Below are 50,445 nucleotides of genomic sequence, written 5' to 3'. Positions count from 1 at the left end.
AGGAAACTACACTGCATACATTACTTATCGTGGTGATGATAACTTCAATGCATCTGCAATGCAGACTAACTTGACAATCACTAAGCTAACCACTACAATTACTATTTCAACAAATAGCACAATTGTAATAGGTCATCCGGTTGAATTCACAATAACTACTTCAGCCAACATGACTGAGGTTGTTTATGTTGAAGTTAACGGTACAAATCATACAACATTTATTAAAGAAGGTAAAGGAACATTCACTGTTTACGGATTGGAAGCTGGAAACTATACTGCTAAGGTTTACTTCCCAGGAAACACTCAGTACAATGCGGTTGACAACAGTACTGAATTCAATGTAACCGGCAAGTCACCGGTATCAATAGCTGTTTCAGTCAACAACATCACTCTTGGTGAGAATGCAATGGTATTCGTAACTGTTAATGCCACATCAGGTTCAGTGACACTTAACATTGCAGGAAGACCTCAAACCAAGGCAGTTGACGCTAACGGTAAAGTCAACTTCACAGTAACAGGCTTAATCGCACGTGACTACTTCGTGACTGCAACATACCTTGGAACTGACGAGTACCTGTCAAATGCGACTAACACTACATTCACAGTCTTCAAGAAGAAATCCGAATTATCAATCAATGTGACAAACATTTTCGTTGGTGAAAACGAAACTATAACAATCAATGTAACTAAAGGTGCAACCGGTGTTGTCCTTATTGACATTGCTGGTCTGCAAGTATATGCAATATTAAACAATGCAACAAGCATAGCTATTGCATTATTCGATGACTTAGGAATAGGAACATACAATGTTACCGCTACCTATATGGGTGATGATAATTATAATGGCAGTTCAAACAATGCATCATTCAATGTGACCAAGCTCAAGACAAGCATCATTATAACTGGATCCAACATTACAGTTGGCCAAGTTGAGACATTCAACATTACAACTTCAGCAAATATCACTGAAGTTATCACTATTGAAATCGACGGTGTCAACTACACTACATTCATACAAAACGGTAAAGGAACCTACACTTACTATGGATTAGAAGAGGGAACTCACACAGTATATGTATACTTTGCTGGAAACAGCAAGTATGATGCTGAGCAAAACTCCACTGTAGTTGAGGTAACTGGTCAAAAACCTTCCGCAGTCACTGTGAACGTGACTAGCATCACTGTAGGTGAAAATGCAACAATCTATGTTAACGTGACTGAAGGAGCAACAGGTTATGTGATGATTACAATCGCTGGTGAATCTCACTTGGTAGAGTTGAACAACAGCAAAGCTAACATTACAGTAGAAAACTTGACTGCACGCCACTATCATGTAACAGCATACTATCTTGGTGATGACTACTACTTAGGAAATGAAAGCACTGCCGAATTTGACGTTAACAAGAAAGCAACACTCATCAACGTAACTGCAGTTGACATTACAGTTGATAAGAATGAAACAATCACAATCAAGATTACAAACGGAACCACTGGTGTGGTATTGATTGACATTAACGGAACTGATTACTATGCAAACATAGTAAACGGCACTGCAAAACTTGTCGTCAATAACTTGGCTGTTGGCGAGTACAATGTAACAGTCGAATATGAGGGTGACGCTAACTATGCAGCATCCGTCAATTCAACCAGGTTCAATGTAACCAAACTCAACTCTAATATAAATCTGATAGTTGTAACTCCTTCACCTGTCGCTGAAGGTGGAGCAATCATGATTAACGTAACCGGACCTGCTGATGCGACTGGAATTGCAATCGTCAGTGTCAAGGACAATGACTTGAACACTGTGCAAAACTACACTGTCTACATTAACAACGGTAAAGGTTCATTAGTACTGATTGATCAACCTGTTGGCCATTACAGTGTTGTAGCTAACTATCAGGAAAACTACAAGTACCTGGCTAACGTTTCAAACACTGGAACATTTGAGGTTTACGCTACCGGATCCAGCTTGAACGTCAAGACAGAGAATATCAAAGTCGGGGATAATGAAACTATTATCGTGACTGTTGAAGGCGAGTATGATGAAAATGTAACCTTGGTGATTGGTGACTTGACATATGAAAGCCCATTAGTCTACAATTCAACCAGCAACAACAGTGTCGCTACATTCAAACTGGATTACAAGTTCCCAGCAGGCACATACACTGCACATGTTTCATTCATATCAGAGGATGCTGGCAGAATTGTAACTCATGAAGGAAAGGATTCATTCATAGTCTCAAAAATCAACTCTACAGTTGGAATCAACAGTATCTCAGATATTAAAGTAAGTGAAAATGTAACAGTCACATTCACACTTGCTCCTAGTGATGCAACAGGCACTATTGATGTTTATGTGAATGGTGAAAGACACATTGTCAATGCTGACAACTTAACATTAACATTGACTGGCCTTGCTGCAGGACACTACTTCGTGCAAGCGATGTATGGTGGAGACAACAAGTACTTGCCATCTTCTGCTAATGCAACATTTGAGGTATACAAGAATAATATCTCAATCACTTTGGATGTTGTAAGCATTAGGGTGAATGAAACAGAATACATTAATGTAACCCTTGAAAGCGATGCTAGGGGATATGTTTTAATCAACATCAATGGAACTCAATACTATGCTCAAATCAAGGATGGTAAAGCAAGTGTAAATGTTACTGGATTGGAAATTGGTGAATACACTGTAAATGCTACATTCATTGGTGATGACAAGTACTACAGCAATTCAACAGTTGAAAAATTCACTGTAACAAAGCTCGCCACTACTATTGAGATTACAGGTTATGACATCTATGAAGGTCAAGATGTAGTGTTCACAATCACTACTTCCGCCAACATTACAGAAGTTGTCAAAATCGAAGTGGCCGGTAAGAACTACACTGCATTCGTTGAAAACGGCAAAGGTAACTACACTGTATCAGGATTGAAAGTCGGAAACTACAATGTGACCGCTTACTTCCCAGGTAACACTAAATACGATGCGGTAAACGACACTACCAATATTACAGTCAAAGGCAAGACCAAGACTTCAATCAACGTGACAGTTGAGGACATTACTGTCGGCGATGAAATCACTGTTGTAATCAATGCAACAAAAGGAATCAATGACACAGTATATGTAACCATTGCTGGTGTGGCTTACACTCACACATTAGTTGATGGTCAAGGCAGCTTCAAAGTCCCTAACCTGATTGCTCGTGACTATGTGGTGTCAGTATTCTTCATGGGCAACACTGAATTTGAATTATGCAACAATACTTCAAACTTCACAGTGCATAAGAAGGACACTTCCATAAAACTGAATGTCACTGACATCTATGTTGATGAAACTGAAATGATTAAGGTTGAAGTGAATAAAAACGCTACAGGCAACGTATTGATAACTATTGGTGAAGTTCGTGTTTATGCAAATCTAACTGATAGTGTTGCAATCGTAAACATTACCGGTTTAGCTGTCGGCGAGTACAATGTAACTGTAGTCTATGTTGGAGATGCAATCTATAATGGTAATTCAACCAATGCAACATTCAACGTGTTACATGCGATGATGAATATGTGATTGGTCAGCCAATAGTCTTCACAATCAAGACCTCAGTCAACATTACTGAAGTTGTAACAATCACTATTGGTGAAACCGTTTATCACACTTTCGTTGAAAACGGTACAGGCACATTCACAGTCACTGGATTGGCTCCAAATGAATACATTGCACTTGTGAACTTCACTGGAAACTTCTACTATGATCCAGTTGGAAACTCAACCACATTTAAAGTGATTGATAAACTGCAATCCACTGTAAATGTTAAAGCAGAAAATATCACAATTGGTAATAATGCAATTATTGAAGTTGAAGTTACTCCGGGTGCTACTGGTAATGTGACTATTGTGATTCTTGGTCGTGAATTCACTCAAGCGGTTGATTCTACAACTGGAAAAGCTACATTCACTATTTCCAAGGATAACTTGACTGCTCGTGACTACCATGTAACTGCAATCTATCAAGGTGACGCTTACTATTACACCAGTCAGAATGCAACTGACTTCGCAGTCAATAAGATTAATACTACTATCGCTGCTAGTGTGACTAACTCCACTGTGGGCAGTGTTGAATATATTAACGTGACAGTCAGTGCTCAAAACGGAACAGTGCTATTGAACATTAACGGTTCACACTACTACGGTGAAGTGATTAATGGTGTTGCTAAATTCAACGTGACCGGTTTGCTGGTCGGCAATTACACTGCTGAAATCAGGTATGTTGAAAACGACATCTATAACGCTAACTACACTGAAGCCAAATTCACAATCAGCAAAAAGTCAACAACAATCATAATCACAGGTCATGACATTACTGAAGGTCAAACTGAAACATTGACAATCACAACTTCAGCTAATATCACTGCTTTAGTTAAAATCGAGATTGATGGTGTCAACTACACTACCTTCATCTCAGAAGGTAAAGGAACATTCACCATCAGCAATTTAACCTCCGGATTAAAAACAGCTAAAGTATACTACCTTGGTGATGATGAATACTTGGCAATAGACAATAAAACCACTTTCAATGTTGACCATAAGTTGGATTCCGAAGTCAACATTACCGTGGAAAACATTACAATCGGTGATGATGAACACATTATAATCAATGTAACCAAAGGAGCTGATTTCAGGTACTGAATATGTAAGGCCAATCGACGCTAACGGTCAAGTGTTATTCACAAAACCTGCCGGTGAATTGATGGCTAGGGATTACAGTGTAACTGTAATCTATGATGGAGACACTTACTATAAAGGCAGCAAAAACACTGCTAACTTCACAGTAAGCAAGAAACCTTCAACTGTTGATTTGGATGTTCACAACATCACTGTAGGAGATACTGAAGTCATTAACGTCAATGTAACTCCTGGCGCTACTGGCATGGTGCTGATTAATGTAAGCGGAACATACTACTATGCTGACTTGAATGAAGGTAAGGCAACATTCAATGTGGCGGGTCTTAAGACAGGCGAAAACACTGCTATCGTAACTTATGCTGGTGATGATAATTATAACAGAAGCGTTGCCTCTAAAGTATTTGTAGTGCATCCTAAGATCACTCTTGAAGCAGGCGCAAACAACGGCACTGAAACTCCAATAACTGTTAAAGTGTCAGACAATGCGACTGGTAATGTGACTGTTGTCGTGAACGGAACTCCATACACCGCTAAGGTTGAAAACGGCACTGCTACAGTCTATGTGACAGATGCTCAGCCTGGTGAACAGAACGTTACCGTAATATATGATGACGGTAAAAACCCAGTTACTCAAAACCAGACTGTTGACATTCCTAAAGTGACAGGATATCCTGTGAATGTTACTGCGCCTGATGTGAAAGTCGGTGAAAACGGCACAATCACAGTCAAACTTCCTGATGATGCTACAGGTAATGTGACAGTTAGGGTGGGCAATCAGACTATACCTGCTAAGGTTGAAAATGGTACTGCTGTTGTGAACGTTAATGATCTTCCTGTAGGTTCATATGATGTTGATGTGACTTACAGTGGTGATGACAAGTATGCTGGAACAAATACCAAGTCACATATCAACGTTGCTATTGACATTCCTACAATCAATGCCGTTGAACAACTTGTGAGAGGCTGGAACAGTATATATGATTACGAAGCGGTATTCCTTGACAAGTTCGGTAATGCATTGGAAGGAGTTAACGTGACATTCACTATCAACGGCAAATCCTACACTGTATTGACTGAAAAACACGGTGTGGCAAAACTAACCACTTCCCACTTGGATGTTGGTGAATACAATGTCACTTCATACAACCCAGTGACTGGTGAAACAGTAACCAAAGGACTTAAGGTTGTTCCTAGACTGATCCATAACAAGGACATTACCATGGACTTCATGGATGGAACTTACTACACTGTTCTTGTCATAGGCGATGACGGCAATCCTGTTGGAGAGGGTGAAATCATTGACATTTACGTCAACACAATCCACTATGTAAGTAAGACCAACAAGAATGGTCTCGCTAAGTTGAAGATTAACCTGAACCCTAAAAAGTATAAGGTGATGGCTGAGTATAAGAACTACAAGGTTTACAATAAACTGCAAGTTAAACAAACTCTTAAACTTGTCAAAAAGATTGTTTCAGTCAAGAAAGGCAAAATGATAGTTCTTAAGGCTAAACTCAAATGGACTAACGGCAAGGCCATTAAGGGCAAGAAGATTGTCTTCAAGTTCAAGGGCAAAAAGTACTCCGCTAAAACCAACAAGAAGGGTATTGCTAAGGTAACTATCAAGAAGAAATCAGTGCTTAAGAAACTCAAGAAGGGTAAAAAGTACTCTTTCGTTGCTTCTTACCATAAGAACAAGGTGAAAGGTAAAGTGAAAATCAAAAAATAGTGTTTCTCATTAACACTATTTTTCCTTTTTATTTTTTAAACAATTAAATTTAAATAATCTATTTTTATTCTATACTTTGACTATTTTTCATTAATTTAATTGATCGTGATTTCAATTATTCTTGCACTTGTCATTGGTATCCTCATGTTCGCCATAATGCATATGCCAGTAATGATGAACTGATTCATTTTTTGCAATTTTTCGATTAATTTATTAATGGTTAAATCTTCATATATTATAGTGTAAAGATTTGAGGTTTTGATATGACTATTACTCATAAGCATGTTGATGAAATTTTTGAATACGACGGAAGCCAAATCAACCCGTCATGGGCATTCCAGGAATTTGGCATATACGGATCATCAATAGTCACATGGATAGGTCCGGTCAACATCACCCCCGACAACCTGAAGGACTTCGCTGATGTGGGACTTGAAATCAAATCCAATTACATGGTCAATTTCATATGCGAATTCTTCGACCAGCAGCCTACAAACATGAGGGTTGCATATCTTCGCCAAAGGCTCCTTGTGATGATTTTCAGGGAAATCCTCACTGAAAAGGAAATCTCTACAAGAAGGGAGGGCGACGATATTTTTGTCGACGGCAGGAAACTGTCAATATCCATCGCTTCAGTGTCCTTGAGCTCCGCTAAGATACACTTTGCGCTCAACCTTGAGGATAAGGGAACTCCGGATGATGTGGACACCATCGGACTCTATGACATTAAGGTGGATGGCCGGCAGGTATTCAATGAAGATAATCTATTAGAATTAATAAACGATACAGTTTCCAGATTCACTGATGAGCTGGAAACAATCGAAAACGACATAAGCAAAACCAAGGTGTTAGGATGAAAATTTTAATTAACGGTATTCAATCAAATTTAAGATTCTCCTCCGCTCACGTAATCCCTGGACATGAATTGTGCGGATTCATACATGGGCACTCCTATTTCGTTGACGTTGAAATAGAAGGTGAAAGGGCAGGAAAATTCGATTTCATAGTGGACTTCAAGGACGTTAAAAGCTACACTAGAGCAATCTGTGACGAACTGGACCACAGGCTGTTGATTCCAGTGTATAATGATCTAATCGAATTCAAGGATTTCGACAAAGAGAAAGATTCCATATTCGATTTGCAAAAGCAAAAATCAGTATACTTCAAAATCGACGGCAAGGGATACACAATACCTTCTGTCGACTGCGTATTTCTGCCTCTGCCGTACTCTTCCGCAGAGGAACTGTCCATGTTTTTCGCCAAGACATTGGCCAAGAAACTATCTGAAACATATGACAACATTAAATATGTTGTAGTGTGCGTGAACGAGGGAATAGGGCAAGGTGCGGAATATAGGGAAGACTTATGATGAAAGCTCCAATAATTGAAATTTTTTCAAGTTTTCAGGGCGAGGGCCTTTTGATAGGTGAAAGGCAAATATTCGTCAGGTTCGCAGGATGCAACCTGAACTGCAACTATTGCGACACCAATGACAGTAAATCCGAGAAATCCGGAGTGCTGATGACTCCTGATGAGGTTGTAAGTGAAATAGAGAAACTCATCACTCCCGATTGCAAAAGCATATCATTTACTGGAGGTGAGCCGAGCCTATATCCTCAATTCATTTCTGAGGTGGCTAAAAATTTTAATCTTAAAATAATGCTTGAGACAAACGGTACTTTTCCGGAGAATATTAACTCCATTGATAAATTGGACATCGTTTCTCTGGATATAAAGTTGCCTGAGCATTTTGATGGTGATTTTGATAATTCCATTTTTTTAAATGAGATTAAATCATTAAATTTATTAATAAAAAAATCAATAAATGTATATTGTAAAGTAGTTATATTGCCATCAACAAAAATAAAGTCATTTAAAGGGGTAGTTGAAAAATTATCACAAAATATTTCAAACAAAAGCAACCTTAAAATAATTATCCAACCTTCTAGTCCGTTAGGAGAATGGAAAGACATTAATTTTAAATTATTTGAGTTTTCCGAAGTTGTTGGGCAATATTTTGAAGTTTCCACCATTCCTCAAATCCATAAGATTTTGGATATTGAGTGAATTTTTGTTTTGATATTGATTGATTTTTATTTTGATGATAGCAATTGTAAATGAGGTGTGTAAATGAAAGATAAAACATCTATTAACAGAAAATCAAATACTGGAGCAGTTGAACGTGAAACCAAAGTTCATGATAGGGAAGGAGACATAATGGCTATTGCTACTAGGGATGTAGTTTCAATTCCTCCTTCAAAAAGTATCAAGGACACTGCAAAAGTAATGATGGAACATGAATTTAGAAGATTACCAATCACAGATCCTGGTTCTGGCAAATTATTAGGTATTGTGACTGTAATGGATATATTGGATTTCTTTGGTGGAGGAAAAAAATTCAATATCATAGAAAAAAAATACCAAGATAATTTCCTTGCAGCTATCAACGAACCAGTAAAAGAAATCATGACTCGTGATCTGATTTCAGTTTCAAACAAAGCTTCCATTGGAGATACAATTGAAGCAATGTTATCCAACCAGTTAGGTGCTATACCAATCATCGATGCTGATGAAAAACTCGCAGGTATCGTAACCGAAAGGGATATTGCCTTATCATTGGCTGGCGTTGCAGGAAAAGACATTGTACAGGATTACATGACTACCAAAGTGTTCAACACAACTCCTGGAACTTCCTTGGGAGACGCATGTAAAATCATGGTTAGGAACGGTTTAAGGAGAATTCCAATTGTCGGCGGTGAAGCTGACATATCCAAAGCTGCCAAAAAACTTTTAGGTATCCTGACTTCCACTGATGTCATAAGATTCTTCAATGCAAAAGAGCTTTTTGACCATTTGAATTCCAATTTGGCAACCGATGTGCTGGACCAGACTAAAATTTCAGACATCATGGTTGAAGAGCCAATTACAGTTGAACCTACCATGACTATCGGAGAGTTATGCGAACTCTTTTCCGAAAACAATATTGGTGGAGTCCCAGTTATTAAAAATGATAAAGTAATTGGAATTATTACTGAAAGAGACATATTGAACGCAGTTAAAAGATATTAAAACATTTTTAGGAGATGATAATATGCAAATTAAGAATTTGATGTCTGAGGATATAATTACCATAGACAAAGATCAAAATCTTTCTGATGCTTTGAAATTGTTGCGCAAACATAACGTTTCACGTTTGCCTGTAACCAATAATAAGGAATTGGTCGGCATTATTTCCGAAAGGGACATTGCCGCTAAACTCGGTTCCTCAAAATATGAAAGTATGCCTGCATCAAGACTTCATATTTCATCTGTAATGGTTAAAGACGTATTTACAGTTCCTGAAACTATGCAATTGGATGAAGTAGCAAAATTAATGTTGGAAAATGGTATCGGTTCCGTTCCTGTCATGAATGATGACGGAAAGATGGTCGGAATTGTATCCAAGGCCGATTTTGTTACCCTTGCTGTAGGAATTGCTTTTGATAAGATTACTGTTAAAGAGATAATGACAAAGGATTTGACAGTGGTCTCACCAACTGAAAGACTTGTTCACGCAAGAAGGCTCATGATTGAAGATCATGTGGGCAGATTGCCGGTTGTTGAAGACGATGAATTGGTGGGTATGCTCACTTCTAAAGACCTGATGAGGGCTTTCATAGACTTTAGAAAAAAGGTGCCTGAAAAATACCAGAAATCTCAAATCAAGGAGGTTTTGGTTGAATATATCATGTCTTCAAATCCGACTGTCACTTCAAGGGATGCAACCATCTCTGAGGTGGCGAATGTAATGATTGAAACCGGATATAATGGCTTACCTGTTGTTGAAGGCAATGATTTAGTTGGTATCATAACACAAACTGATATTTTAAGGCTGATTGAAAAATTAGAATCTTAAATATCAACTTTTTTTTATTTTTTTTGGGTGATTAGCATTACATTAATATCATTTTTAGGACCAAAAGGAACATTCACTCATGAAGCGGCCGGTATGATTGGAGAAGAGCTGATTCCATACTGTACAATTCCTGCAGTGATGGAAAGCGTGGCAAATGATGAAACCGAATATGGTGTCGTTCCAATCGAAAACTCAATTGAGGGACCTGTTGGCGTGACATTGGATTCCCTTGCCCATAAATTCGACTTGAAAATATTCAAGGAAATAATCATTCCGATCAATCAGAATCTTATTGTCAATCCGGGATGTGTGATGGATGACATTGAGGATGTCTATTCCCATCAGCAGGCTATTGCACAATGTCAGGAATTCATAAGCCGAAATGGAATCCAGCCCCATTATGCCATAAGCACGGCAAATGCCGCCAAGAATATCATTGGGGACAAGTCCAAGGCGGCGATAGGTAACGCAAAGGCTGCGGAATTATATGGTTTGGAAATTCTCAAGCCCAACATTCAGGACATGGACAATAACGAAACAAGGTTCATTGTCGTTTCTAACAGTGACCATGAGCCGACAGGCAGTGACAAGACCTCAATCATTTTTTCCATATATGAGGACCGTCCGGGTGAACTCTATAATATTTTGGGGATTTTCCAAAAGAATAACATAAACTTGACCAAAATTGAATCCCGGCCTTCAAAAAAGGGTTTGGGAAGATATCTGTTTTTCATTGACTTTTATGGTCATAAAGATGATGCAATTATTAAAGATATCCTTGATGAGATTGATGAAAACACTTATTTTTTAAAAGTTTTAGGTTCCTATCCTGAATTTTAGGTAACATTTAAATTAATGTTTGAATATAATTTAAAGTATAATAATTTCAGGGAGGGTAGGAATGTCAGAAGATAGAGATAAACTTCTTCAAGTTATGAATAGTTTGGAAGCAGATTATAAGTCTGGCAAGATTTCTGCTGGAAAATACAAATATTTCCGTTCTAAATATGAAGATAAATTAAATTCTATTGATGCAATGGAAGCGACTAAGCGTATTAGATCCATGCAGGGTAAGTCAACTGCTAAAACTAAAAAAAGAAGTAAAAAACCTACCAATTATAAGAAAAAGCAAGAACAAGATTTAGTTCAAAAGTATATTATAAATCCTAAAAAGGATGATGCAAAATATAATAAAAAGAAAAAGTCCTCAATGAGCAGCGGTACTTTTACAGCAATAACCTTATTGGTGCTTGTAATTGCATTCGGTGCAGGTGTAGCTTACGGTATCTTTAATTTGGATTCCGAATCAGTTGCCAATTCCGGTGTTGTTGCTACTGTTGAAGATACAGCATTCCCTGAAATTGTTGCTGTTGTAAATAATACTACACACACTAATTTTACTGACACTTCAAATTATACTCAGGCCGACAGCAAGACAACTGACAATAATGATGACAATCAGGTTGAAACTACAACCACAACTACGACTACAACCACAACTACAACTACTGATGACTCGTCGGACAGTTCCCAATCCAGTTCTCAATCCAGTTCCAGTTCATCAAGTGATAGTAGTAGTAGCAGTGATTCCTCGAGCAGTGATTCCTCAAGTTCGTCGGATAGTGGAAGTGATTCATCGGGCAGGGATTCCTCAAGTTCAAGTGAGGGGACATCTGGGTAATGATTAAGGTGATTTTATGAAAGGTAAAATTTTAAAAGGAAGTATTATAGCAATTATTCTCATCATGTTTTTGGTTTCAAGTGTCAGTGCTGAAAATAAGGCAAATGATGAAAAAGTTCTAACTTTATCAAAAGGCGGATTGGTTATAAAATATCCTTCAGATTGGGGGGTTTCACAGGCCAAGTCAAATTATTCAATAATGTCAATTTCAAAACTGGATTCAATAGATTCTGCAGGAGTCGGTCAGGTCAACATTAACTTTGAGAAAAAGCCGATTGAAGGGGATTTCCACACATTTGTAAATTCCACCTACAACTCCATGCAGTATGATTCTTCATTCAAGCTGGTTTCTTCCGGTGAATCTATAATCGGCGATAGGCAGGCAGTTGAATACATCTACACTTCAAATCAGAATGGTGTGGAACGTGAACACAAGGCTGTTTGGTTTGAAAAAGGCGGTCAGGCCTATGTTTTATTATATAGTGCTCCAATAAACCAGTTCGAACAAAATTTATACGTATTCGATTATATCCTATCAGATATTCAAATCACTTAAGGTGTTTAAATGATTGTTTTATGTGTTACCGGTAGCATTGCAGCTACCGAATCCATCAAATTGGCACGTGAGCTTAGAAGAAACGGTGTGGAAGTTAAATGTTTCATGAGCGATTCCGCATGTGAAATCATTCATCCGAATGCGATGGAATTCGCTACAGGCCATGATGTCGTAACCAAACTGACAGGCAAAATAGAGCATGTCAAATATTCACAGGAAGATTTGATACTTGTCGCTCCGGCCACAGCAAACACCATTTCCAAATTTGCTCATAAGATTGCAGACAATCCCATTTCAACATTGCTGATTACTGCCCAGGGCCATGACACTCCGATTATCTTTGTTCCGTCTATGCATGATTCAATGTATCGTGCAGTCAAGGAAAACATCGATAAAATAAAGGATGAAGGTTCAGCATCTTTCATCAAGCCTAGAATGGATGAGGGCAAAGCTAAATTCCCTTCAAAAGAGGATATAGTTCTTGAATCTTTAAGGACCATTAATTTAAATAAATGATTGGCATGATTAAAGGCAAAAAGATTTTGATAAGTCTTGGAGGGACTTATGAACCTATTGATTCAGTAAGGGGCATTACTAATAAATCTTCCGGCAAGATGGGTTTGGCTCTTGCAAAGGAAGCATATATCAGGGGTGCTGAGTTAACATTGGTTGTCGCCAATGTCAGCGTCGAGATCCCTTATGTTTTTGATGTCATTCGCGTTGAGACAAGCAGTGAAATGAATGAGGCTATTTTAAGGTTGGTTCCTGATTGTGACATTTTCATATCTGCCGCTGCGGTTTCAGATTTTGAATTCAGAAAAAAATCAGATAAGAAAATTGATTCTTCCAGTTCTCTTTTTTTAAATTTAAAGCCAACAACTAAAATCATTCGCCAGATTAAGGACATCAATCCTGATATTTTCCTTGTCGGTTTCAAGGCGGAGTTCAATATTTCAAAAGATGAGATTATTAGCTGTGCCCGCAAACAGATTGCCGATGCCGGAACGGATCTGGTTATAGCCAATGACATTTCAAAGGAGAATTGTCAGTTCGGATCCGATGACAATGAGGTCCTGATTGTTGACGATGAGGTTTTGACAGTTCCTCTGGCTTCAAAAAGGGAGATTGCAAAAAGCATTTTTGACGTGATTTCCAAAAAAATATAAGTTCATCTATCTATCTAGACACACTATTCTATTTTTCAATCTTAACTTCATTTATTTTATAATCATGTTTATTTATTTTAATAGTTTCATGATTTCAATTATTTTAATTAATTGATAAATAGATTATTTTGATAGTTTTTTCACGACTATTTTTCCATAGCATTGAAATTTTCAGCATGTGGCGAACTGCTTCATATATGTTTCAATTCACAATTGCATTTTAAAATCAATTTTGTTTTTGCCGTATTATGTCATATATGATGTAAAATTAATTTTATAGATTGTGTTTTAATCAATCAATTTTTTGATTTGTGCTATAAATCTATATGAAAATTTAGCTTTAATGGAGTAATACTTTTTTAATTAAAAACAGTAAATTAATCTTTTAAAAAAAGTTTTTTTAAAATTAGTTTTAAATAAAAATAAGTTCATGCCTTTAGGTATGAGTTAAATGGAGTGATTAATAGAGTGAATCAACCTAAAGGACGTTTCAATGAACTTTTATTTTATTTGCATTAGCAATTATAATATTTAATTTTATAGTATAAAAAGCTATCTAAGTAATACTTTTTGGCGATTTTTGTAGTAAGATTTTATTTTTCTTAGAGCTATTTTCTGGTTGATTATCACTCAAAAATCAGGTGATTTTTTCAAAGTTTTTTCTTATATTGGCAATGCATTATTGCCTTTTTTGTAGTGGCCTTGTTTTGGAATTTGGTTAATTTTAAAAAATTTATTTTGAGTTTTCCTTTAATATTTTGCTGATTTTGATTTGAACTTTTACATGTTCCTGATTTGGATAGTTTGTGTTGTAAAATTATTGATTGTTAATTCGATATGGATAAATTTTTTGATGTTTTCAATTGGGTAATTTTTATGGTGGTGATATTTGTTTGGGTATTGTGGGAATACGTTTTTGGCTATTGCCGTAGTTCATTTCTTTTTGGCAATGCCTTGAAAAATTAAATTGTTTTAAACTTTTTAATTTTTATTTTCACTTTATAAATTTGTTGGTTTCTCTTTATATTTTTTTATTATGATTTAAAAAAATAAAAAATAGATGGAATTCATCTATTTTAATTTAACTGTTGTTTTTATTGTATCTTTGAGGTAAGTCACTTTGACAGTGTAGGTTTTGCTTTTCCTGAGCTTTTTGATAACTTTTTTGTTCAATGTTTTTTGTGCAATTCCTTTGGAGTTGGTTTTGACCTTGTAGGTTTTGCCGTTGAACTTGAAAGTTATCTGTTTACCTTTTACAAGTTTGCCGTTGATTTTAAGTTTTGCTTTCAATGTAAATTTCTTGGCAGTCTTTTTGATAGTCACTTTGCTTGCGCTCAATACGTGCTTTACGGTAACGGTGTTTTTGTAGGTTTTACCGTTGAATGTGGTTGTCATTGTGTATTTTCCAGGAACATCTGTTATTTTTATTTTTGCTATTCCATCTTTGTTTGTTTTAAACGTACTGGTTTTGCCGTTGATTTTAAAGGTAACTGAAGCACCGACTGCGGCTACTTTGCCATTTTCAGAAACCACCTTGACAGTGAAATAAGATCCTCCACTGTAATCAACTTTAATGTTCTTGCTGTTGATGACTTTGCAGGTGCTTAAATTCAATTTAACAGTGACATTGTTTTGATATGTGTGATTGTTGTAGGTAGTTTCAATAGAATAAAGTCCTGGAGCTTCATTAATCTCCAATTTGGCAATTCCGTCATGATTTGTTAGAACTGTTATTGTATTTCTGTTGATTGTGAAGTTAACGGATGCTCCTGCGCCTATGTTTCGACCATCACCAGTCATGACTTTAACTGAAAAAGATGATCCGCTACCATAATCAATACTGATATCATTATTGTCAACTATAACACTATCATCAGAGACAGTATAGACCTTAAGGCAAACGGTCTTGTTTTTTAAAGTGATATCGCTCCATGTACTGCCGTTGGCACTTACAAATGACATTCCATGAATATAATGATTTCTTGAGTGTGCTTCATAAGGAATGGCATTGCTTTTAAAGACAACTTTAAACTTGTCTCCTTTTTTAACGGGAACATAATTGCTTAAGACAATTGTCCGGTATCCTGCAAACTCACTTATGCCACTTTGAGAGTAGACCAGATTTGTGTTCACGTAAATGTCAAAGGAATAATTGATGCCTGGCTGGTTGAAGAATGTTCCAACACTGGCAATCAAATCATCATACTCTGCAGTGAATTCATTGCAATATTGGGTATAATTACTGTCAAAATCATATAAACCGGTTAAATCAGTCTGGTAATTTACATGGTAATCAATAGCATTAGTGAAAATGCAGGCCGTGAAAGGATAAATAATGCCGGTATCCGAATCAGGGGTGAAAAATGATTTTTCATAGTAGGATAAGTAGAAATATCCTTCATCTCCCCAGTCGGTTCCCCAACTGTTTTTGACAATCCATGCGCCATTTCCAGGAGGAGTAATTAAAAAGTTATCTGTAGAGTAGTTATCATCCCATCCGATGATGGCAACGCCATGTGTTGGTGAAAGTGATTCATTAGTATATTGTGCAGAAGTTTTTTCATTGTAATATGGTTCGTCGTTACTGCTTGCATAACTAATTGAAACTGCACCATAATTTAAAATTGCTTTTTTAACCTCCCCTACATAATCGGTTGCATTCGGCATGATGAAGTAAGCATCCTGAAGGCGTGTCTTATTTGCACTATCAACAAAAACAGATAATTTTCCAACCTCGTCATATTCATCATCTTTTTCACTGACACTCAACCAATTGATAACATTAGCCAGAGCCAAATAATCAATACCTCCTTCATCAGATGTTAAAAATCCAAACTCAGAGTATCTTATTTGGAGATTTTGGATATAATTTTCGGAGATATCATATCTTATGCCTGTTGCTTTTAAAAATGCAGTTTCCAATGCTTCTCCAAAAGCAAATGTCCAGCAGGCACCCGCCCTACCTTGATTTTTAACCGGGGAAACCCATCCCCAATCACGCAAATCAAACCGTGACGGAAGAGAGCCAACATTGATTGTATTATTGATCAATGTCAAATTCAATCCGGGATTTGCAAAAGATAGTGGGGCATAAAATGACTGATTGGTGATTATGCTGTCATTATTATATTCATTACTGTTGAGATTGCACACATTTTTGTCGAAATCCGTGAAAATTGCATTTGTATTGTTTGCAAATAGGCAGTTGGTGATATTATACCATGAATCGCAGGCATATATTGCATTTGCCATATGTGCTGAGTTATTGATGAATCTGGAATTGACCAATGTCATATTGCCCATATCACAGACTATTGCACCACCATAACTGTTAGGATAGTCATCGGAGAGCTGATTTGAATCAAAAATACAATTATCAATTGTGCTATTGGTAAATGAGACATAAATCCCTCCTCCAATATGGGCTTTATTGTCTGTGAAGTTGGAATTTCTCAAGATTAGATTTCCTCCCAATTGAATATATGCACCGCCAATCCTGGATGAAGCATTGTCAAACACGCAATCGATTATGGTTGCATTGCATGACTTAATTCCATAATCTACCATTATGGCACCGGCATTCTTAAATGATTTGGTGTTGATGAATTCACATCCTTTGATATAGGAGTTACCTGACCACTTTATGGCAATCGCTCCTGCACTAATATTGGCAGTCAAATTAACGAATCTGGAATTGATGATTGAAGATTCAGAATTTTCAAAATATAGTGCCGGCGCATAAGCAGAGGATATGTTTATAAAATCCACATTATCAATGATTGCCTTGGAACTTGAAGCATAGATTTGGCCATATTTATTTGGTATGCTTGAAGTGACAAATGAGTTGCAGACATTTAATGTGGTGTTCCTTGAATATATTGATGAACCTTCTTCAGCATAATTGTCAATGAAGCGAGAGTTATTGCAATAAATTATAGCATTCTTCTGGAAAATTGCTCCGCCTGATTCACTAGCACTGTTGTTGATGAAAGTTACATTGTTCAATGTGAGTTGTCCATTTGAATATATTGCTCCGCCCATGTCTGAATTACCGTTGATGAATATAAGGTTGCTTATTGTTACATTGTTTGCCGTAATATTGAATATTCTAGCAATTCCGGCTCCGTTGATGGTGTGTCCTTGTCCGTCAACAGTGAAATCGGCTTTGCTGATTATAATTCCGTTTGTATAATTTGTATCGTTTTCAGGATTATAAGTGTAATTTTTTGTTAATTGTATTGTGTCAGTTGTCGAGTTTGCAATTTCAGTATTTAAAGTTGAAAAATCGTTAACTTCATTTTCTCCATTTGATAGTATTTCTTCAGTATTTATATCGTTGTCTTGTGCTATTATTTCATCAGCATTAATACCGTTATCCTGCTTTATTATTTCGGCAGTTGCATTGTTGTCTGCTGCACTTATGCATGATAAAGTGAGTAAGGCAAATAAAATAATTGTAGCTAATATAAATTTATGCCTAATAAAAATCCCTCCATGTGTATAAAAAAATCATTTATATAATTTATATCTGTTTAATTGATATATATATAAAATTAAGTAAATCTTTATTCTTTTTTATAAAACTTTGAAGGATAATATTTTTGAGAGTTATCTTTTCATTCGTTTTTAGGTGTAATCGCCATGATTTTTTTAGAAATTTTTTTCCACGAGTAATGCAATATGGTCCTTTTCGTAAGGCTCCAGCTTCACTTTTTCAATGATTTTAAAGCCTTTTTCTTTCAATTTCTTTTCCTGCTCCTTGAATACCTTTTTAGGCTTTTGAACAACATCGATGCTCCTGGCCTTAATCATCAAAAGGCCGGTCCCATCATACCTGCTGAACAGATTCATATTTCTCATGAAAAGTTCGGTCTGTGTTGGCTGGGCAACATCGCAGTACACAAGGTCTGTCTTTTCAACAATGTTGAGGTATCCTTTAGGTTTTGTTGCATCACCCAAAATCGGAGCAATGTTTGGCCTCTGGCGTGAAAGCTGAACCAGTTTTTTGGCGGTAGTCGGTGAAAATTCGACTGCATATATCCTTCCATTGGTTACAATGTCGGAAATGTGTGAAACGGTTGTTCCTGTTGAAGCGCCAAGGTACAGTACTTTTGAGGTGTCATCAAGCTTTAAATTTTCCAGTCCGTTCAACAGCGCTGCAGCCAATTTTGAACGTCGGGGATTCCATATTCTGTATTCCTCATCTTCCTGGATCAACTCCTCTCCATAGACTGATATTCCCGGAGTCAAATTTTTGGTTGCAACATTTCCATCCTTGAAATAAACTTTCATGTTTTACCTCCTTCTCCTTTTCTTTTTACCTTTTCTCTTCTTGTTTTTTCCCTTTGACCTTTCTTCCTTTCGTTTTTTGGTGGTCTTGGTTGGAAAAGGATTGTTCTTTTCAATTTCTTCAGCTTTCTCGATAAATTCATCAAAGGCATTTTCATCGAATGTCTTGGTAAAGACGTCCCGTCTTGCGGCATGTGATATCATTCCTGCAAGCATCCTGGCAATTTTTCCACGGTTCCACCATTTTGCTCCGCGAACCTGCGGGTGCTGGTATATCAAACCGTATTTCGGTGGGCGGTCTCCGCTTTTCAGGTGCCTGAACAATGCCTTTTCGGCACCCATTATCTGGACGGTACTTGACGGATAGACTGCAAGCCTCTTAAGCCCTCCTGCATGTGAAATCAGTTTGGCTGCGAGAGATGATCCTACCAACAATCTCAAGTTAGGTGCAATGTCCTGCATTTTAAAGTCAACATATTCCTCAAGGTTCTTTCTTGTCTGCTGCATTTCATAGATTGAATTTGCATAATTGTTCATTATTTCTATGTCTTTCGGATTGATGTCCTCTTCCAGATCGATTATGTCGCCTGGAAACGCTTCAGGTTTGGCATTGATGATTTCTTCCTTGGTCTTGTTTTGGGAAATCAGCTTGATGTAGGTTTCATTGTTTTTGATAACATCCATTTCAGGGAAATACAATGCATACCATTCACGGATTCTTTCAATCTGTTTGGAAATGCTTTCATCAATCTCATCGATGGTATTGATTGCCTGAATCAGGTGCTTGTCTTCAGAGGCGGATTCTTTTTTAATTTTGTAAATCGCCAAATTTCTATAGATTTCGGTTATTTCCTCATTGTTCAATCCGAATTCCTCATAATTGCTTCTTAAGTATTCTCCTGCGGGATTCGGATTTTTAATGACGACTTTCTCATTGCCGTAATCTGACTTTCTTTTATTGGATTCGATTATGATTTCGTCGCAGTCCTTTGAGACTTCATCGATTATTTCCATTTCTTCGGGCACGATTTTTTTGTCATCGATATCGGCCAATCTGTTGAGTATTTCCTTTTCCGGAAATAACTTTTCTGAGATTAATTCGTTTTCACTGTTAAAGGCCAGAAATCCCTTAACGCAATAAGTAATATAGCATTCCATAAGATTAATTATCTATTTTATTTCTAATAAGCATTTTCAATATTTTGAAAATTACATATTCGATGCAATTTTTATATTTTAACACAATTTAATAAGTTTAAATAAATATTAAATGACTATAAACTGTTTAATTTATATATTAATTGATTTAATATGGGTATTGTAGGTTTTGACCACTTAAGCTTAAAATATCTCAATACAAATTCGAAGGTTTTCTAATGAAAAAAGATTGGATAATGTTTGTTGAATTAACTTTAGAAATTATGAAAATCGTTGTTATGATTCTTAAATAATTAATTTCTAGGGCGGTAATTAGTTGTTGAATGCAAAGGAAAGAGTTTTGGTATTTTCTCTCTAGTGGGGTTCTTCCTACATTTATATTCAGGGAATATATGGTAAATTTATATATATGTTGATTTATATATTATAATTGAGAATTTTTTTCTCATGAATTTGTATTGAATTAATGGGGTTGGAATCATTCGATTCTGGCTCTATTCATTTAAAAACTTTTTTTAAACATTATTCTAAAATATCTTTAAACTATTTTTATCATGAAATTTAAACTATTAACTGTATGTCAAAAGAGAGTTTGGATGATTTAAGATATGAGTTGGAACTTAAGAATGCAGAAATCGATGAGCTCAATATGGAGCTTCAGGAAAAAAATGAGCAGATCAACAAGCTGAAACTTTATTCCACCAAATTAAAATACGAAAAAAAGAATTTGGAGGATAAGCTCGACACAAAAATCGATTACGACAAGGCAAGAATCAATGAGCTTGATGACTTGCAGGAAAAGATTGAAGAAAAGGAATCAATCATCGACGACAAGCACGACCAGGTGAAGTACCTGAGGTCCCTGATTGATGACTATAAGGAGCAGTTAGGCAGGAATACCGAGAATCTTGATGTCCAACTCAAAAAAATCTCTAAAACATATGAGAATTTGCTTGCCCAAAAGGATGCCATAATACAAAAGCAGGATGAGCAAATTGCAAATTTGATTAAATCAAATGAAGAAACAGTAAAATCCAATAAAACAAATATAATAAGTTTGAAATTGCAGAATGAAAAATATCAGGAAATCATTGATAAATTTACAAAAACTAATTAAACAATTAATTACAAAGTTGATATTATGTTGAAAACAAATGTTTGCGGAGTGGAATTTAGAAATCCCTTGATGCTGGCTGCAGGAATTATGGGAAGCAATGCCTCATCAATGAATTGGATTTTAAAATCAGGTGCTGGAGGAGTCGTATCCAAATCATTTTCACTGAATCCTCATCCGGGCTATCCTAACCCGACAACCGTAGCGGTTGATGGAGGAATCCTGAATGCAATCGGCCTTTCAAATCCGGGCGTTGAGAATTTCAAGGAAGAACTGAAAAGGATTGACCGTGACAATAATGTCATTATCGCTTCAATATATGGGGCAAACCCCTCTGAATTTTCACAGCTTGTGGAGGAAGTTCAGGAGCATGTCGACATGATTGAACTCAACATTTCATGTCCTCATGCGATGGAGGGCTATGGAGCGTCAATCGGTCAGGACTGTAACTTGAGCCATACCATCGTGGCGGCTGCAAAAGACGCTTCCGAGGTACCTATAATTGCTAAATTGACACCGAATGTGACTGACATTACTGAAATTGCAATGACATGTGAGGATGCCGGAGCGGACTGTCTGTCCTTAATCAACACGTTGGGTCCGGGAATGAAAATCAACATTGATGTTGCAAAACCGGTTCTCTTCCATAAGTCCGGCGGAATGAGCGGCAGGGCAATAAAGCCTATTGCAGTAAGCAACGTCTATTCAGTTTATGAGGCGGTTGACATTCCATTGATCGGCGTTGGCGGAATCTATACCTTTGAGGATGTTGTGGAATTCATCTTTGCAGGTGCCCGTGCAGTCCAGATAGGCACTGCAATAATGGATGAAGGTGTTGAGGTATTCAGTAAAATCAACCAAGGATTGGAAAAATTCATGAAGGATAAGGGTTATTCTTCAATTGATGAAATGGTGGGGATTGCACATGATTAATGAACCGAAAATCGTTGAAATTAAAGAGATTGTCACTGAAACTCCTACTATCAAAACTTTTAAATTTGATTGGGATTTTGAAACACTTGGAAAGCCTAATCCCGGCGAATTTTTAATGATTTGGAATTTCAATAATGAAAAGCCAATGTCCATTTCACAAATTAATGACGGAGAGCTTGCAATAAGCGTTAAAAACATTGGGGAGTTCACCTCTCAGCTGCATGATTTAAAAATAGGAGATCCAATCGGCGTTAGAGGCAGTTATGGGCATGGTTTTGACAACTCATTTGAAGGCAAAAAGATCATTGCCATTGGCGGTGGAGTGGGAATGGCTCCAATTAATGTCATAGCCAGCGACTTGGCCAAAAATAATGATGTAAGTGTGATTTCAGCTGCTCAAACAAAGGATGAATTGCTGTTTTTGGATTCCCTTGAAAAGCAGGGTGTAAGTGTTTACCCATGCACTGATGATGGAAGCTTCGGATTTGAAGGTTTTGCAACAAATTGTCTTAGCGATTTGCTTGAAGATTCGACTTACGATTATGCATTTGTCTGCGGCCCTGAGATAATGATGAAAGGAATCTTTGATATCCTTGAGGATGCGGGGATATCTGGCCAATATTCCCTTGAAAGATACATGAAATGTGCACTGGGAGTGTGCGGTCAATGTTGTGTCGACAGCGAAGGCTGGAGAATCTGTGTTGAAGGGCCGGTTTTTGAAAACGAAAAGATATCACAAATAACTGAATTTGCAAAATACAGAAGGGACGCTTCCGGCGTGAAATACTAAAAGGGATTGATAAAATGGGAATTGACATTAAAAAACACCTGACTCCGCCAGTGCTTCTGGTATTGTTTTTAGTGATTGTCTCACTGATGATTGTCTTTCCCGTTTTGAACATGATTATATTGGGTGCCATCCTGGCTTATGGAGTAAGGCCGGTGGCCCGTAAAATCCAGTCAAAGCTCAAATACAGCTCCTTGTCGATATTGCTTGCTATGATAGTTATCCTGGTGCCTTTGATACTGCTGGTTGCATATATAGTCATGGAACTTATAGCGATATTGTCCGGAGCATCGTCTTCCGCCACATACGCCGATATCAATGGAGTATTGTCATCGCTATCCTCTTATCTGCCGTGGAGTTTTGATGTAAACTCAATCTCATCATCACTCAACTCATCGGTTCAGGAGATTGGAAAATTTCTGCTGAATTATCTTGTCAAGTTCGTAAGCAGTCTAATGAATATTACTCTTGACCTGTTTATTTTAGTCTGTTCAGTGTTCTACTTCGCCCGTGACGGGGATAACTGCTTTGAATTTATAAGATCATTTGTTCCTGATGATTCAAAGGACTTCTTTGACAAAACAGTTGAATCCGTAAAGGATGTCCTGAAAAGCATTTTCTACGGACACTTCCTGACTTCAGTGATAATTGGAATATTCGGAGCGATAGGATATTCCCTTCTGGGATATCCCTTTGGAATCTTTTTAGGTGTGCTGACAGGTATACTGCAGCTTATTCCAGTATTCGGTCCGTGGCCTATCTATTGGGCATTGTTCTTTATGGATATTCTTTCCGGAAACTATCCAAGGGCAGCTGTAGTTCTACTTTTCGGATTTTTCCTAAGCACAATAGACATGTACATAAGGCCAGCTCTTTCAAGCCATTATGCAGATATCCATCCGCTCATATTGCTTGTAGGATTTCTGTCAGGACCTCTTGTCTATGGAATAGTCGGTTTTATTGTTGGACCTTTGATTTTGGGAGTCACTTATGTCGTTTTAGATAGTTATAGAAAGGAATATATTCTGGGGGATGAATGAATGCAGGAAAATGTGGTAATTTTGGATATAGATTACGTTACATATGAGGAAAAACCTGTAATAAGACTGTTTTCAAAAAAAGGCGACGAAAACATAATATTGATAGATGACACCTTTGAGCCTTATCTTTATGTGATGTCTGATGATGTTGATGAGTGTGTTAGTGAAATTGAAGACAATATTGACGTTGTCTGTGTTGAAAAGGTAATCAAAAAGGATTTTCAAATCGAATCGGAATTTGTAAAAGTCACATTCAGGCATCCTCAGGTGTTGGCTAAAAATCGTGATGCCTTAAGGGATCTGGAAAGCGTGATTCAAATAAGGGAATTCGACATTCCATTTTACAGGCGCTACTTGATGGACAGGGATGTTATTCCGATGACTGAAGTCATAGCAGTTGGGGAGGAACTCGAAACATTCATGGATTTGGATTCAACAAAGCAGGACATCAAAATAATCAGGCTGACCGACAGGCTTGAGAGGGTGAAGGAATATCCCCAAAATTTCAGGATATTGAGCTTCGATTTGGAAGTGAGAAACCCTCACGGAATGCCGGATTCTGCAGAAGATGAAATCATCATGATTGGGATGGCCAGCAATTTCGGCATCAATCAGGTCATATCCACCAAAACAAACTCTAAGGATAGGGATGACTTTGTAAATCAGGTGTCTTCTGAAAAGGAAATGATTGAAGAGTTCGTCAAAATCATCAAGGACAACAACGTTGACATCATCGTTGGCTACAATTCGGATAATTTCGATTTCCCATATCTGAAAGACCGTGCAAAGATACTGGGCGTTGATTTGGATATTGGAATGGATGAGTCCGATATCAAATTCATCAGAAGAGGATACTCAAATGCCGCATCCTTCAAAGGGTTGATTCATGTTGATTTATACCTTGTAATGAGAAGATACATGACCCTGGACAGGTATACCTTGGAAAGGGTTTATTATGAACTGTTTGGTGAAGAAAAGATTGATGTTCCAGGTGACCGCATCTGGGAGTTCTGGGATAACGAAGGCGATGAACTGGATACATTGTTTGATTATTCCCTTGACGATGTGGTGTCCACCTTAAAAATTGCGGAACAGACCTTGCCGCTTAACCTGGAGCTTACCCGTATTATAGGTCAGCCACTTTTTGACGTATCACGTATGGCAACAGGCCAGCAGGCTGAATGGTTTTTGGTAAAGCAGGCTTATTTTGACGGAGAGGTCGTGCCGAACAAACAGGGATCAAACTTTGCGGACCGTGCTTCAGCTGAAGACAATGAAGGTGGATATGTAAGGGAACCTGAAAAGGGTCTTCATGAGAATCTGGTTCAGTTCGATTTCAGAAGCCTGTATCCGAGCATAATCATTTCAAAAAACATTTCTCCGGATGTGATGAATTTGGGGAAAGTTGAAAACGAGGAGGATTATAACATTTCTCCGGAACATGGCATAAAATTCAAAAAATCTCCACAGGGATTTATTCCATCTGTCATCGATAAGATATTGCAGGAAAGGTTCAGAATCAAGCGTCAGATGAAGGCGTCTGATGATCCTCAGGAAAGGATAGCTTTGGATGTACAGCAGCAGGCCATCAAAAGACTGGCCAATACCATGTATGGAATCTATGGTTTTCCTCGCTTCAGATGGTATTCATTCGAATGTGCAAAGGCAATTACATCATGGGGAAGACAATACATCAAATCATCAATAAAAAAAGCGGAAGAATATGGATTTTATGCAATATATGCCGATACTGATGGTTTTTATGCGAAATATAAGAAAGAATAATTTTTTTTAAAAAAAGAAAAGGGTTAAGAGAAAATTAATTTCTCTTATTTTTTGATTTTAATAGTTGATTTTGCTTTTTTAGTAACAACATATTTGTTTGCTGAAGTAACTACAACTTTATGTTTTCCAACTTTTAGTTTAGCAGTACTGATTTTTGCAATACCTTTTGCGTTTGTTTTGGCAGTGAAGGTTTTTGCTTTTTTACCAGTATATACTTTGATTTTAACTTTAACTCCTTGGATTGCTTTTTTAGTCTTTTTGTTTTTAACTTTGACTTGGAAGTATTTTTTAGCACCTTTTTTAGCGCTTACTTTCTTAGGAGTTAATTTAGCTGGAGCTTTTTTAATCACAATTTTTGATGTAATCTGTTTTGCTGAATAGTCTTTTTTATCTCCACAGGAGATGACAACTTTATAGGTGCCCGGTTTTAAGCTGTCAAGTAATAGTTTGATTTGACCGTTCATTCCGGTTTTACCGTTGTAGTTGTAATATCTGTTTTTGGAAATGTATATTTTGATATTCACTTTTGCATCATAAATCGGTTTTTTCTTTTTGGTATTAGTTAATTTGACAGTAAAGTATTTGCCTGCCTTGTAGTAGGTAGTCACTTTTTTAGCGGTAAGTTTTCCACTAGCCTTTTTAACAGTAATAGTTTTGGTAACTTGTTTTGCTTCATATCTGTTATCAGCTGAGTTAATAATCATTTTGTGTTTGCCCACAGTCAGGGAAGCACTGAATGAAATTTCACCTTTGCTGTTTGTTTGGAACAGGTAGTTGTTGTATTTTTTAGCGCTGGAGTATAGTGTAACAAGCACATACATTCCGCTTAGAGGTTTACCGTCCTTGGTAATTTTAATTGTTGCTGTAGTTCCGGTGTTGTAATAGACAGTAACGTCTTTTGCGTTGATTACAACAGGAAGTTTAAGGATAGTAAAGCTGCCGTTGACACTCATATTGTTGATGTTTTTAGTGTCATTGTTACTTACTGTTAAATCGTAGGTTCCGCCGACGAATCCGTTAACGTTCACTTCACTGGTACCGTTTTCATTGGTTTGGAAATAGTAATTTTTTTGTGTAGTGACCGGCAAGTAAAGATGTAAAATTGTATTTTTAACCGGATCTCCAGTTGCCGCATTGGTTACGGTAATTTTAATCTTTTTCTCACTGCCGTAGTATTCCTTGTAATCTTCAATTACAATTTTGATGTTTGCCTTATTGATGACAATAGGTTGAATGTTGTTTTCAATCTTGTTGAATTTGCCGGATTTGATGGTAACATTATGATTTCCTGCATCCATATATCCCCATCCTTTACCATTCATTTTATTGTGATCAATAGTTAATATTCCTTTTTCATCGGTTGTATTACTAATGGTGGAAATAATTGTGATTCCGCTACCGCTGACACCACTTATGCTGATTGCACCGGTTACTATTCTGTATTCTAAATCAACGGTTTGATTTGCATAAGCTTCATTAGTGTCAATGTCAGTGATTTTATAAATCAGTTTTCCACTTTGGTATTCGACTTCATTGTTGATTGCTTCAACTTTTACATTGTATTTCCTGTCCACAGTAACATTAACTTCAGTATTTTTGTACTTGATGTTTAATACTGCGGAAGTGAAATTACCGTTTCCAAGTGTGAAGAATAATGTTCCATTTTTAATTTCACTAGATGTAATCGGAATGCTTATTGTGTCATTTCCGTTTTTGTATGTAAGGTTAAGTTCCAAATCAGCTGCAGTAATGTTTAATGTTTCGTTACCGTTTATGACTTCAAGCTTAATTTCACCTTTTAAGGTGGAGTTTACAGAGGTTTTTGAAGTTGCATTGATTCCGTAAACTGTTAATACAACTGTTTTGTTGGATTCAATGTAAGTTGCGGTTCCAAGATATTTTATTGTCAAGTTGTAAATGCCAACTTTAAATACATCATTGATTGTAACGGTTGTGCCGTTGATTGTAATGTTGAGAGCTTTGCCGTCTTTTAAAACCTGAATGTTTTTATCGGTAATGTTGAATACATGACCGTTGGTTCCTTTAACTTCAACATTGAAGCTTTTCACTTCACCGTCACCATAGCTTAAGGTGTCATTAGCGGTGATTAAAGTGTTAACCTTAACGGTTGTGTTACCGGTTAGATTGGTATCATATTTAATGTCAACATATGCTGAATCGATATTCTCTTCCAGTTTGAATGTGACATTTTGACCATTTAAAGTAAATCCGGTAACTGTTCTGTTAAATGTTTTGTTACCGATAGTGTAGAAAAGGGTAATGCTCAATTTTGTCTGATTGATTTCCAATAAGTCTGCACCGTCATTGAGATTGATGAAAATCACTGCATTTTCATCTTCATCCAATATGATGCTTGGACTAGGATTGATTCTTGCATCACCGTATACTCTTAATTCAATTGTAGTGTTTGATGAGTTATAGGTTTCATTACCTTTGTATACGATTGTTAAATTGTGCACTCCTTCAGTTAATGCGACATTCATTGTTGTGTTAACTAATGTGAATTGGATATTTTTGCCATTGTCAAGCACTGCTAAATCTTTAGAGGTGAAATTCAATGGATTTCCAGCATAATCAAATACTTTAACAGTAATGTTGTTGGTTTCATTAAACCTGTATTTTTCCTTTGCAGGTGTTGCATCAACGCTTGTGAGCAAGTTGACTTTAACTGTTTTTGCACCTGTTGAATTGGTGTAGTCAATGGTCAAGCTAGCTTTGGTAAATGAGTCAGGATTTAGAATTTGAACTGTCATTATTCCATCTACAATATCGAAATTAGATATAGTTACGATATTAACGCTTCCTGATTCATCTGTGTAATTCAATTTCATTGTCATGTTGCTTCTATCGATTGTGATGTTTTCAAGACCGTTGAAAATTGTAATTGGAATTTCAACTGTTTTGCCGTCACTGCTTACGACAAATTCAGGAACTATGATCTGGTTTGCACCGTAAACACCAATTTCGATTGTAGTATTTGATGCGTTGTAACTTTCATTACCTTTGTATAGGATTGTAATATTGTGTTTTCCTTCTGCTTTCAATTCAAAAGTAATGTTTGAATTTGTATAGTTAAAGTTAGTTATTTCATTGCCGTTATCTAAGACTTTTAAATCATTTTTACTAACATTTAATAGATTTCCTTCGCCATCTTTGATTGTGATACTGATGTTTTTAATCTCTTCAGATTTAAATTTGTCTTTGTCGGTTTCAGCTTTCACTTCGGTACTAACTTTTATACCAACAGTTTTCGGTTCGGTTGCATTAGCATAATTTATAATCAAGCTTGCTGATATCAATTTAACATTTGTTGCGAATTTGATTGCGTAACTATTGTTTTCATCTTTCTTTTCAAGGTCAAAATCACTGATTGTTAAATTGGTCACGTTTCCAGTTTCATTTGTGTAGACTAAAGTCAGATTAAAGTTATCTTTGACCAATTCGATGTATTCTACCTGATCGAATACTTTAACCGGAACTTCGATATCTTTTCCATTGCAAACTACACTGGTTTCAGTTTCGATTGTCTTGTTTCCGAATATTTTCACGGCAACTATTGCTTGTGAAGTATTGTATTGCGCATTACCCAGATATTTGATTGTCAGATTGTAGTTTCCAACAGGTAATGTTTCGGTTATTTTAATGATTGTAGCGTTATATTCAAAGGAAATGTTTTTATTTCCGTTCATAACAGACAATTCATTTTTGTTCACATCAATGTTGCTGTGTGTTTTGTTGTCTTGCACGTTGACTGAGATGGTTTTATTAGCAGAATCCTCTTTAAATTCATACTTATCCTTCTCAGGTATAGTGGTTGTATTTGTTAAATCTTGATTCGTATTTCCATCGGCTACGTTTCCGTCAGTATCACTATCACTACTGAGGACAACGTCTGTTCCATCATCAGCTGATTGAACATCACCGTCAGAGGTGACATTCTCACTAGCACAGACGGATCCGATGCTTATTAATAGAAATATTGCTATTGCTATTAATACGAGAGAATTTTTCAATTTCATAAATTTATTGTCCTCCTTTTTAAGAAAATCTTTTTTTTAAATAATTTTTGCACAAATATTTTTTCAAATATTTATAGCATTATAAGTTTTAGATTTTGAGATATATAAATCAATCTATTTTTATATATATTATATAGTGAAAATTGATTTCAAATGGTAAAATAGGTGTTGGGGTGATGCAATCACAGTTTAAAATACTGCATAATTTTAATCAAATTTTTATTAAAAAAAGGATTTGAAGAATAAAAACTATTCTTCAACATAGGAATCAATGTCGATGTCGAGGTCATCACAGATTCCTTTTAACTGTTCATATAATTTTTCATCGATTGCCACGCCATTTGCTTCAGCATCAGCAATCCTTTTGACTTCAAGGTCTCCCGGAATTGCTACGGTTTCACCGGTTGCCCTTACCTGTGAGATGAAGTCTTCGGTATTTGCCTTGAACTCATCAAAGTCTCCGAATTTGGATGGGTCGATTACAACGTACAAATCACCTTTTGTACAGTCCTTGTCCGGTGAAGCGGTACCTGTTACTCCAAGACCATATCCTGCTTGTACCAATGGTCCGGTTAGGATTTCAATCAGTAATGCTAATGCGTATCCTTTGAATCCGCCGAATGGTAGGATTGAACCTTCAAGTGCTGCTTCAGGGTCATTAGTTGGGTTTCCGTCTTTGTCTAATGCCCAGCCGTCAGGCAGGTCGAGTCCTTTTCTTTTTGATTCGATGATTTTTCCACGGGCGGTCACTGAAGTTGCCATGTCCACGGTAATGTATGAGTCTGACGGAATTCCTAATGCGATAGGATTTGTTCCGATTAATTTGTCCTTACCGCCTAATGGTGCGATTGCAGGGTCGGTATTTGCCAAGACCAAACCGATGCAGTTTTCCCTTAAGGCCAAATCGGAGTAAAATCCGGTAACTCCAAAGTGATTTGTATTGTGGACACCAACACATGCAATACCTACTTCTTTTGCTTTTTTGATTGCAATCTGCATTGCTTTATAGGATACTGCCTGTCCAAATCCGCTGTTACCATTGATTAATGCGATAGCAGGGGTTTCCTTTTCTATAGTGATGTTGTCTTTCAGATTGATTGTGCCTGCTTTTATACTAATTAAATATTGTGGGAATCTTCCAAGTCCGTGTGATGTGAATCCTTTTAAATCAGCATCCAATGTGGCTTCTGCAACTAATTCCTGATCCTCTTCGCTGGCTCCAAGTTTAGCCAATATCTCCTTTACAAGAGCCATTTCCTTATCTTTCATTATCTTCATCTATTCATTCCCCCTTTTTTTTGATAATTAGTATTCAATTTCAGACCCTTCAAAAGTTTTGACGGTGATTTTTTCATCATCTGTCACTTTACCGATTATTTGACATTCGCAGTATTCTTTTAAAGTTTCCATAATCTTATCTGCTTCGCTTTCATCGCAGATGACAACAAAACCGACACCCATGTTGAAAACCTTATACATTTCCTTGATGTCGACATTCTGTTCATAAATGAGTTTAAATATTTCCGGAACTTCCGGAAGGTTATTGATATCGTATCCCACGCCTTTTTTCAAACGTCTGAGATTTGTAAATCCTCCTCCGGTAATGTGGGCAAGTCCATTGATATCGTATTCTTTTTCAAATAGGCTCACGATAGGTTTGACATAGAGTTCTGTTGGTCTGATTAGCTCTTCACCCACGGTGGTTTTACCGTTAGGCATCTTGTCGTCAACGCTAAGTCCTGCGTCATCAAACAATGCCTTTCTTGCAAGGCTGTATCCGTTGGAGTGGATTCCGTTACTGTTGATGCCGATCAGGACATTTCCAGGCTGGATGTTTTCGCCGGTAATGATTTTGTCAACATCCACAAATCCGATACCTGTTCCTGCAAGGTCAAAATCCTTAATGATTCCTGGAAGTGAAGCTGTTTCTCCTCCGATTATTGCGATTTTTGACTCGTTTGCACCTGTAACTAATCCTTCAGCAATTTCAGCCGCCCTTTTAGGGTCAGGCTTTTCAACGGCGAGGTAGTCGACCAGCGCTATAGGTTCGGCTCCGACACATAATATGTCGTTTACAACCATTGCAATACAGTCTATACCTACGGTATCGTATTTGTTCATCATTTCAGCAATTAAAATTTTACTTCCAACGCCGTCAGTACTCATTGCGATGGCTTTGTCACCTAATCTTACCAAAGCCGCATAGTGACCACTGTCGGTAATAATATCTCTACATTCCAATGTTGATTTGAGTTTGTCTGCCAGTGCTGAAACAGTGACTGCTTCCAAATCAATATCCACACCGGATTCTGAATAAGTAACCATAATAACACCTATTTAAAAAATAAATTAATGTTGTAAAGTTTTACAACATTTTCATAATACTATATATTTTGTTTTATATAGTATTTAATTTTTATTAATGAATTCTTACACAATCCAAATTGATTGGAGTTTTGGTCTCAATCTTATAGCTTCTGTGAATTGATGAGGCCAAATCAACTGCCTTGTATGGGTCACCGTGACATGTGATGACTCTTTCAGGTCTTGGATTGAGCCTTTTGACATATTCCATAAGCTGTTTTCTGTTGGAGTGACCACTGAATCCATTAATGGTTTTAACATGCATCCTGACGCAGAACTGTCTGGTTCTTCCGTCGTCATCTTCAAGAGGAATTTCCTTCCATCCTTTCTGAACTCTTCTACCCATTGAACCTTCGGACTGATATCCTACGAAGATGATGGTATTTCTTTCGTCTTCGCATAGCCATTTGAAGTATTCCACTGAGTTTCCTCCGGTAAGCATACCTGATGTTGACAGGATAATCGCAGGCTGTTTTGCCTCGACAATGTCCTTTCTCTGGTCATGATTCTGGACTTTCTTGAAAATGTCTGAGACAAACGGATTTCTTCCCATGTGGAAGATTTGATCCCTTAAGTCTTTGCTTAGGTATTCCGGCCTTGCGGTGTGGATTGCTGTAGCTTCCCAAATCATTCCGTCAATGTAAATCGGTACTTCTTCAATCATTCCATGTCTCATGTACTCTTCAAGCACAACCATAAGTTCCTGTGCCCTTCCCACAGCAAATACCGGAACCAGTACTTTTCCTCCACGTTTGAGGGTTTTGTAGATGGTTTTCATCATTTCCTTTTCGGCATTGTTTCTGGAAGGCTGCACGTCTTCCTTTCCACCGTATGTGCTTTCCATAATCACTGTTTCGGCACGCGGGAATCTGATTGTAGCAGGTTCGAGTAATCTTGAAGGTTCATATTTGAAGTCTCCGGTATATACCAGATTGTAGGCGCCGTCTCCAATGTGCATGTGGGAGATTGCGGAACCTAAGATGTGTCCTGCATTATGCAATGTCAGTCTTATGTCCGGTGAAATGTCGGTTACTTCACCGTAATCCAAAGTGATTGTATTTTTAATTTGATGCTTTACATTTTTTGATGTGAAAGGTAATGGATTGCCCTCTCTGTGGGCAATGTCCAAATGATCAAACTGTAAAAGGGTGGTTAAATCCCTTGTTGGAGTTGTACAGTAAACCGGTCCATCATATCCGTAATGGAAAAGGTATGGCACAAATCCGCAATGATCTAAATGAGCGTGAGATATTATGACTGCATCCAATTCCTCAATTGAAAATTCAGGTGCATTCAACATTGGGAATGCATTTTTATTGTCTGATGCTGCAACATTAACACCACAATCGAGCAAAACACGACTGTTTGGTGTTTGCAATAACATTGAGGAACGTCCTACTTCTTTATATCCTCCCATTGAAGTAACTCTTGCCCAGTCATTTGGGAATTTGCTTCCTTGGTGAATTTGACGTCCGAGCTTTTGCAGTAATTTCTTTCTGTCCTTGCTGCTGTTCTTTTGGATTGTTCTAATTTTTCCAATAATGTCTGAGCTAATCGGTGGGGTTCTTAATATTTTAGGTGCCCATCCGGTGTTTTTAACGATATTCCTTGAGGTAACCCCGTATTTTCCAATTACGAGTCCCGGTTTTTTAGCGGTAATGACCACTTCACAGGTTACGGTGTCAAAGTAAATATCTGTAATTTCAGCTCCGTCGGGAACTATTTCATGAATTTTATTAATAGTTGCTTCGGGTTCAAGTAATGCGCTTTTGTCAGATCTAATAATGATCCTTTTTCTAAGTTCTTTTGCAAGTGATCTGATTAGATCGCCATTTTCAGTAATAATTTCCGGATTTTTGGTATAAACCACCACTTCAGGACCTTCAAATTCCACTTTGGAAACCTGAATTTCATCTGGCAGTTTACTTAAAATCTCTTTTTTAATGTCATCTAAAATGTCTGAAGTCATATAATCCCTTCAAAAAAAGTTTGTGTAGGATAATAGTTTATGAAAGCGGTTAAGCTATAATTAGTAAAATTCCATAAACTATCTACACTATTGTATATAAAAAATAGTTAGTTATGAAAAATTAGCTTATCACTTATAGTTTTCCAAGAATCTCATTAATTTTTTCATTATCTAACATTTCAAAGCCGTTTTCATCCACTTTGGCGACTAGATATCCGTTTCCGGAGTATGTGTCACGTTCAGCGGCAGCTCTTATAGCTCTTATGGCTATTTCAATTCCTTCGTCAGTTGTTAAATCATCTCTGAATCTGTCTTCAAGAACACCGTATGCTACGATGGAACCTGATCCAGTTGAGATATAAGTGTCTTCAATCATACCGCCTGCTGGATCCAGTGAGTAAAGAGATGGCTTGTCACCGTCCATTCCTCCAAGTAATGTTTGGACATACATTGGTCCGGAACGAAGGATGTTTGCTGTCAATGATGCAGCTGCCTTGACGCTAATTGCATCGTTGTTTCTCATTTGGTATAGTGAGACTTCTGCTTCAATAACTTTCATCAAGCTTTGAGCGTCTCCAACGGAACCAGCTATGGTGGTTACAATGTGATCGTCAATTTTAAATATTTTTTCTGCTACTTTGTGAGCTACAAGGTTTCCCATACTAGCTCTTCTTTCGCTTGCAAATACAACTCCGTCTTTACAAGTAATTCCAACGGTTGTTGTACCTTCTAGTATTTTATCATCCATTTAAATACACCTCATATAAGTATTTAAAATATCTAATTTCAACTACTCATAGGTTAATTTAACAAAATATAAACTAATCTAGCGATTAATTTTATTTAAAATCAGAATCAATAATTAGTATAAACTAACAATACTAATATTAGTTATTTGTATATATAAAGTTTTCTTTTGAGAGGGTGCAGATGAAATATAAAAAAATTGGAGATATCCTGATATTGGACAGGAATTATCCTGACGGGGATTTTGAGGAGTTGTCAAAAAGGCATCATGTTAAAACCATCATGAAGATTGACCATATTCAGGGAACAAAGAGGGAGCCTGTTTACAGGGTTCTTTATGGTGAGGACACCGAAACGGTCAATAAGGAAAACGGGTGTCTCTTTAAGCTGGACTTGTCAAAGGTGATGTGGTCAAAGGGCAATAACAATGAACGGTTAAGAATTGCCAGACTGGTCGAGGATGGCGAAACCGTAATCGACATGTTTGCAGGCATAGGATACTTTTCAATTCCGATTGGTGTTCATGCAAACGCCCGGAAAGTCATATCCATTGAGATAAATCCGAATTCCTATCATTTCCTGTGCGAAAACATCAAACTGAACAAGTTGGACAACATCACTCCTGTTTTGGGGGACTGCATGGTGGAAACTCCAAAATACAGTGCAGACAGAATCATAATGGGTTATGTCAAGACAACTCACCATTACCTGAAGGTGGCTATTGACAGCCTGAATGAAGGGGGAATCCTGCATTATCATGAAACTGTTCCTGAAAAGCTGATGAATTCAAGGCCGATTGAAAGAGTCATTTCTCAGGCGGGCAACCGTCCCGTTGAACTGTTGAAAATAAATAAAATAAAGAAATATTCTCCGGGAGTCTGGCATGTGGTTATTGACGCTCGGATAGATTAGATATCTTTTTTAAAAGGGTTTCGTTCAGCCATTCTTTGTTGACGTATTTTTCATAGACGCACAGCCTTTCAATCAGCTCAAAGCCATCATCTTCAGTCAGGCTTTTAAGCTCATCAATTCCAGGCCACGGTGAGGTGATGTTGACGTAATCCGGACTTACCGGTGAAACTCCTCCCCAATCGTCGGCGCCGCATGACAGGAATACCTGTGCGGTGTCCCTGTTCAGATTAGGTGGAACCTGAATGCTGACGTCAGTATCTTTAAATAATAATCTGGCTGCAGTGACAGTTCTGATCATATCCAGAAAGCTTGGTTCAGGCCAGTCTTCCATTTCAATTCCAGGTATCGGGGTGAAATTTTGAATGATGACTTCCTGTATATGGCCATACTTGTCATAAAGGTCTTTAATGGCAAGCAGGGATTCGGCCACCTCTTCATGGGTTTCGCCAATTCCGATTAGAATGCCTGTTGTATATGGAATTTTAAGCTTTCCTGCATTTTCAATGGTTTGTAGTCTGATTTTTGGGTCTTTGCCCGGACTTTTATTATGGGCAGGCAGATTCATCAGTCTTGAAGATGAATTTTCAAGCATCAATCCCATTGAGGCATTGACTTCCTTCAGCTTTTTCAAATCCTCATAGGAGTAGTTTCCGCCGTTGGTATGCGGCAGAAGTGAAGTTTCGTCCAATGTCATCTGACAGATGTCAACGACATAGTCAATCATGTTTTCATAACCGTATTCTGCCAGTTTTAAACGGACTGCCTCTTCCTCATCGGCATCCTCGCCGAATGTGAATAGGGCTTCCTTGCATCCATATTTTTCAGCTTCTTTCAAATCCTCCAAGACTTCCTCTTTTGTTTTTAAAATGATGACGTCAGGGTCGTCAGGATGCTTTTTAAAATTACAGTATCCGCAATCGTTCTTGCAGATTTCAGTCAGGGGTATGAAAATATTTTTAGAATAAGTAATAAGATTATTCTCCCTATATTTCACGGTTTGTGACATGTATTTATTTATTTCGCTGTCAGTTGCGTTCAATATGCGGAGAATATCCTCTTTAGTTAAGTTTGATGTCATATTTAATCTTCACGTTCAGAAACGGTAACTTCCACATAAAGCGGAGGAATTTCATTTTTGTCTTCCCAAATTGCTATAATAACATCAAAATTTGGAAGTTCAAATACTTTATACTCAACAACAAGACCCATGGATTCAAGTTCTTCCTGCATTCTCATGAATCCCTTGTTGTCGACATCGCTTGTAACGTTTTCGCTTCTTTTGATGTTTTTGTCTCCAACTTCAAGAATTTCTGAAATTTTTTCGGATGTGGCATCCAATTCAGTTCCGCCCAAAATTTCACCGATTTCTGTGAGTTTTGAGTCAAATTCGTTGAGCGGCAGAACTTTTCTGGATCTGCCTCTGACAATCAATATCCTTTCATTATCTATCGCAGGTCTTGATCCTTTAAATGCGTCGAAAAATCCCATTACTTGTCCTGCAAGTTCATAAGTTTTTTTCATTAAACCATTTCCTTAGATATTTAATTCAGCTTTTAATTCTCCGAGTGTAGTTACTTTTTCAGCATAAGCGTTGTGTCTGTGAATACTTTCCTGGTTTTCCTGGCGTGCAGTAATCAATGTGTCATCTGGGAAATCAGCATATTTTTTAACTATTTTCTCCATCATGTTTCTTACACAGTCTTCAACGAAAACAGGGTTTCTGTGCGCATTCATCACTGTTGCGTTTTCGTCAGGCCTTTTGAGTAATTCGCACACTGGTGAACTCATTGAAGTTTCAATAATGTCAATCAAATCTTCCGCTTTCACATATTTGTCTTCAGGAACCTCAATTAATAATGTTCCTACTCCCCTCTGATTGTGTGAAGCAAAAGTGACTGTATCTAAAACTTTTTGAGTGGTCTCCTCATCTAAAAATTCCAATAGTTTGGTCTTATCGGATTCTCTAACAGATTCCTGTGCACATGGACACACTGTCATTCCAATAAGTTCCGCACCTATGCTTTTTCTAATATCCACGTTACCGTCTTCATCCCTTAGTCCAATGGCTTTGGCTTTTAGCTGTGCCATTTCCTGGGTTTTGTTTTTGGTAACTGGGGATTCCTTCATGAACATAAAATCGGTTGTCATTGATATTTCAACACGTTTTGCATATTCGTGTTTGGTCATCATTCTGTCAACGATTTTTGCACATAATGATTCAACATCTACGGTAGAGTCTTTAGCTACATCTTCGAGGACTTCGCTAATGGCTTCCGGGTTCCTGGACATGTGTACGCCTTTTTGATCACTTGGTAAATCAACAAATGCATCAAAAGTTGGTACCAGTATTATAGGTCTTTTATTTGTTCTTTTAAGTTGTAATAATTTCTTAACTCCAGTAACACCCACTCTTGTTAGTTTTATGGGCACACTTGGAGCATCGTCCTGAGTATCGGGTAAGCAAACTGCCAATTTTATAACCTCTATTTAAATTAATTTAAATATTATAATATTTGTATTTCTTTTTATTTAAATACATGATAAAATCAGCTTTTTCACGGCAATATTTTTGTCATGATGAAAAAAATTTTTTACAAAAAAAGAGAATAAGAAATAAAAGTAGTTTTATTAAACCACTTTTTTAAAACAAAATTATAAGATATTGGATGATCCCATATCTTCTTTAATAACGTCAAGAACAGTTTGAGTGTAGGTTCTTTCTATAATTGGGTCTTTTAATAATTCTTTAATGAATGAGTTTAATTCATTGGTGTTTCTGAATTTTGCGATTAAAAATGCATCGTATTCTCCAGTAACATCATAGATTCCAACTACATTCTTATTGAAGAATGTTTTTTCTTCCCAATTTTTGAGTTTTCCACCTTTGACTCTTACGCCGATAATGGTGGTTAAAACGAAACCTAATTTTTCATGGTCAATAACCGGGGAGAATTTTTTAATTACTCCGGATTTTACCATTTTGTCAATACGGTTGTGAACAGTTCCAACAGAAACATCTAAACTGCGTGATATTTGCCTGTAGGAAGTTCTTACATCCTCATTAATAATTTTTAATATGTTGATGTCTGTATCATCAAGTTTTACTACATTATCTTTAGTTTTCACCATTATATCTCCCTATAAATTTATTTTTATGGTATTTGGTTAATTTGTAAATTAACCATATAATTTATACTACTGTTTTTATAATATATAAAACTTTGTCTATATTTTTAATTTTTTACTAATTTTTATTAAACAATAGTTATTAAGTAATTTTTATATTACTAATTTTTTTTAAATTATGATTAAATATGTAATGCAGTTTGTTTTTTTCATATCCTTCTATACTATTTTAAAGTTTATCTAAATATCATTTAATTTTATCAGAATATTTTTAATGTTTTCAATTCCAGCATCACTTTTAATTCCAATTGGATTAAAATGGGTTTTAAGGGCTGTGAACCCTTCCTTTTCAAGTTCATTCAGAATCAGTTCAAATTTTGGTGCACTTATTTTTAAGGATTTGCATATGCTGTGGACGTCGTAGAATGTTGCAGGCCCGTCACATTCAACAAGGCATTTGTTCAATAGTTTCAAGGCTTCTTTTTCGCTATTGATTTTTTTGTTGTCTGCCTCGTCAATCATCTTTTGGATAAATTCGCCGTCTTGAATCTTTCCAAGCCATAAAGGTCCTGCGTGAACTAACTTTTCACCGCAAATCGGACATACCTCATCGATTGGACTTGCCAGGCCGTTGCTGGTTTGCCTGTGCAGGCAATGTTTGCAGTGACTGATATATCCGATGTTTTTCAGGGATTCATCAGTCCTTTTTGAACCTTTTTTGATTTCAAGATACATTCTCATATAGTGTTCGGTGCTGTGTGACATCTTCACTTCAATGAACTTGGCGTATTTTGAAAGAGTGAGTGCGACAAAACCCGCCAGTATTCTGATTCCAGTTTCATGGCAATACTCGCTTTTGTAAGGCTTTGAGTTATATTTGCGTATGCAGGGTTCCTGGTAAGTTCCGCACAATGCGGAGGTGTCTGTTGCCGTAACGCACATCAGGGAGTTTCTGCGGGCGCAATACCCGGCGGAGTCCAGAAACGGTGAGGGTGTACCGAATGGATCAATGTCAATAACATCGAATTCGCCACGTTTCATCCTCAAAAACATGCTTGCGTCATGCTGGTATACCTCAATGTCACTCAGATTGTTCAGCTCAATGTTGTGGCGTTCGTAATGGTTGGCTGTTTCACTTATGTCGTTGATGGAAACCTCTCCGACTCCATCGATTTCGTTTTTATATCTCACTCCCCTTATTCCACTTCCTCCAAACAGGTCGCAAATGTTTATTTTACGGTCCTGCTCCTTTTGGAATACTTGGATTGCAAGAATAGACAAATCCCTGTTTAATTCCATGTGTGGATTGTAAAAAACCGGTGCCGCTGATGAAACCTTTTCATATTCGGGAAATTCGATTTTTGTCAATCCCTCTTCAATACTTACTATTTTATATTCGTCCATTACTTCTCACTCTTAATTTTTTTTAATAACTATATTTTAAATATTATTAGATTTAAATATTAGTATGGTAATTTAATTTAAATTTGGTGATAATTGTGTCAAATATTAAAGTTCCTATTGCAAAACCGATAATCGGCGATGAAGAAATTGAAAATGTAGTTGAAGTATTAAAATCAGGAATGATTGCCCAAGGACCAAAGGTGGAAGAATTCGAGCAAAAATTTGCTGAATGGGTTGGAGCAGAATATGGTATTGCTGTCAACTCAGGAACCGCAGCTTTGCACACCGCATTGCTTGCATGCGATATCGGTCCTGGAGATGAGGTAATCACAACTCCGTTCACATTCATTGCAAGCGGGAACTCAATTGTTTACACCGGCGCAAAGCCTGTATTTGCAGACATTGACTTGAAAACATATACATTAAGTCCCGATGCGATTGAAGGCGCAATAACCGAAAACACTAAGGCCATAATGCCTGTTCAGTTGTATGGTCAGTCTGCGGAGATGGACAAGATCAATGAGATTGCTGAAAAATATGGTTTAATCGTTATAGAAGATGCCGCACAGGCACATGGGGCAACTTTCAATGGTCAAAAAGTTGGAAGCATGGGAGACATGTCCTGCTTCAGTTTTTACCCAACAAAAAATATGACCACCTCTGAAGGAGGAATTATCACCACTGATGATGAAGAGCTGGCCGATAATGCAAGAATGTTCAGGGCACATGGGGCAACAGTCAGATATCACCACAATGCAATAGGCTATAACTTTAGAATGACTGATATTTCCGCAGCCATTGGTCTTGCGCAACTGGAAAAGATTGACGGATTTAACGAAAAAAGAATAGCCAATGCAGAGTATTTGAATAAGGGTTTGGCTGATGTTGATGGTGTTATCACACCTTACTGTGCTGAGGGTTCAAAGCATGTATATCACCAGTACACAATCAGGGTTGAAAAGGCAGACCGTGACGATTGGGTTGACATAATTAATGACTGTGGTGTTGGAACAGGTATACACTATCCGATTCCATTGTATAATCAACCAATTTATAAAGCATTGGATTTTGAAGGATATTGTCCGAATGCTGAGCTTGCAGCGGATAATGTAATTTCTCTACCTGTACATCCATCATTGACCCAAGAGGACTTGGATCTTGTAATTGAAGCGGTTAAAACAGCTTCCAATGAGTTAGATTAACTTCTAACTTTTTTTCACTTTTTTTAAATATCATTTCAGCATTTCGTTAACTGTATCGACTTTAGCGTCCAAAGTCCTGTTTTCTAGATCTCTTCTGTCATCCACTTTTATGACAGTGTATACTCTACCTATTCCAAGTTCAAAAATTGCTTCTTGAGCTGTGGCAATTGCAGAATATAACTCTTCAAGATTGTCTGCTTCTATCTGTGTTCCCATTCCGGTAAGCTGGTAGTTCAACCCGGAATCCTTTATTGACTGGACTGCAGCAGTCACATAATCTTTACATTCTGTAGTTTTTGTTCCGACCGGCAATATTGCAAAATCACAAGTTATCATTTTTTCACCTACTAAAATTATTTATTTATTGTTTAATAAACTAATTGGTAATGGTCAAATTAGATAAAGATGAATTTAATGAAATGATTTTTACAAGAATCAATAACCTTATTGATGATTATGAGCTAATCAAGGAAGGTGAATTGATAGCGGTTGCATTATCCGGCGGTAAAGACAGTGTATTGACTTTGCATGCCCTTAAAAATTATCAGCAATTTCTTGATTTTGATTTAGTGGCAATCAGCGTTGATGAAGGTATTGAAGGTTACAGACAGCATGGAATCGACTCTGCTGTCCAAAACGCTCGTGATTTAAATGTAAAGCTGGTTCAGAAGTCATTTAAAGAGGAAGAGGGTTTCGCTTTGGATGACATATACTCAGATTTTAAAAGTGCTTGCATTCCTTGCGGTGTGTTTAGAAGAAACATTTTGAACAAAACAGCTTATGAGCTTGATGCGGCCAAAATTGCCACAGGCCATAATTTGGATGATGAAATACAGTCATTTTTGATGAGTTTTGCCCGTGGGGATACAATCAAATTCTCCAAATTCGGCCCGGAACTTGACGTGATTCATCCCAAACTCGTTCCAAGAATCAAGCCTCTGTGGAACACTCCCGAAAAGGAGGTCGGAATGTGGGCTGTTATAAACAATATTGATATTCATCTGGATGAGTGCCCTTATTCACATCTGTCATTAAGGGCTAAAATCAAGGAATTCCTGAATGTCAGCGAAGACAATTATCCTGGTGTAAAAAATAATGTGATGGAGTCATTTAAACAGATTTTAATGTTTGAAAATGATGTAACTCCAAGCCTCAATGAATGTGAAGTCTGTGGTGAGCCGACTTCATCCAACATCTGCAAGGCCTGTGAGTTGAAAGATTTAATTTCTCAAAATTGCGAAAGCCATGTAGGCTATAAACAGGATGACTAAAATAGCTCCTTCTTTTTTGTCGTATTTTTCCTGAGTCTTGCCGAATATGAAACACAGTACTGTTACGAATATCATTAGAATGACATCTATGAGCATGCCTGAGTCAAGAGGTATTGCACTTATTGCGCTGCTTGCACCAAGCACGAACAGTATGTTGAAGATGTTTGATCCTATTACATTACCTATGACCATCTGATTTTCTCCTTTCCTTAAAGCGGTAAGTGAGGTCACAAGTTCAGGCAAAGAGGTACCGATTGCAACAATGGTTAAACCTACCAGTGTTTCACTCATTCCGAATGCTATTGCTATTGCTGAAGCGCTGTCTACAACCAAATCTCCACCGATTACGATTCCCGCAAGTCCAACAAGTATGAAAATGATGCTATATGGGAGGCTGTACTTCGGCTTTTCGACTTCGGTTGCACCTCCGGATTTTTTAGTGCTATAAACAAGATATGCAATATATGCAACCATGATTGCAAGTAAAATTATTCCTTCAATATTGGTTATGTCCCATCCTATTACGATGAAAACTGCCCATAATAATGTAATTCCTATAAGGAACGGCAAATCCTTTTCAAGAACCTGTTTTTCCATTACCAGTTCACCTAAAAGTGCAGCAATACCGATAACCATCAGTATGTTGAACATATTGCTTCCGATTACGTTACTCACAGCAAGCGCATTGCTTCCGGTAAGTGATGAAGTAATGGAAACTGCCGCTTCGGGAGCGCTTGTTCCCATTGCCACAATTGTCAAACCGACAATGATTGTAGGTATCTTCAAAAGGGAGGCTATGCTGCTTGCCCCATCAACAAAAAAATCAGATCCTTTAATCAGAAATACAAATCCTACAATTAATAAAACGAATTGGATTATTATTGATGCGTCCATTTTTTATTCCTCTTCAATTTCCTCTTCAGGTCCCAAATCGGTAACGATGACCTTATCGATTTGATGACCGTCCATATCTATTATCTCAAAGACGAATCTTCCACATTCGAATATGTCCTCTTCATTAGGGATTTTTCCGCTTATGCTGAGTATGAATCCTGCTAATGTGGTGTAGTTGTCTTCCTCTTCATCAGGCAGTGGTTCTTTAAAGTCAAACAGTTCCTTGAATTTATCAATAGGATATCTTCCGTCAATAAGCCATGTTCCGTCGGCTCTCTGAATCGCTTCAGGTTCGGCTTCCTCATCGATTCCGGGAATGTCTCCTACAATTCCTTCAAGCAAATCGTTCAATGTGATTAATCCTTCAACGCTTCCGAATTCATCGACTACAAGTGACATGTGGACATATCCCTGATTTTCCTTAAATTCCTTAAGCAATTCCAATGTTTCAAGGTGTTCGGAAACAACCAGCGGTTCTTTCACGATTTTATGCACGTCAAATTTCTCATCAGTGAACATTGCTGAGAGGATGTCTTTTGCCTGAACCACTCCAATGAAATCATCAAGCTCTCCGGAAGCTATCGGGAAAATTGACCTTTTGCTTTCGATGATTTTTATCTTATTGATTTCCCTGTCGTCTTCCATGTCAATCCAGATTATCTCATTTCTAGGGGTCATTATGCTTTCGACCTTTTGGTCGTCAAGCTTGAAAACCCTTTTGATGATGTCTTCCTCTTCCTTTTCGATGGTTCCGTCTTCCCTTCCTTCCTTAATCATCAGTTCGATTTCTTCTTCAGTAACCACATCTTCGCTTTTATCTTCAATTCTCATAAGCCATAAGAGAAAACGACTTGATTTGGCTAAAATGAAACTGACAGGCTTTGAAACCTTTTCAAGAACCACCATACTTTTTGCAACTTTCAGGGCAATTCTTTCAGGATCGTTCAATGCAATGACCTTCGGCACAATCTCTCCGATAACCAGTGTCAGGTAGGTGGTGACAATAACGACTATAGCAACGCTAACAGGTCCGCTGTATGGTATAAAGGAAATGTATGCTGCCAGTGGATCGGCTAATGTTACTCCACCAAATGCGCCTGTTAAAACACCGATCAGTGAAATTCCAATCTGCACTGTTGATAAAAATTCATTAGGGTCTTCTAACAAATCAAAAACAATTTGAGCGTTTTTATTTCCTTCTTCCAAGTATTTTTGCATTTTTGCCTTTCTGATGGATACAACGGCAAGTTCAGCCATTGACAGGTATCCTGTGAAAATTATTAGAATTAATATGATAATTATTTTGAGTGTCGTCCCAATCATTTTTAACAAACCATTAAAACTATTTTAATTCGCTGGCCTTCATGAAGCCAGTGTTTCCATATATTTTGTCCTGCATTTCCTGAACTGCTTCAGAGGCTTCCTCTCTTGTGGCCACCTTTTGGAAAATGCGTCTTGATTTTACTTTCAAGGTCTTTCCGCATACGCATTTGCGTGTAGCCACTCCTTCCTTTGCATATAATGCTCTTCCACAGTCACAACGAAATATTAAATACATGGTATTTCCATTTATAAAATCAATAGTAATTATATTATCAATAATATATTATTTAAAATTAATTATTACATTCCGAATATTTTCATGAATAGGGGTATGAAAACTTTGGAAGGCAAGATTACCAGAGTCGCAATGCTGACTCCGAGGTTAGTGCCGATGACTACAAGAAGTATTCTGAATATGTTATTGTGCCACAGGTCTTTAAAACTCTCGATATGGGCCAGATTCTTAATGTCACTTTGTTTCACTTTTCTGAACTTGGCCTCGCACAATCCTGAAAACCATCCAGCAGCAAGCAGGGGGTGAATGATGGTCAGGGGAGCAACCACTCCGCCGACAATTGCTGATTGGATTTTGGATCCTGAAAGGATTGATCCGATAAATCCCATAATCATGCTGATGACAACAAACTCATAGATGTTCCATGTGATGTTTATCCCGCTAAAATATGCCAGAAAAAATATCACAACAAATAGAATTGGAATCAGTGCCAAAATTATTTTTGTCCATGGTATTCCTTTTTTGTCTTTGATTACTTCCAGATCCCTTAAATTAGGCAATGTTTCAGGATTGTCCAAGTATTTTTCGATTCCGGGCTTATGTCCTGCTCCGACAACTGCAATGACGTGGTCCTGAGGGATTCTCATTATGCTTCCGGCCAGGTATGCATCCCTTTCATGAACAAGGACCTCATGGACGCTAGGGGCTTCATCCTTAAACATTTCCATCAGTTCGTCCAAGTTTTCCGGATTTTTAAGCTCCTCGACATCGACTTCCTCATCATCGCCATATCCAAAAGCGGAAGCTATTAGGCTGAACATGAATTTGGCCTTTTCCATAAAGCCCATCTTATTCAGGGCTCTTTGCAATGTTATGCTGATGTCCCTGTCGATTAATGCTATTGGGATTCCCAAATCTTCGCTCGCTTCGATTGCACCAATCATTTCTGAACCCGGTGCAACATCCAAATCGGCTCCGACCTTGGATTGGAAGTAGCTTAAAAGTGTAGTTGTAAAGAATAATCCAACCTTGTTTTCTTTGATGATTTTAGTAACTGAAATTGTCTCATCCTGTTCAATGCCCATCATTTCTTGTTTTAATTTAGTGTATCGACCTCTGTCAAGCTCGATGGCAACTACATCAGGTTGGTGTTCGTAGATTGCATCTTTTACCTCTTCAACACTTTCCTGTGATACGTGAGCGGTACCTATAATTTTTAAACATTCTCTTTTCAAAAAAACACTTCTTTGTATAATTATATTATCTAATTATTATGAAATCTACCTAATAAAGTTAATTCATTATCTTGATATATGGCAACATTGTTGGTTATGTTTCTCATCACTGACAACTTGACATCATCTGTGTAACCGAGCTCGATTAATCTTTTGGCAGTTCTTGAATTTAAAAATGCCTCTTTCACCAGATTATAGTCTCTGCTGGCCATGATTGCGGATTTGGCATATTCGCTTAATTCGCATTCGTCCAGATTTTCATTAATCCAGTATAAGATCTCTCCTGCGGCCAGAAAATCCTCGATTGCAAATTCTCCTTTGACGCCTGCCATAACCACATCGATATGCTCTTCGGCCAACTGAATGCTTTTTTCTCCGACCGCTTCAGCATTGACCATTGAACCGATCAATACCTTTGAGTTCATGTTTTCAAGAATCCTGGTTCCATTGCTTGTTGTCAGGATTAAAGTATCGTCGGAAGTTTTCAAATCTTTAATGGCAGAAGGGCTGTTTCCAATGTCAAATCCTTCGAGGCGCTTTCCGTTGCGCTCGCCTGCAAGCATGCCTCCGGTTTTTTCCTTTAACGCAATGGCTTCTTCAGGAGTGAAGCATGGAATTATCCTTTTAAAACTGTTCAGGGCCAGTGTTATTGTTGTGCTTGCCCTCAGGGCATCAACCATGATGGAAACGTCGCCGCTTGAACTTTCCTCAAAACTCAATGTCACCTTCATGAAGTAATTTATATTGAAATAATTATATAATAATATTCATGAAGATAGTCACAACCCCAATGTGTGAAGAAATCGTAAGGCTTGCCGGCATCAGGGATTATGCGGTAAACAAATTTCCCCAAAAAAGTGAGGGGGATTTGGCAATTCTGCTTTCGGAAAGCAAAGTCGAAATGGATGCAGTTCAAATCAAGATCAATACGTCAACACAGATTTTTGAAAGCATCAAAGAGATTTCCTCCCTTGCAGGCAATGAACTGGACGATGAGGAGATATTGTCATATTTTGATGGTTATGAGCTTTGCAGGAAATACCTGAATTCGAATTTCAAAAGGGATGTCAGTGTCAAGGTATATTCCGAATTTTTAAGGGATATAGTTTCGGATGTGGGCTTCAATATCTGTACTGATGGCTTTGATTATGTGATATATCCGGATTATTTAAAGGATAAGGTCATAGAAACCGAAAACACTGTTGAAATCCCGTCCCACAATGCAATTTCCAAAAATCCCTTTGATAAGGCAGAATTGAGATATAGCATTTTAGAAAATTTAATATAATATATAAATTATAAATATTATTTATTACAATTGCATTTTTTGAGAGTGTTAGGAATGTATGAAACATTGATATTTACTGGTGGAGTTCACAAAAGTGAAGAGATAAGAGAGCTGATAGAGGATTTGGGCGGATTTATTCTTCAGGACAGCGTTCAGCAAATGGAACTGGTCTTGAACATGGCTGTTCCTCTTGAGGATGTTGATAAGATTGAAGAAAAGTCCAAAGAGTTATTGGCAAAGCTATCCGTTGCTCCTATGGCAGGTTCTGAAATAGCTATTGTCTCACCAACACTTGCAAGGCACCATTTGCCTCACGCCGCATGTGACATTTCCGAGTATCTGCGTGAATTCGGTGCAAAGGATAACATGATAGGTCTTGCAAGGGGAGACGGTAAAGGAACTTCCGGAATCACAGAAGAGGAAAGAGATTTGATTGAAGAGCATGACATTGCCATTTTTGCTTTGGGCAGCTTTGAAAACTGCATCAAGGAAAAGGCATTCCTTTATGATAATATTGACATACCAGTAATTGTCACAGGAGCTCCTGAAATCGATGTCAGTGAGCTTCCGGGCGCTGATGCATATGTGGGTGGCCTTGGAAGAATACCAAGAAGACTCAGAAGAGGTCCGGACATTCGCGCACTCGATAAGCTGGTTGAAACTATCGAACAGATTTTAAGTGACAAGAAACGTGAGATGACTCTTGACCCGCCGTTAGTGCCATCCATCGTTGTAAAAAATGCAATTGAAAATCAAATTAGGGAAATAAAAGATGTAATTTCTCCAACCCCTGTAACTTCACAGCTCAATGGTGTTCGCGTTAAACTGAATTATGACACCTATGCCGAAGACATCGGAAATGTTGTCATCGACGGCAAGAAGCTGTCAGAAATTGCTGAGATTACAAAATCAAAAATGTATGATTATATCCTGGTGAAAATTAATAGTGAGAGTTCTCTTGTTGAGGATTCTGACTAACTCTCTTTTTTTTTAAATTCTTCTCATACCAAAGAAGTTGACCGCATCAACCAGATCGTTGAACTGTTCCAGTTCCCGTTCTATGACATTTTCATCTGTCATGTCTATGCTCAGTTCTCCGTCCACGGTCAATGTGTCCGGGCCACGGCCGATGAGCCTGTCGATGCCGTCTGCACTTAATATTCTTTCGGCATCAAGCTGGTGAACAAAAGATCTGCCGGGGATTATGACGGAATCCCTTATTTCAGACAGGTCAAGCTGCTCGAGATCCTCTTTTGTAATAAGACATGCTATTTCCTTTTCAACGGCAACGACATTCACATTGTTTTCCGCATCAATCTTGTCAAAGATTTTGCTGATGTAGGGTTCGGCTATTTTTGAGGTAATGATTGTTGCCTCGCCGGTTATCGGTTTTATGAATTGCAGGAACACTTCGTTTTCATCTTTTGCGATTGCGAATGGTCCTCCGGTTTCAGGGTCACATACTGGTGTTCCGCTGACTCTGAACTTGTATTCGGAGTTTATTTGCCTTACAAGTTCGCCGAAATCTTCAACAGGCTGTGATTCGATGCCCTTTATGATAGGCTCATTGCCCAGAATCAGTCCTTCGTTGAATGTATTTGCAAATCTCATTAAAAGCATTCCCTTTGCACCCCATTCCTCTAGGGAATTGCAGGTTTGCCTTAACACATCCCCATCATTGACTCCGGGGATGATGACTGCAGCACCGGTCAGCTTAATGTTTTCACAAAATATCTGGCAGGCTTTAAGTGCCTCTTCAGGGTTAGGGTCCTTTACCCATTCCTTTCGAAGTTGGGGGTCTGTTGAAAATACGGTAAATGAAACTTCATTAACGCCGTTGTTGATCAGTCTTGTAGCCATTTCGGAGTCGCTTATTCCTTTTCCGCATGTATATCCCAATACTGAGGATATTGAAAACTGGTTTAGATTTGCGGTCAGGGTTTCAAGATGGGGATAGCAGCTTATATCTCCCCCTCCACTGATGTATGCACTTACCTCTCCCTGAGGCATTCCCATCATCATTGAAGTTTGAACTTGATTGATAACTTCAAATGGGGACTTAAAATCTCCTTGCGCTTCGGAAACACCTTTGCTGCATCTTTCACAACCAATTTTATTTGGCAGGCAGTGTGCACATCCGAAACTTTTCATTTCCTTTACCTTTCTGAAGTAGCAATATTTGCAAAATCCATTGCAGTCTCTTCCAGGTATTCCTCCGACATCTGCTACAAGTTGCATATTAGTTAATTTTATTTTCATTTTATTTATAAATTATATGATTTTTTCAAAAAAATTTTTGTATTACTTTTAGTATTATTTATTACTATGAACCTTGAAAGTAATAATTTTTTATTTTCTTTTGTTTTTAAAAATCGTGATTATAATTTAGTTATATTGATTAAAAACATTGCATTTTAGTTTAATCATATATTGCTTTAAAAAATTGAAAAATATTGTAAAAAAACTGGTTTTAATAAATAATCAAAAGTATTACTTTTGGCTAATTTTTTCTTAAATGAAAAATCTTTTATTATACTTTATAAACTTTTCTAAAATATTTCATAGGTAATCTTTATATTATATCTTTTATAAAATAAAATTTGTATACCATATGGC

General features: G+C 37.4%; 44 protein-coding genes. 24 read left to right on the top strand and 20 right to left on the bottom strand.

What is annotated here, in order from left to right; all coding sequences use genetic code 11:
- From QZ138_RS04545 to QZ138_RS04485, 13 genes are all read left to right on the top strand, one after another.
- Positions 1-3,571, top strand: a 3,571-nt coding sequence (locus QZ138_RS04545; protein WP_292886748.1) for an Ig-like domain-containing protein, incomplete at its 5' end; no start/stop codon positions are given.
- Positions 3,568-4,689, top strand: a complete 1,122-nt coding sequence (locus QZ138_RS04540; protein ID WP_292886746.1) for an Ig-like domain-containing protein — start codon at positions 3,568-3,570, stop codon at positions 4,687-4,689. The genes QZ138_RS04545 and QZ138_RS04540, both read left to right, overlap by 4 nt.
- 61 nt (positions 4,690-4,750) lie before the next feature.
- Positions 4,751-6,415, top strand: coding sequence for an Ig-like domain repeat protein (locus QZ138_RS04535; protein ID WP_292886743.1), 1,665 nt, complete (start codon positions 4,751-4,753; stop codon positions 6,413-6,415).
- A 263-nt stretch (positions 6,416-6,678) separates the two neighbouring features.
- Positions 6,679-7,272, top strand: a complete 594-nt coding sequence (locus QZ138_RS04530) for a DUF366 family protein (RefSeq protein WP_292886740.1) — start codon at positions 6,679-6,681, stop codon at positions 7,270-7,272.
- The gene (locus QZ138_RS04525; protein ID WP_292886737.1) at positions 7,269-7,784 is read left to right on the top strand and encodes a 6-carboxytetrahydropterin synthase; all 516 of its coding nucleotides are present in this window, start codon (positions 7,269-7,271) and stop codon (positions 7,782-7,784) included. The genes QZ138_RS04530 and QZ138_RS04525 overlap by 4 nt, the downstream gene beginning before the upstream one ends.
- On the top strand, positions 7,784-8,482 hold the full coding sequence (locus QZ138_RS04520) for a 7-carboxy-7-deazaguanine synthase QueE (RefSeq protein ID WP_342765665.1): 699 nt from the start codon (positions 7,784-7,786) through the stop codon (positions 8,480-8,482). Before QZ138_RS04525 ends, QZ138_RS04520 begins: the two co-directional genes overlap by 1 nt.
- Positions 8,483-8,545: 63 nt before the next feature.
- On the top strand, positions 8,546-9,484 hold the full coding sequence (locus QZ138_RS04515; protein ID WP_292886731.1) for a CBS domain-containing protein: 939 nt from the start codon (positions 8,546-8,548) through the stop codon (positions 9,482-9,484).
- 22 nt (positions 9,485-9,506) lie between these two features.
- Positions 9,507-10,310 (top strand): CBS domain-containing protein, encoded by an 804-nt coding sequence (locus tag QZ138_RS04510; protein ID WP_292603612.1) that lies wholly within the window; start codon positions 9,507-9,509, stop codon positions 10,308-10,310.
- Positions 10,311-10,346: 36 nt separating this feature from the next.
- Positions 10,347-11,150, top strand: a complete 804-nt coding sequence (pheA, locus tag QZ138_RS04505; protein ID WP_292886750.1) for a prephenate dehydratase — start codon at positions 10,347-10,349, stop codon at positions 11,148-11,150.
- 61 nt (positions 11,151-11,211) lie between these two features.
- Positions 11,212-11,991: an endoglucanase gene (locus QZ138_RS04500; protein WP_292886728.1), complete on the top strand. Its 780-nt coding sequence runs from the start codon at positions 11,212-11,214 to the stop codon at positions 11,989-11,991.
- A 16-nt stretch (positions 11,992-12,007) separates the two neighbouring features.
- A complete protein-coding gene (locus QZ138_RS04495; RefSeq protein ID WP_292886725.1) occupies positions 12,008-12,547 on the top strand; it encodes a PsbP-related protein in 540 nt (179 codons plus the stop codon).
- Between the two features lie 9 nt (positions 12,548-12,556).
- Positions 12,557-13,063 carry a flavoprotein gene (locus QZ138_RS04490; protein ID WP_292886722.1) on the top strand — a complete coding sequence of 169 codons (507 nt, stop codon included), beginning with the start codon at positions 12,557-12,559 and terminating at the stop codon, positions 13,061-13,063.
- The gene (locus QZ138_RS04485) at positions 13,060-13,713 is read left to right on the top strand and encodes a phosphopantothenoylcysteine decarboxylase (protein ID WP_292886719.1); all 654 of its coding nucleotides are present in this window, start codon (positions 13,060-13,062) and stop codon (positions 13,711-13,713) included. The genes QZ138_RS04490 and QZ138_RS04485 overlap by 4 nt, the downstream gene beginning before the upstream one ends.
- Before the next feature lie 1,071 nt (positions 13,714-14,784).
- Here the strand turns inward: QZ138_RS04485 and QZ138_RS04480 are convergent.
- Positions 14,785-17,754: a C1 family peptidase gene (locus QZ138_RS04480; protein WP_292886716.1), complete on the bottom strand. Its 2,970-nt coding sequence runs from the start codon at positions 17,752-17,754 to the stop codon at positions 14,785-14,787.
- A 199-nt stretch (positions 17,755-17,953) separates the two neighbouring features.
- On the opposite strand from QZ138_RS04480, the gene QZ138_RS04475 reads away from it, so the two are divergent.
- Entirely contained in the window at positions 17,954-18,217 is a 264-nt protein-coding gene (locus QZ138_RS04475; protein WP_292886713.1) for a hypothetical protein, read from the top strand.
- A 146-nt stretch (positions 18,218-18,363) separates the two neighbouring features.
- Here QZ138_RS04475 and QZ138_RS04470 read toward each other — a convergent pair whose 3' ends face one another.
- The gene (locus QZ138_RS04470) at positions 18,364-19,005 is read right to left on the bottom strand and encodes a fibrillarin-like rRNA/tRNA 2'-O-methyltransferase (protein ID WP_292886711.1); all 642 of its coding nucleotides are present in this window, start codon (positions 19,003-19,005) and stop codon (positions 18,364-18,366) included.
- 3 nt (positions 19,006-19,008) lie between these two features.
- The gene (locus tag QZ138_RS04465) at positions 19,009-20,160 is read right to left on the bottom strand and encodes an NOP5/NOP56 family protein (RefSeq protein ID WP_292886708.1); all 1,152 of its coding nucleotides are present in this window, start codon (positions 20,158-20,160) and stop codon (positions 19,009-19,011) included.
- A gap of 577 nt (positions 20,161-20,737) precedes the next feature.
- Here QZ138_RS04465 and QZ138_RS04460 point away from each other — a divergent pair.
- Genes QZ138_RS04460 through QZ138_RS04440 form a run of 5 tightly spaced genes read left to right on the top strand, consistent with a single transcriptional unit; the run spans position 20,738 to position 25,819 of the window.
- On the top strand, positions 20,738-21,277 hold the full coding sequence (locus QZ138_RS04460) for a glycosyl transferase (protein WP_292603540.1): 540 nt from the start codon (positions 20,738-20,740) through the stop codon (positions 21,275-21,277).
- Between the two features lie 24 nt (positions 21,278-21,301).
- Positions 21,302-22,207, top strand: coding sequence for a dihydroorotate dehydrogenase (locus QZ138_RS04455; protein WP_292886705.1), 906 nt, complete (start codon positions 21,302-21,304; stop codon positions 22,205-22,207).
- The gene (locus tag QZ138_RS04450) at positions 22,200-22,997 is read left to right on the top strand and encodes a dihydroorotate dehydrogenase electron transfer subunit (protein WP_292886702.1); all 798 of its coding nucleotides are present in this window, start codon (positions 22,200-22,202) and stop codon (positions 22,995-22,997) included. Before QZ138_RS04455 ends, QZ138_RS04450 begins: the two co-directional genes overlap by 8 nt.
- A 14-nt stretch (positions 22,998-23,011) precedes the next feature.
- Complete coding sequence (locus tag QZ138_RS04445) at positions 23,012-24,034, top strand: AI-2E family transporter (protein WP_292886699.1); 1,023 nt, start codon at positions 23,012-23,014, stop codon at positions 24,032-24,034.
- Positions 24,035-25,819, top strand: coding sequence for a DNA-directed DNA polymerase (locus QZ138_RS04440; RefSeq protein WP_292886696.1), 1,785 nt, complete (start codon positions 24,035-24,037; stop codon positions 25,817-25,819).
- A gap of 44 nt (positions 25,820-25,863) precedes the next feature.
- Here QZ138_RS04440 and QZ138_RS04435 read toward each other — a convergent pair whose 3' ends face one another.
- The 5 genes from QZ138_RS04435 to psmB all read right to left on the bottom strand — a co-directional run bounded on the left by QZ138_RS04435 (position 25,864) and on the right by psmB (position 34,940).
- Positions 25,864-29,859 (bottom strand): hypothetical protein, encoded by a 3,996-nt coding sequence (locus QZ138_RS04435; protein WP_292886693.1) that lies wholly within the window; start codon positions 29,857-29,859, stop codon positions 25,864-25,866.
- Positions 29,860-30,108: 249 nt separating this feature from the next.
- Positions 30,109-31,137 carry an L-sulfolactate dehydrogenase gene (gene comC / locus QZ138_RS04430; RefSeq protein WP_292601881.1) on the bottom strand — a complete coding sequence of 343 codons (1,029 nt, stop codon included), beginning with the start codon at positions 31,135-31,137 and terminating at the stop codon, positions 30,109-30,111.
- 27 nt (positions 31,138-31,164) lie between these two features.
- Positions 31,165-32,184: a phosphoribosylformylglycinamidine cyclo-ligase gene (purM, locus tag QZ138_RS04425; protein ID WP_292886690.1), complete on the bottom strand. Its 1,020-nt coding sequence runs from the start codon at positions 32,182-32,184 to the stop codon at positions 31,165-31,167.
- A 94-nt stretch (positions 32,185-32,278) separates the two neighbouring features.
- On the bottom strand, positions 32,279-34,192 hold the full coding sequence (locus QZ138_RS04420) for a beta-CASP ribonuclease aCPSF1 (RefSeq protein WP_292886687.1): 1,914 nt from the start codon (positions 34,190-34,192) through the stop codon (positions 32,279-32,281).
- 133 nt (positions 34,193-34,325) lie between these two features.
- A complete protein-coding gene (psmB, locus tag QZ138_RS04415; protein WP_292601887.1) occupies positions 34,326-34,940 on the bottom strand; it encodes an archaeal proteasome endopeptidase complex subunit beta in 615 nt (204 codons plus the stop codon).
- Positions 34,941-35,122: 182 nt separating this feature from the next.
- On the opposite strand from psmB, the gene QZ138_RS04410 reads away from it, so the two are divergent.
- The gene (locus tag QZ138_RS04410) at positions 35,123-35,851 is read left to right on the top strand and encodes a class I SAM-dependent methyltransferase family protein (protein ID WP_292886685.1); all 729 of its coding nucleotides are present in this window, start codon (positions 35,123-35,125) and stop codon (positions 35,849-35,851) included.
- Here QZ138_RS04410 and cofG read toward each other — a convergent pair.
- The 5 genes from cofG to QZ138_RS04385 form a co-directional block, all read right to left on the bottom strand.
- Complete coding sequence (gene cofG, locus QZ138_RS04405; RefSeq protein WP_292886682.1) at positions 35,829-36,929, bottom strand: 7,8-didemethyl-8-hydroxy-5-deazariboflavin synthase subunit CofG; 1,101 nt, start codon at positions 36,927-36,929, stop codon at positions 35,829-35,831. The two genes, QZ138_RS04410 and cofG, sit on opposite strands and share 23 nt — an antisense overlap.
- 2 nt (positions 36,930-36,931) lie before the next feature.
- On the bottom strand, positions 36,932-37,372 hold the full coding sequence (locus QZ138_RS04400) for a DUF2120 family protein (RefSeq protein ID WP_292886679.1): 441 nt from the start codon (positions 37,370-37,372) through the stop codon (positions 36,932-36,934).
- A 12-nt stretch (positions 37,373-37,384) separates the two neighbouring features.
- The gene (mptA, locus tag QZ138_RS04395; RefSeq protein ID WP_292886676.1) at positions 37,385-38,323 is read right to left on the bottom strand and encodes a GTP cyclohydrolase MptA; all 939 of its coding nucleotides are present in this window, start codon (positions 38,321-38,323) and stop codon (positions 37,385-37,387) included.
- A gap of 180 nt (positions 38,324-38,503) precedes the next feature.
- Positions 38,504-38,980: an Lrp/AsnC family transcriptional regulator gene (locus QZ138_RS04390; RefSeq protein WP_292601897.1), complete on the bottom strand. Its 477-nt coding sequence runs from the start codon at positions 38,978-38,980 to the stop codon at positions 38,504-38,506.
- A gap of 237 nt (positions 38,981-39,217) precedes the next feature.
- Positions 39,218-40,381 (bottom strand): tRNA (guanine(10)-N(2))-dimethyltransferase, encoded by a 1,164-nt coding sequence (locus QZ138_RS04385; RefSeq protein WP_292886673.1) that lies wholly within the window; start codon positions 40,379-40,381, stop codon positions 39,218-39,220.
- 95 nt (positions 40,382-40,476) lie between these two features.
- On the opposite strand from QZ138_RS04385, the gene QZ138_RS04380 reads away from it, so the two are divergent.
- Positions 40,477-41,583, top strand: a complete 1,107-nt coding sequence (locus QZ138_RS04380) for a DegT/DnrJ/EryC1/StrS aminotransferase family protein (protein ID WP_292886670.1) — start codon at positions 40,477-40,479, stop codon at positions 41,581-41,583.
- Positions 41,584-41,613: 30 nt separating this feature from the next.
- On the opposite strand, the gene QZ138_RS04375 is transcribed toward QZ138_RS04380, so the two are convergent.
- On the bottom strand, positions 41,614-41,919 hold the full coding sequence (locus tag QZ138_RS04375) for an MTH1187 family thiamine-binding protein (protein ID WP_292886667.1): 306 nt from the start codon (positions 41,917-41,919) through the stop codon (positions 41,614-41,616).
- Between the two features lie 50 nt (positions 41,920-41,969).
- Here QZ138_RS04375 and QZ138_RS04370 point away from each other — a divergent pair, with 50 nt between their 5' ends.
- Positions 41,970-42,854, top strand: a complete 885-nt coding sequence (locus QZ138_RS04370) for a TIGR00269 family protein (protein WP_292886664.1) — start codon at positions 41,970-41,972, stop codon at positions 42,852-42,854.
- On the opposite strand, the gene QZ138_RS04365 is transcribed toward QZ138_RS04370, so the two are convergent.
- The 5 genes from QZ138_RS04365 to comB form a co-directional block, all read right to left on the bottom strand.
- The gene (locus QZ138_RS04365) at positions 42,804-43,748 is read right to left on the bottom strand and encodes a calcium/sodium antiporter (RefSeq protein ID WP_292886661.1); all 945 of its coding nucleotides are present in this window, start codon (positions 43,746-43,748) and stop codon (positions 42,804-42,806) included. The two genes, QZ138_RS04370 and QZ138_RS04365, sit on opposite strands and share 51 nt — an antisense overlap.
- Positions 43,749-43,751: 3 nt before the next feature.
- Complete coding sequence (locus QZ138_RS04360; protein ID WP_292886659.1) at positions 43,752-45,071, bottom strand: hemolysin family protein; 1,320 nt, start codon at positions 45,069-45,071, stop codon at positions 43,752-43,754.
- Between the two features lie 19 nt (positions 45,072-45,090).
- The gene (locus tag QZ138_RS04355) at positions 45,091-45,306 is read right to left on the bottom strand and encodes a DUF1922 domain-containing protein (RefSeq protein ID WP_292601910.1); all 216 of its coding nucleotides are present in this window, start codon (positions 45,304-45,306) and stop codon (positions 45,091-45,093) included.
- Between the two features lie 65 nt (positions 45,307-45,371).
- Complete coding sequence (locus QZ138_RS04350; protein WP_292886657.1) at positions 45,372-46,541, bottom strand: TraB/GumN family protein; 1,170 nt, start codon at positions 46,539-46,541, stop codon at positions 45,372-45,374.
- A 29-nt stretch (positions 46,542-46,570) separates the two neighbouring features.
- Complete coding sequence (gene comB, locus QZ138_RS04345) at positions 46,571-47,272, bottom strand: 2-phosphosulfolactate phosphatase (protein WP_292886654.1); 702 nt, start codon at positions 47,270-47,272, stop codon at positions 46,571-46,573.
- Positions 47,273-47,310: 38 nt separating this feature from the next.
- On the opposite strand from comB, the gene QZ138_RS04340 reads away from it, so the two are divergent.
- Positions 47,311-47,829 carry a hypothetical protein gene (locus QZ138_RS04340; RefSeq protein ID WP_292886651.1) on the top strand — a complete coding sequence of 173 codons (519 nt, stop codon included), beginning with the start codon at positions 47,311-47,313 and terminating at the stop codon, positions 47,827-47,829.
- A gap of 54 nt (positions 47,830-47,883) precedes the next feature.
- Positions 47,884-48,807, top strand: a complete 924-nt coding sequence (locus QZ138_RS04335; protein WP_292886649.1) for a methanogenesis marker 7 protein — start codon at positions 47,884-47,886, stop codon at positions 48,805-48,807.
- 12 nt (positions 48,808-48,819) lie between these two features.
- On the opposite strand, the gene mmp10 is transcribed toward QZ138_RS04335, so the two are convergent.
- Entirely contained in the window at positions 48,820-50,067 is a 1,248-nt protein-coding gene (gene mmp10 / locus QZ138_RS04330) for a methyl coenzyme M reductase-arginine methyltransferase Mmp10 (protein ID WP_292886646.1), read from the bottom strand.
- Positions 50,068-50,445 lie beyond the last annotated feature (378 nt).

It is taken from the genome of Methanobrevibacter sp. UBA212, from assembly GCF_905233225.1.
Lineage (GTDB): Archaea > Methanobacteriota > Methanobacteria > Methanobacteriales > Methanobacteriaceae > Methanocatella.
Note: the sequence above shows the minus strand (reverse complement) of the source record. Positions and strands in the feature narration are given on the sequence as shown.

Excerpts from the sequence above, each read along its gene's own strand:
- QZ138_RS04535 (WP_292886743.1), top strand. The coding sequence starts at position 4,751 with ATGGCTAGGGATTACAGTGTAACTGTAATCTATGATGGAGACACTTAC.
- QZ138_RS04530 (WP_292886740.1), top strand. The coding sequence starts at position 6,679 with ATGACTATTACTCATAAGCATGTTGATGAAATTTTTGAATACGACGGA.
- QZ138_RS04525 (WP_292886737.1), top strand. The coding sequence starts at position 7,269 with ATGAAAATTTTAATTAACGGTATTCAATCAAATTTAAGATTCTCCTCC.
- QZ138_RS04520 (WP_342765665.1), top strand. The coding sequence starts at position 7,784 with ATGAAAGCTCCAATAATTGAAATTTTTTCAAGTTTTCAGGGCGAGGGC.
- QZ138_RS04515 (WP_292886731.1), top strand. The coding sequence starts at position 8,546 with ATGAAAGATAAAACATCTATTAACAGAAAATCAAATACTGGAGCAGTT.
- QZ138_RS04510 (WP_292603612.1), top strand. The coding sequence starts at position 9,507 with ATGCAAATTAAGAATTTGATGTCTGAGGATATAATTACCATAGACAAA.
- QZ138_RS04500 (WP_292886728.1), top strand. The coding sequence starts at position 11,212 with ATGTCAGAAGATAGAGATAAACTTCTTCAAGTTATGAATAGTTTGGAA.
- QZ138_RS04495 (WP_292886725.1), top strand. The coding sequence starts at position 12,008 with ATGAAAGGTAAAATTTTAAAAGGAAGTATTATAGCAATTATTCTCATC.
- QZ138_RS04490 (WP_292886722.1), top strand. The coding sequence starts at position 12,557 with ATGATTGTTTTATGTGTTACCGGTAGCATTGCAGCTACCGAATCCATC.
- QZ138_RS04485 (WP_292886719.1), top strand. The coding sequence starts at position 13,060 with ATGATTGGCATGATTAAAGGCAAAAAGATTTTGATAAGTCTTGGAGGG.
- QZ138_RS04480 (WP_292886716.1), bottom strand. The coding sequence starts at position 17,754 with ATGGGCGGAGCAATATATTCAAATGGACAACTCACATTGAACAATGTA.
- QZ138_RS04470 (WP_292886711.1), bottom strand. The coding sequence starts at position 19,005 with ATGAAAGTTTATTTCAAGGATGGAAATGTTGCAACCAAAAATTTGACT.
- QZ138_RS04465 (WP_292886708.1), bottom strand. The coding sequence starts at position 20,160 with ATGGAATGCTATATTACTTATTGCGTTAAGGGATTTCTGGCCTTTAAC.
- QZ138_RS04460 (WP_292603540.1), top strand. The coding sequence starts at position 20,738 with ATGTCAAAAGAGAGTTTGGATGATTTAAGATATGAGTTGGAACTTAAG.
- QZ138_RS04455 (WP_292886705.1), top strand. The coding sequence starts at position 21,302 with ATGTTGAAAACAAATGTTTGCGGAGTGGAATTTAGAAATCCCTTGATG.
- QZ138_RS04450 (WP_292886702.1), top strand. The coding sequence starts at position 22,200 with ATGATTAATGAACCGAAAATCGTTGAAATTAAAGAGATTGTCACTGAA.
- QZ138_RS04445 (WP_292886699.1), top strand. The coding sequence starts at position 23,012 with ATGGGAATTGACATTAAAAAACACCTGACTCCGCCAGTGCTTCTGGTA.
- QZ138_RS04440 (WP_292886696.1), top strand. The coding sequence starts at position 24,035 with ATGCAGGAAAATGTGGTAATTTTGGATATAGATTACGTTACATATGAG.
- QZ138_RS04435 (WP_292886693.1), bottom strand. The coding sequence starts at position 29,859 with ATGAAATTGAAAAATTCTCTCGTATTAATAGCAATAGCAATATTTCTA.
- comC (WP_292601881.1), bottom strand. The coding sequence starts at position 31,137 with ATGAAGATAATGAAAGATAAGGAAATGGCTCTTGTAAAGGAGATATTG.
- purM (WP_292886690.1), bottom strand. The coding sequence starts at position 32,184 with ATGGTTACTTATTCAGAATCCGGTGTGGATATTGATTTGGAAGCAGTC.
- QZ138_RS04420 (WP_292886687.1), bottom strand. The coding sequence starts at position 34,192 with ATGACTTCAGACATTTTAGATGACATTAAAAAAGAGATTTTAAGTAAA.
- psmB (WP_292601887.1), bottom strand. The coding sequence starts at position 34,940 with ATGGATGATAAAATACTAGAAGGTACAACAACCGTTGGAATTACTTGT.
- QZ138_RS04410 (WP_292886685.1), top strand. The coding sequence starts at position 35,123 with ATGAAATATAAAAAAATTGGAGATATCCTGATATTGGACAGGAATTAT.
- cofG (WP_292886682.1), bottom strand. The coding sequence starts at position 36,929 with ATGACATCAAACTTAACTAAAGAGGATATTCTCCGCATATTGAACGCA.
- QZ138_RS04400 (WP_292886679.1), bottom strand. The coding sequence starts at position 37,372 with ATGAAAAAAACTTATGAACTTGCAGGACAAGTAATGGGATTTTTCGAC.
- QZ138_RS04390 (WP_292601897.1), bottom strand. The coding sequence starts at position 38,980 with ATGGTGAAAACTAAAGATAATGTAGTAAAACTTGATGATACAGACATC.
- QZ138_RS04385 (WP_292886673.1), bottom strand. The coding sequence starts at position 40,381 with ATGGACGAATATAAAATAGTAAGTATTGAAGAGGGATTGACAAAAATC.
- QZ138_RS04375 (WP_292886667.1), bottom strand. The coding sequence starts at position 41,919 with ATGATAACTTGTGATTTTGCAATATTGCCGGTCGGAACAAAAACTACA.
- QZ138_RS04370 (WP_292886664.1), top strand. The coding sequence starts at position 41,970 with ATGGTCAAATTAGATAAAGATGAATTTAATGAAATGATTTTTACAAGA.
- QZ138_RS04365 (WP_292886661.1), bottom strand. The coding sequence starts at position 43,748 with ATGGACGCATCAATAATAATCCAATTCGTTTTATTAATTGTAGGATTT.
- QZ138_RS04360 (WP_292886659.1), bottom strand. The coding sequence starts at position 45,071 with ATGATTGGGACGACACTCAAAATAATTATCATATTAATTCTAATAATT.
- QZ138_RS04355 (WP_292601910.1), bottom strand. The coding sequence starts at position 45,306 with ATGTATTTAATATTTCGTTGTGACTGTGGAAGAGCATTATATGCAAAG.
- comB (WP_292886654.1), bottom strand. The coding sequence starts at position 47,272 with ATGAAGGTGACATTGAGTTTTGAGGAAAGTTCAAGCGGCGACGTTTCC.
- QZ138_RS04340 (WP_292886651.1), top strand. The coding sequence starts at position 47,311 with ATGAAGATAGTCACAACCCCAATGTGTGAAGAAATCGTAAGGCTTGCC.
- QZ138_RS04335 (WP_292886649.1), top strand. The coding sequence starts at position 47,884 with ATGTATGAAACATTGATATTTACTGGTGGAGTTCACAAAAGTGAAGAG.
- mmp10 (WP_292886646.1), bottom strand. The coding sequence starts at position 50,067 with ATGCAACTTGTAGCAGATGTCGGAGGAATACCTGGAAGAGACTGCAAT.